This is a genomic window from Pseudoalteromonas sp. P1-30, assembly GCF_001400005.1.
GTDB classification, from domain to species: domain Bacteria; phylum Pseudomonadota; class Gammaproteobacteria; order Enterobacterales; family Alteromonadaceae; genus Pseudoalteromonas; species Pseudoalteromonas atlantica.
In genome coordinates this window covers 65,822-114,602 of sequence record NZ_LKBC01000009.1, presented here as the reverse complement: position 1 = coordinate 114,602, position 48,781 = coordinate 65,822, and the positions used below count along the sequence as shown (strand labels likewise).

The 48,781-nt window shown below is 42.6% G+C and carries 47 protein-coding genes; 11 read left to right on the top strand and 36 right to left on the bottom strand.

Features of this window, described 5'->3' with window-relative positions; genetic code table 11:
• Window positions 1-617: 617 nt before the first annotated feature.
• The 18 genes from rplQ to AN395_RS13935 all read right to left on the bottom strand — a co-directional run bounded on the left by rplQ (window position 618) and on the right by AN395_RS13935 (window position 11,341).
• Entirely contained in the window at window positions 618-1,019 is a 402-nt protein-coding gene (gene rplQ / locus AN395_RS14015) for a 50S ribosomal protein L17 (protein WP_004589197.1), read from the bottom strand.
• Window positions 1,020-1,058: 39 nt separating this feature from the next.
• Window positions 1,059-2,045 carry a DNA-directed RNA polymerase subunit alpha gene (locus tag AN395_RS14010; RefSeq protein ID WP_004589198.1) on the bottom strand — a complete coding sequence of 329 codons (987 nt, stop codon included), beginning with the start codon at window positions 2,043-2,045 and terminating at the stop codon, window positions 1,059-1,061.
• Window positions 2,046-2,069: 24 nt separating this feature from the next.
• Window positions 2,070-2,690 carry a 30S ribosomal protein S4 gene (rpsD, locus tag AN395_RS14005; RefSeq protein ID WP_004589199.1) on the bottom strand — a complete coding sequence of 207 codons (621 nt, stop codon included), beginning with the start codon at window positions 2,688-2,690 and terminating at the stop codon, window positions 2,070-2,072.
• 21 nt (window positions 2,691-2,711) lie between these two features.
• Window positions 2,712-3,098 (bottom strand): 30S ribosomal protein S11, encoded by a 387-nt coding sequence (gene rpsK / locus AN395_RS14000; protein WP_002959471.1) that lies wholly within the window; start codon window positions 3,096-3,098, stop codon window positions 2,712-2,714.
• 12 nt (window positions 3,099-3,110) lie between these two features.
• Window positions 3,111-3,467 carry a 30S ribosomal protein S13 gene (gene rpsM / locus AN395_RS13995; RefSeq protein ID WP_004589200.1) on the bottom strand — a complete coding sequence of 119 codons (357 nt, stop codon included), beginning with the start codon at window positions 3,465-3,467 and terminating at the stop codon, window positions 3,111-3,113.
• 125 nt (window positions 3,468-3,592) lie between these two features.
• On the bottom strand, window positions 3,593-3,706 hold the full coding sequence (rpmJ, locus tag AN395_RS19410) for a 50S ribosomal protein L36 (RefSeq protein WP_002959476.1): 114 nt from the start codon (window positions 3,704-3,706) through the stop codon (window positions 3,593-3,595).
• 22 nt (window positions 3,707-3,728) lie between these two features.
• Window positions 3,729-5,057 carry a preprotein translocase subunit SecY gene (secY, locus tag AN395_RS13990; RefSeq protein WP_004589201.1) on the bottom strand — a complete coding sequence of 443 codons (1,329 nt, stop codon included), beginning with the start codon at window positions 5,055-5,057 and terminating at the stop codon, window positions 3,729-3,731.
• A gap of 10 nt (window positions 5,058-5,067) precedes the next feature.
• Window positions 5,068-5,502: a 50S ribosomal protein L15 gene (gene rplO / locus AN395_RS13985; protein ID WP_004589202.1), complete on the bottom strand. Its 435-nt coding sequence runs from the start codon at window positions 5,500-5,502 to the stop codon at window positions 5,068-5,070.
• 4 nt (window positions 5,503-5,506) lie between these two features.
• Window positions 5,507-5,689 carry a 50S ribosomal protein L30 gene (rpmD, locus tag AN395_RS13980; protein ID WP_004589203.1) on the bottom strand — a complete coding sequence of 61 codons (183 nt, stop codon included), beginning with the start codon at window positions 5,687-5,689 and terminating at the stop codon, window positions 5,507-5,509.
• 2 nt (window positions 5,690-5,691) lie between these two features.
• Window positions 5,692-6,198 carry a 30S ribosomal protein S5 gene (gene rpsE, locus AN395_RS13975; RefSeq protein WP_004589204.1) on the bottom strand — a complete coding sequence of 169 codons (507 nt, stop codon included), beginning with the start codon at window positions 6,196-6,198 and terminating at the stop codon, window positions 5,692-5,694.
• A 9-nt stretch (window positions 6,199-6,207) separates the two neighbouring features.
• Entirely contained in the window at window positions 6,208-6,558 is a 351-nt protein-coding gene (gene rplR, locus AN395_RS13970; RefSeq protein ID WP_004589205.1) for a 50S ribosomal protein L18, read from the bottom strand.
• A 9-nt stretch (window positions 6,559-6,567) separates the two neighbouring features.
• Window positions 6,568-7,101: a 50S ribosomal protein L6 gene (gene rplF, locus AN395_RS13965; RefSeq protein WP_004589206.1), complete on the bottom strand. Its 534-nt coding sequence runs from the start codon at window positions 7,099-7,101 to the stop codon at window positions 6,568-6,570.
• 13 nt (window positions 7,102-7,114) lie between these two features.
• A complete protein-coding gene (rpsH, locus tag AN395_RS13960) occupies window positions 7,115-7,507 on the bottom strand; it encodes a 30S ribosomal protein S8 (RefSeq protein WP_004589207.1) in 393 nt (130 codons plus the stop codon).
• Window positions 7,508-7,528: 21 nt separating this feature from the next.
• Complete coding sequence (gene rpsN, locus AN395_RS13955) at window positions 7,529-7,834, bottom strand: 30S ribosomal protein S14 (RefSeq protein ID WP_004589208.1); 306 nt, start codon at window positions 7,832-7,834, stop codon at window positions 7,529-7,531.
• 10 nt (window positions 7,835-7,844) lie between these two features.
• Window positions 7,845-8,384: a 50S ribosomal protein L5 gene (rplE, locus tag AN395_RS13950; RefSeq protein WP_004589209.1), complete on the bottom strand. Its 540-nt coding sequence runs from the start codon at window positions 8,382-8,384 to the stop codon at window positions 7,845-7,847.
• Window positions 8,385-8,400: 16 nt separating this feature from the next.
• On the bottom strand, window positions 8,401-8,715 hold the full coding sequence (gene rplX / locus AN395_RS13945; RefSeq protein ID WP_004589210.1) for a 50S ribosomal protein L24: 315 nt from the start codon (window positions 8,713-8,715) through the stop codon (window positions 8,401-8,403).
• A 10-nt stretch (window positions 8,716-8,725) separates the two neighbouring features.
• Window positions 8,726-9,094, bottom strand: a complete 369-nt coding sequence (gene rplN, locus AN395_RS13940) for a 50S ribosomal protein L14 (RefSeq protein ID WP_004589211.1) — start codon at window positions 9,092-9,094, stop codon at window positions 8,726-8,728.
• A 276-nt stretch (window positions 9,095-9,370) separates the two neighbouring features.
• The gene (locus AN395_RS13935; protein ID WP_054983354.1) at window positions 9,371-11,341 is read right to left on the bottom strand and encodes an AsmA family protein; all 1,971 of its coding nucleotides are present in this window, start codon (window positions 11,339-11,341) and stop codon (window positions 9,371-9,373) included.
• 311 nt (window positions 11,342-11,652) lie between these two features.
• On the opposite strand from AN395_RS13935, the gene AN395_RS13930 reads away from it, so the two are divergent.
• Both AN395_RS13930 and AN395_RS13925 read left to right on the top strand, forming a co-directional pair.
• The gene (locus AN395_RS13930; protein WP_054983353.1) at window positions 11,653-12,816 is read left to right on the top strand and encodes a hypothetical protein; all 1,164 of its coding nucleotides are present in this window, start codon (window positions 11,653-11,655) and stop codon (window positions 12,814-12,816) included.
• A 277-nt stretch (window positions 12,817-13,093) separates the two neighbouring features.
• Complete coding sequence (locus AN395_RS13925) at window positions 13,094-13,780, top strand: TorF family putative porin (RefSeq protein ID WP_054983352.1); 687 nt, start codon at window positions 13,094-13,096, stop codon at window positions 13,778-13,780.
• A gap of 285 nt (window positions 13,781-14,065) precedes the next feature.
• Here the strand turns inward: AN395_RS13925 and AN395_RS13920 are convergent, their stop codons facing one another.
• Complete coding sequence (locus AN395_RS13920; RefSeq protein WP_054983351.1) at window positions 14,066-17,644, bottom strand: M1 family aminopeptidase; 3,579 nt, start codon at window positions 17,642-17,644, stop codon at window positions 14,066-14,068.
• Window positions 17,645-17,653: 9 nt separating this feature from the next.
• The gene (locus tag AN395_RS13915) at window positions 17,654-18,535 is read right to left on the bottom strand and encodes an ABC transporter ATP-binding protein (RefSeq protein WP_029773142.1); all 882 of its coding nucleotides are present in this window, start codon (window positions 18,533-18,535) and stop codon (window positions 17,654-17,656) included.
• Window positions 18,536-18,720: 185 nt separating this feature from the next.
• Here AN395_RS13915 and AN395_RS13910 point away from each other — a divergent pair, with 185 nt between their 5' ends.
• Window positions 18,721-19,398, top strand: coding sequence for a nitroreductase family protein (locus AN395_RS13910; RefSeq protein WP_024033875.1), 678 nt, complete (start codon window positions 18,721-18,723; stop codon window positions 19,396-19,398).
• Between the two features lie 6 nt (window positions 19,399-19,404).
• On the opposite strand, the gene AN395_RS13905 is transcribed toward AN395_RS13910, so the two are convergent.
• Window positions 19,405-19,713, bottom strand: coding sequence for a helix-turn-helix transcriptional regulator (locus tag AN395_RS13905; protein WP_024033876.1), 309 nt, complete (start codon window positions 19,711-19,713; stop codon window positions 19,405-19,407).
• A gap of 99 nt (window positions 19,714-19,812) precedes the next feature.
• Between AN395_RS13905 and AN395_RS13900 the strand changes: the two genes are divergently transcribed.
• From AN395_RS13900 to AN395_RS13890, 3 genes are all read left to right on the top strand, one after another.
• A complete protein-coding gene (locus AN395_RS13900) occupies window positions 19,813-20,001 on the top strand; it encodes a DUF2892 domain-containing protein (RefSeq protein WP_004589221.1) in 189 nt (62 codons plus the stop codon).
• A complete protein-coding gene (locus AN395_RS13895; RefSeq protein ID WP_054983350.1) occupies window positions 20,001-20,345 on the top strand; it encodes a rhodanese-like domain-containing protein in 345 nt (114 codons plus the stop codon). Before AN395_RS13900 ends, AN395_RS13895 begins: the two co-directional genes overlap by 1 nt.
• A 66-nt stretch (window positions 20,346-20,411) precedes the next feature.
• Window positions 20,412-22,190, top strand: a complete 1,779-nt coding sequence (locus tag AN395_RS13890; RefSeq protein ID WP_054983349.1) for an alkaline phosphatase — start codon at window positions 20,412-20,414, stop codon at window positions 22,188-22,190.
• Here the strand turns inward: AN395_RS13890 and AN395_RS13885 are convergent.
• Window positions 22,187-22,726: a PH domain-containing protein gene (locus tag AN395_RS13885; RefSeq protein ID WP_054983348.1), complete on the bottom strand. Its 540-nt coding sequence runs from the start codon at window positions 22,724-22,726 to the stop codon at window positions 22,187-22,189. The two genes, AN395_RS13890 and AN395_RS13885, sit on opposite strands and share 4 nt — an antisense overlap.
• A gap of 227 nt (window positions 22,727-22,953) precedes the next feature.
• Here AN395_RS13885 and AN395_RS13880 point away from each other — a divergent pair, with 227 nt between their 5' ends.
• Window positions 22,954-23,703 carry a MipA/OmpV family protein gene (locus AN395_RS13880; protein ID WP_054983347.1) on the top strand — a complete coding sequence of 250 codons (750 nt, stop codon included), beginning with the start codon at window positions 22,954-22,956 and terminating at the stop codon, window positions 23,701-23,703.
• Window positions 23,704-23,792: 89 nt separating this feature from the next.
• Here the strand turns inward: AN395_RS13880 and AN395_RS13875 are convergent, their stop codons facing one another.
• From AN395_RS13875 to AN395_RS13855, 5 genes are all read right to left on the bottom strand, one after another.
• Window positions 23,793-28,097 carry an alpha-1,6-glucosidase domain-containing protein gene (locus tag AN395_RS13875; protein ID WP_054983346.1) on the bottom strand — a complete coding sequence of 1,435 codons (4,305 nt, stop codon included), beginning with the start codon at window positions 28,095-28,097 and terminating at the stop codon, window positions 23,793-23,795.
• Window positions 28,098-28,119: 22 nt separating this feature from the next.
• The gene (locus AN395_RS13870; protein WP_054983345.1) at window positions 28,120-30,993 is read right to left on the bottom strand and encodes a TonB-dependent receptor; all 2,874 of its coding nucleotides are present in this window, start codon (window positions 30,991-30,993) and stop codon (window positions 28,120-28,122) included.
• Between the two features lie 166 nt (window positions 30,994-31,159).
• Window positions 31,160-31,777 carry a LysE family translocator gene (locus AN395_RS13865; RefSeq protein WP_004589230.1) on the bottom strand — a complete coding sequence of 206 codons (618 nt, stop codon included), beginning with the start codon at window positions 31,775-31,777 and terminating at the stop codon, window positions 31,160-31,162.
• Window positions 31,778-31,960, bottom strand: coding sequence for a hypothetical protein (locus tag AN395_RS13860; protein ID WP_008168146.1), 183 nt, complete (start codon window positions 31,958-31,960; stop codon window positions 31,778-31,780).
• Between the two features lie 149 nt (window positions 31,961-32,109).
• Entirely contained in the window at window positions 32,110-32,508 is a 399-nt protein-coding gene (locus tag AN395_RS13855) for a DUF3224 domain-containing protein (protein WP_029773150.1), read from the bottom strand.
• 91 nt (window positions 32,509-32,599) lie between these two features.
• Here AN395_RS13855 and AN395_RS13850 point away from each other — a divergent pair, with 91 nt between their 5' ends.
• Window positions 32,600-34,378: an ABC transporter transmembrane domain-containing protein gene (locus AN395_RS13850; protein WP_054983344.1), complete on the top strand. Its 1,779-nt coding sequence runs from the start codon at window positions 32,600-32,602 to the stop codon at window positions 34,376-34,378.
• On the opposite strand, the gene AN395_RS13845 is transcribed toward AN395_RS13850, so the two are convergent.
• Complete coding sequence (locus AN395_RS13845) at window positions 34,375-35,007, bottom strand: OmpA family protein (protein WP_004587548.1); 633 nt, start codon at window positions 35,005-35,007, stop codon at window positions 34,375-34,377. The genes AN395_RS13850 and AN395_RS13845 overlap by 4 nt on opposite strands.
• A gap of 215 nt (window positions 35,008-35,222) precedes the next feature.
• Between AN395_RS13845 and chrA the strand changes: the two genes are divergently transcribed.
• Window positions 35,223-36,377 (top strand): chromate efflux transporter, encoded by a 1,155-nt coding sequence (chrA, locus tag AN395_RS13840; protein WP_054983343.1) that lies wholly within the window; start codon window positions 35,223-35,225, stop codon window positions 36,375-36,377.
• Here chrA and AN395_RS13835 read toward each other — a convergent pair.
• The 4 genes from AN395_RS13835 to speA all read right to left on the bottom strand — a co-directional run bounded on the left by AN395_RS13835 (window position 36,337) and on the right by speA (window position 41,362).
• Complete coding sequence (locus AN395_RS13835; RefSeq protein ID WP_029773670.1) at window positions 36,337-37,593, bottom strand: mechanosensitive ion channel family protein; 1,257 nt, start codon at window positions 37,591-37,593, stop codon at window positions 36,337-36,339. The two genes, chrA and AN395_RS13835, sit on opposite strands and share 41 nt — an antisense overlap.
• Complete coding sequence (locus AN395_RS13830) at window positions 37,590-38,510, bottom strand: acetyltransferase (RefSeq protein WP_024033886.1); 921 nt, start codon at window positions 38,508-38,510, stop codon at window positions 37,590-37,592. Before AN395_RS13830 ends, AN395_RS13835 begins: the two co-directional genes overlap by 4 nt.
• Window positions 38,511-38,538: 28 nt before the next feature.
• Window positions 38,539-39,417 (bottom strand): acyltransferase, encoded by an 879-nt coding sequence (locus tag AN395_RS13825; protein WP_054983342.1) that lies wholly within the window; start codon window positions 39,415-39,417, stop codon window positions 38,539-38,541.
• Window positions 39,418-39,481: 64 nt separating this feature from the next.
• Window positions 39,482-41,362, bottom strand: coding sequence for a biosynthetic arginine decarboxylase (speA, locus tag AN395_RS13820; RefSeq protein WP_054983341.1), 1,881 nt, complete (start codon window positions 41,360-41,362; stop codon window positions 39,482-39,484).
• Window positions 41,363-41,559: 197 nt separating this feature from the next.
• On the opposite strand from speA, the gene speE reads away from it, so the two are divergent.
• Complete coding sequence (gene speE / locus AN395_RS13815) at window positions 41,560-42,423, top strand: polyamine aminopropyltransferase (protein ID WP_054983340.1); 864 nt, start codon at window positions 41,560-41,562, stop codon at window positions 42,421-42,423.
• A 54-nt stretch (window positions 42,424-42,477) separates the two neighbouring features.
• On the opposite strand, the gene AN395_RS13810 is transcribed toward speE, so the two are convergent.
• Window positions 42,478-43,704, bottom strand: coding sequence for a hypothetical protein (locus AN395_RS13810; RefSeq protein WP_054983339.1), 1,227 nt, complete (start codon window positions 43,702-43,704; stop codon window positions 42,478-42,480).
• The gene (locus AN395_RS13805) at window positions 43,694-44,317 is read right to left on the bottom strand and encodes a methylamine utilization protein (protein ID WP_054983338.1); all 624 of its coding nucleotides are present in this window, start codon (window positions 44,315-44,317) and stop codon (window positions 43,694-43,696) included. Before AN395_RS13805 ends, AN395_RS13810 begins: the two co-directional genes overlap by 11 nt.
• Window positions 44,318-44,476: 159 nt before the next feature.
• On the opposite strand from AN395_RS13805, the gene AN395_RS13800 reads away from it, so the two are divergent.
• The gene (locus tag AN395_RS13800) at window positions 44,477-46,519 is read left to right on the top strand and encodes a glycoside hydrolase family 97 protein (RefSeq protein ID WP_054983337.1); all 2,043 of its coding nucleotides are present in this window, start codon (window positions 44,477-44,479) and stop codon (window positions 46,517-46,519) included.
• Window positions 46,520-46,564: 45 nt separating this feature from the next.
• Here AN395_RS13800 and envZ read toward each other — a convergent pair whose 3' ends face one another.
• Window positions 46,565-47,881 carry a two-component system sensor histidine kinase EnvZ gene (gene envZ / locus AN395_RS13795; protein ID WP_029774181.1) on the bottom strand — a complete coding sequence of 439 codons (1,317 nt, stop codon included), beginning with the start codon at window positions 47,879-47,881 and terminating at the stop codon, window positions 46,565-46,567.
• A 5-nt stretch (window positions 47,882-47,886) separates the two neighbouring features.
• The gene (ompR, locus tag AN395_RS13790) at window positions 47,887-48,606 is read right to left on the bottom strand and encodes a two-component system response regulator OmpR (RefSeq protein WP_004587537.1); all 720 of its coding nucleotides are present in this window, start codon (window positions 48,604-48,606) and stop codon (window positions 47,887-47,889) included.
• Window positions 48,607-48,781 lie beyond the last annotated feature (175 nt).

Below are 48,781 nucleotides of genomic sequence, written 5' to 3'. Positions count from 1 at the left end.
TATTTTTTTGTCAACACTTAATTTTGTTAAACTTGAAAGTTTTTAAAACTAAGTTTTACTCGACTCACTGAGTAGCTCCTGCCTCGCTATGCGTTGCGCTCTGCCGTCTCAGTGGGGTCGCATTATAGGGAGATCCGAAAACAGATCAACCCTTTTTTAAAGAAAACTTGAAATAAATAACTGCTCGCTGAGTATTTGAGCTAAACGCTCAAAAACCCAACTAAAAGTAGCCTTAAGCTCACTAAATTAGCGAGTTAAAATTAAATATCTCTGTTTGATTGGCTAATTTGCTTTACCACTATCCAAATTAAACTGTACATCTACAGTCTGGGATATGTTTTACAAACCTTATACGCTCGACTTATAGGGTTACCGCTTAATTAAGCTTTTTGAGAATGCAGGCTTTATAACTACATTGGTTTAACTAAGTCGGTTTAACAGAATGAAGGTAATAGGTAATAGGTAATAGGTAATAGGTAATAGGTAATAGGTAATAGGTAATAGGTAATAGGTAATAGGTAATAGGTAATTATCAAGTAACTATTTGGAGGGATGTCAAATTTTAGGCATTAAAAAGCCGAGCATTAAGCTCGGCTTTTTGGTGTCTCTTTAAAGACTTACTCTGCAGACTGCGCGTCTTCTTGAACTTCTTCGTTAGTCGCTGGGCGACCTACTAGTTCAATATAAGCCATTGGTGCATTATCACCAGCACGGAAGCCACACTTAAGAATACGAGTGTAACCACCTGGACGGTCTGTATTACGAGGACCGATTTCGCTGAACAATTTACCAACTACTTCATTATCACGCGTGCGAGCAAACGCTAAACGGCGATTTGCTACACTGTCAGTCTTAGCCAGTGTGATTAAAGGTTCAATTACACGGCGTAACTCTTTCGCTTTAGGCAAAGTAGTTTTGATGATTTCATGTTTCACCAAAGAACCTGCCATATTGCTGAACATCGCTTTACGATGGCTACTGTTACGGTTTAATTGACGACCACTCTTACGATGGCGCATGACCCTATCCTTCTAACTAAACTAATATAGTGATTTAGATTATTCAGCTAGGCTTGCAGGCGGCCAATTTTCTAGGCGCATGCCTAGAGAAAGACCACGTGAAGCTAGCACGTCTTTTATTTCAGTTAGAGACTTCTTGCCTAGGTTAGGCGTTTTAAGAAGCTCAACTTCAGTGCGCTGAACTAAATCACCGATATATTGAATTTGCTCGGCTTTCAAACAGTTTGCTGAACGTACTGTTAGTTCAAGATCATCAACTGGACGAAGTAGAATAGGATCGAATTCTGGCTTCTCTTCTTTCTCTTCTGGCTCAGTTACATCACGTAAATCTACGAATGCATCTAATTGCTCAGCTAAGATAGTAGACGCACGGCGGATCGCTTCTTCAGGATCTAAGGTGCCGTTTGTTTCCATATCAATGATTAACTTGTCTAAGTCTGTACGTTGCTCAACACGGGCTGATTCAACCGAGTACGCAATACGTTCAACTGGGCTGAATGATGCATCAAGCAGCAATCGACCAATTGGACGCTCATCGTCATCAGAGGATAAACGACTAGATGCCGGCACATAACCACGACCACGCTCAACACGAATACGCATGCTGATCTCGCTGCTATCTGTCGTTAAATGACAAATAACGTGATCTGGATTAGCAATTGTTACATCGCCATCGTGCTGAATATCAGCCGCAGTCACAGGGCCTACACCAGATTTAGTCAGGGTCAGAAAAACTTCATCTTTGCCTTCTAACGTTACTGCTAGACCTTTTAGGTTTAGTAGTATTTCAATGATGTCTTCTTGTACGCCTTCTTTCGCGCTGTACTCATGCAATACACCGTCGATTTCAACTTCAGTTACTGCACATCCAGGCATAGATGATAACAGTATACGGCGTAAGGCATTACCCAGAGTATGGCCAAAGCCACGCTCTAGTGGTTCTAAAACTACTTTAGAACGCGTTGGGTTGATAGCGTCGATATCGACTAACCTTGGTTTTAGAAATTCTGTAACAGAACCCTGCATTTTATCCTCTCTTAACTCTTAACTTTACTTAGAGTAAAGTTCGACGATTAGTTGTTCATTAATGTCCGCAGACAGATCTGAACGCTCAGGTAGGCGCTTAAAGCTACCTTCCAATTTCTTACCGTCAACTTCAACCCAAGTCGGCTTTTCACGTTGCTCAGCCAACTCTAGAGCAGCGATGATACGTGCTTGTGTTTTAGACTTCTCACGGATTACTACAGTATCTTCTGGAGCAATTACGTATGAAGGAATGTTCACAACACGACCATTGACTAAAATCGCTTTGTGACTTACTAACTGACGTGCTTCAGCGCGTGTGCTAGCAAAACCCATGCGATATACAACATTGTCTAAACGTTGCTCTAAAAGCTGTAACAAGTTTTCACCTGTATTACCTTTAAGGCGAGCAGCTTCTTTGTAGTAATTACGGAATTGCTTTTCTAATACACCGTAGATACGACGTACTTTTTGCTTTTCACGTAATTGTAAACCGTAATCAGATAAGCGACCTTTACGAGCGCCGTGCTGACCAGGTGCAGTCTCAAGTTTACACTTAGAGTCGATAGCTCTTACGCCGCTCTTAAGGAACAGGTCAGTACCTTCACGACGACTCAGCTTGAGCTTAGGGCCCAAATATCTTGCCATGTTATTTCTCCTAACCTATTGTTAAACGCGACGTTTCTTCGGTGGACGACAACCATTGTGTGGTATTGGCGTCACGTCAGTAATGTTGGTGATACGGTAACCAGCAGCATTCAAAGCACGTACAGCAGATTCACGACCTGGACCTGGACCTTTAATGAAAACTTCTAGATTTTTTAAACCGTATTCTTGAGCAGCAGTACCTGCACGCTCTGCAGCAACCTGAGCAGCAAATGGTGTAGATTTACGTGAACCACGGAAACCTGAACCACCGGCAGTAGCCCATGATAGTGCATTACCTTGACGGTCGGTAATTGTTACAATAGTGTTGTTGAAAGACGCATGAACATGAGCCATACCATCAGCAACTTGCTTTTTAACCTTTTTACGACGAATTGGTGTCTTAGCCATAATACTATCCCCTTATCGCTTAATAGGCTTACGAGGACCCTTACGGGTACGCGCGTTAGTCTTTGTTCTTTGACCACGTAGTGGTAAAGAGCGACGGTGACGTAGGCCACGGAAACAACCAAGGTCCATAAGGCGCTTGATATTTAGAGTAACTTCACGACGAAGGTCACCTTCTACAGTGTACTTGCCAACTGCATCACGCAGTACGTCAAGAGTTTCGTCTGAAAGTTCACCGATTTTTGTGGTCTCGGCGATACCAGTCGCTTCTAAGATAGCCTTAGAGCGAGTCTTACCTATGCCATAAATAGCTGTTAAACCAATAACTGCATGTTTATGATCAGGGACGTTAATGCCAGCGATACGGGCCACTAACACATCTCCTATATTTGAATTTGGTAATCAAAAGTTTGAAAAGCCCGTAAGGATACTCAAACGAAGACCAAATCACAACTAAAAACACAGGCCGAGAAATCTCAGCCTGCACGACTGTTTACTTAGCCTTGCCTTTGCTTATGCTTAGGCTCACTGCAAATTACGCGTACTACACCAGCACGTTTAATAACTTTACAGTTACGGCATATTTTCTTAACGGAAGCACGTACTTTCATTGCTCAACTCCGTAAACTGACCTTATCGGCCGTAGCCTTTAAGGTTCGCTTTTTTCAGCACAGAATCATACTGATGTGACATCAGGTGAGTCTGTACTTGTGCCATAAAGTCCATGATTACTACAACGATAATCAAAATTGATGTACCGCCGAAATAGAATGGCGTTTGCCATGCCATAGTCATGAATTCGGGCACCAGACAGATAAAGGTTATATACAAAGCACCTGCCAATGTCAGGCGTGTCATCACTTTATCAATGTATTTAGATGTCTGCTCACCTGGACGAATACCTGGGATAAATGCGCCAGATTTCTTCAGGTTGTCTGCTGTCTCACGCGGGTTAAAAACCAACGCTGTGTAGAAAAAGCAGAAGAAGATGATAGCTGCTGCTAGCACCATCGCATACAAAGGCTGACCTGGAGTCAACGTTGTTGCAATAGCTTGTAGCACATCAGCGACCGGACCTTCACCCTGGCCGAACCAGCTTGCAATTGTACCAGGGAACAGAATTATACTGCTAGCGAAGATTGGTGGAATAACACCCGCCATGTTTACTTTTAGTGGTAAATGCGTGCTTTGAGCAGCAAATACTTGACGACCTTGTTGGCGTTTAGCGTAGTTAACAACGATACGACGTTGTCCACGTTCGAAAAACACTACAAGATAAGTAACAGCGAATACTATAACCGCAACCATCAACAGTACAAAAACATTCAAATCACCTTGGCGCGCCATTTCGGCTGTCGAACCAATAGCAGACGGCAGGTTAGCTACAATACCAACAAATATAAGAACTGAGATACCGTTACCGATACCGCGTTCTGTTATTTGTTCGCCCAACCACATTAGGAACATAGTACCAGTTACTAAACTCACCACTGCGGTGAAATAGAAACCGAGACCCGGGTTAACAACTAACCCTTCCATCATGCCCGGTAAGCTAGTTGCAATACCGATTGATTGGATAGTAGCAAGCACAAGCGTGCCATAGCGTGTGTACTGGCTAATTTTTTTACGCCCTTGCTCACCTTCTTTCTTAAGCTCTATAAACGGAGGATACATATGCGTTAATAGTTGCGTAATAATCGAAGCCGAGATATACGGCATAATACCCAGTGCTAACACTGAAGCTCGCTCAAGCGCACCACCGCTAAACATGTTGAACATCTCAACAATGGTGCCCTTTTGTTGCTCGAAGAAATCGGCAAGTACAGCGGCGTCAATCCCAGGGATTGGCACAAATGAACCTAGACGGTAAATAATGATAGCACCTAAAACAAATAGTAATCGACGCTTCAATTCCGAAAGTCCACTTTGTGCACTTTGTGTATCTTGACCTGGTTTAGCCATTAGTACTTCCTTAGTCTTCTACCTTGCCTCCGGCAGCTTCAATAGCTTCGCGAGCACCTTTAGAAGCCTTAAGGCCTTTAACGGTAACAGCGCGTGAAACTTCGCCAGATTTAACAACTTTAACGAACAGAACGTTCTTTTTAACTAGACCAGCTGCTTGTAACGCGTTTAGGTCTACCACATCGCCTTCAACTTTAGCGATTTCAAAAAGGTTTACTTCTGCAGATACTAACGATTTGCGTGAAGTGAAACCAAATTTAGGTAGACGACGTTGCATAGGCATTTGACCGCCTTCAAAACCAACGCGTACTTTACCGCCAGAACGTGATTTTTGACCTTTGTGACCACGGCCACCAGTCTTACCAAGACCAGAACCGATACCACGACCAACACGTTTTGGAGCAGTTTTAGAACCTGCAGCAGGTGAAAGTGTATTCAAATGCATGAAATTAACCCTCTACCTTAACCATGTAAGAAACTCGGTTGATCATACCACGTACACATGCTGTGTCTTCTAACTCAACAGTGTGGTTGATACGACGTAAACCAAGACCGCGTAATGTAGCTTTATGTTTCGGTAAACGACCGATAGAGCTCTTTACTTGTGTTACTTTTACAGTTTTATTTGCCATGGTTACCCCAGAATTTCGTCTACGCGCAGACCACGTTTAGCAGCGATTGACTCAGGAGAATTCATGTTCTCTAGAGCTTGAATCGTTGCACGTACTACGTTGATCGGGTTGGTAGAACCGTAACATTTAGAAAGTACGTTCTGCACACCAGTAACTTCTAGTACTGCACGCATAGCACCACCTGCGATGATACCAGTACCTTCAGATGCTGGTTTCATGAACACTTGTGAGCCAGCATGACGTCCTTTAACAGGATGCTGTAATGTGTTGCCATTTAGGTCTACATTGATCATGTTGCGACGTGCTTTTTCCATTGCTTTTTGAATAGCAGCTGGAACTTCACGAGCTTTACCATAACCAAAACCTACTTTACCTGCGCCATCACCAACTACAGTTAGTGCTGTGAAGCTAAAGATACGACCACCTTTAACTACTTTAGACACACGGTTTACCGCGATTAGCTTTTCAGCTAAATCAGGCTGTTGTTGCTTTGCTTCTACGTTAGCCATTGTCTACTCCTAGAATTGCAAACCGGCTTCACGCGCAGCATCAGCTAGCGCCTTCACACGGCCGTGATATTTAAAGCCACTGCGATCAAAAGCAATCTTTTCGATGCCTTTGTCAGCCGCACGTTCTGCAACCGCTTTACCAACTGCTTGTGCAGCTGAAACGTTGCCTGTGCCTTTAACTGTTTCGCTAATAGCTTTCTCAACAGTAGAAGCAGCAGCCAGTACAGTACCCTCAGCATTAACTACTTGAGCGTAAATGTGACGTGGCGTGCGGTGGATAACAAGACGCGTTGTGCCTTGTTCAATATAATTTCTACGAGTGCGTTTAGCACGACGTAGACGAGCTGTTTTTTTATCCATCGTCTTACCTTACTTCTTCTTAGCCTCTTTACGGCGTACATTCTCATCTGAATAACGAACACCTTTACCTTTATAAGGCTCAGGTTTACGGTATGCACGAATGTTAGCAGCTGTTTGACCAACTAACTGCTTATCTACGCCCTTAACTAGAACTTCTGTTTGGCTTGGAGTTTCAATCGTAATTCCCTCAGGAACTTCGAAATTAACTGGGTGCGAGAAACCAAGTGTTAAGTCTAAAACTTTACCCTTAGCTGCAGCACGGTAACCAACACCTACTAACTGAAGTTTCTTCTCGTAACCTTCATGCGTACCAACAACCATGTTGTTGATTAGAGCGCGAGCAGTACCTGCTTGAGCCCATGCATTAGCTACGCCTTCACGAGGTAAAGTTGTAATAACGTTGTCGTTAACTTGTACTTCAACAGCGTTGTTGATAGTGCGAGTAAGTTCACCGTTTTTGCCTTTAACTGTGATGTCCTGGCCTTTTAATGTAACTTCTACACCGGCAGGAACATTGATTGGTGCCTTTGCTATGCGAGACATAGTTCCCCTCCGATTAAGCTACAAAGCCAATGATTTCACCACCAACACCAGCACTACGTGCTGCGCGGTCTGTCATTAGGCCTTTAGAAGTTGATACGATAGCGATACCAAGACCACCCATTACCTTCGGTAATTCGTCACGTTTCTTATAGATACGTAGACCAGGGCGGCTAACACGCTGGATATTTTCAATTACAGCTTTGCCTTCGAAGTATTTCAACTCGATAGAAAGCTCAGGTTTCGCTTCGCTGTTTACAGCGAAATCTGCGATGTAACCTTCGTCTTTTAATACTTTAGCTACTGCTACTTTCAGCTTTGAAGTTGGCATCGTTACAGATACTTTCTTCGCTGATTGACCGTTACGGATACGTGTAAACAAATCCGCGATAGGATCTTGCAAGCTCATAGTCTTACTCCCGTGATACTATTACCAGCTAGCCTTTTTAAGGCCAGGAATTTCACCGCGCATAGCTGCTTCGCGAACTTTAATACGGCTCATGCCGAATTTGCGAAGGAAACCATGTGGGCGGCCCGTAATGTTACAACGATTACGTTGACGTGCAGGGCTAGAATCACGTGGTAAAGCTTGAAGCTTAAGTACCGCGTCCCAACGATCATCTTCAGATGCGTTAACATCGCTGATGATAGCTTTTAGTGCTGCACGCTTTTCAGCGTACTGAGCAACTAGTTTAGTGCGCTTTGCTTCGCGCGCTTTCATAGAATTCTTTGCCATAACCCTACCCTTATTTCTTGAATGGGAAGTTAAACGCTTCTAACAACGCACGGCCTTCCTCATCAGATTTCGCAGAAGTTGTGATTGTGATATCCATACCGCGTACACGGTCTACTTTATCGTAATCAATTTCTGGGAAGATGATTTGTTCACGTACGCCCATGCTGTAGTTACCACGTCCATCAAAAGACTTAGCACTCACACCACGGAAGTCACGGATACGTGGGATAGCGATTGATACCAAACGCTCAAAAAAGTCCCACATACGCTCGCCGCGTAAGGTTACTTTACAGCCTATTGGGTAGCCTTCACGCACTTTGAAGCCAGCAACAGATTTGCGTGCTTTAGTGATTAAAGGTTTCTGACCAGCGATAGCTTCTAGATCCGCAACAGCGTTATCTAAAATCTTCTTGTCAGCTAGGGCTTCGCCCACGCCCATATTTAATGTGATCTTTTCGATCTGAGGGACTTGCATGACAGAGCTGAAACCAAACTTCTCTTGAAGCTCAGCAACTACTTTGTCTTTATATACTTCATGCAGTTTCGCCATCATTCTACTCCAACTATTAGATAGTTTTACCAGTAGATTTAAAGATACGTAATTTCTTACCATCTTCAATCTTGAAACCTACACGATCTGCTTTACTCGTTTCCGAGTTGTAGATCGCAACGTTTGATACGTCGATAGACGCTTCTTTCTCAACAATGCCGCCAGCTTGGTTCAATTGTGGAACCGGCTTTTGGTGTTTCTTGATTAAGTTAATGCCTTCGACAAATACTCGACCAGACTCGGTAACAACTGAAAGCACTTTGCCGCGCTTACCTTTGTCTTTACCTGCTAGTACGATTACTTCGTCATCACGACGGATTTTTGCTGCCATGATAGACTCCTTACAGTACTTCTGGGGCTAGTGAAACAATTTTCATGAACTTATCATTACGAAGTTCACGAGTCACAGGGCCGAAGATACGAGTACCAATTGGCTGCAAGTTATCATTTAAGATAACAGCCGCATTGCTATCGAAACGGATCAGAGAACCGTCCGGACGACGAACGCCTTTTTTGGTACGCACAACTACCGCGTTTTTAACATCACCTTTCTTCACTTTACCGCGAGGAATAGCTTCTTTCACAGAAACTTTAATGATATCGCCAACTGCCGCATAGCGACGGTGTGAACCACCAAGGACTTTTATACACTGCACTTTGCGAGCGCCGCTGTTATCAGCAACTTCCAGCTGAGTTTGCATTTGGATCATGTTAATGACCTCCGGTGTAGTAATTACAACTTGCCTTAAATTTGTTTAAAATCAAGGCACTTCGATTAAATCCCACTCAAAAAACAACAGAGTTGTCTCTTAAGGGCGGGCAATTGTACCAGCATTGGCTAGTGAGTGGTAGGTTATTTTTTAATTAATTTAAGGGAAGGACAGATTAAAACTGAGTAAAAACCGCTATGTAGCTATTTTACAAGTGGTTATAAAACAATCAAGGCGCAAATAGCGCCTTAATTATTTATTAGTGGGGTTTAATAGTTAGCCAAATAAACCTTTTAGTTTATCTTTAACTTTGTCCTTGGCTTTTTCTTTTGCTTTCTCTTTGGCGTCATCGAGCTTTTGCTTTGCTTCATCTTTAAGCGCGTTGCTTACATCTAGCTTAAAGCCAACGTCATGAAATGGGCCTTCTATACGCAGTGGGATTTTAAAGCCTGTACTATCATCTGTAGTGCCTTGCCCTTCAATCGAATCAACAATGCCGGTCACTAAGCGATAATCAACATTGGTTTTAGGCAAATCTACATCGCCCTCACCTGTAATACGAATAAGTGGGCTCATCAGCGATAGGTCGTTATTACGGCCCACGCCATTAGTAAAGTTAAAGCTACCGGTGAGCGCAGAAAAATCTGTTTGCTCTGATTCTTCAAAGCCTGTATCAAGCCCTTCACTCACAGCACCAAGATTACCCGTAATAAGCTCTTTGCCTTTGCGAACCATCTCAGCCACGTTTGCGCCTTTAACAGCACCATCGGCAAATTCAAAGCTAACCTTGCCATTTAATGCATTAATGAAGGTTTTTTGACTTTGCCCAGTTGTGGTTAAATTCCAATTTAATGACCCTTTACCCATAAGCTTATCAAAGCCAGCTGCATCAGTGAGTAACGGTTGTGCGTCTATGTCGGCTAAATCAAAATTTGTGCTTATTTTATACGGCGTTTGCTGCGCATTTATGTTGATAACCCCTTTACCAGTGCCCTCATATGCTTTAAAGCTATCTAAGCTTAATTTAGCAACGCTGTTGTTTAAATCGACTGTAAATTGATTAGCACCTAGCTCAATATCGTTAGCTTTTAAACCGCTTGAGCGAATAACTACATTAGCATTAAGTGCATTTAATGCGCTTAAATCAATTTTAGTATCGTCCCAAACAATCGGCTGCGCGGCTTTAGGTTCTTCGCTTTGCGGCGCTTGCTGCTTAGCGACTACCTCCGGTAAGTAGGGATTCAAATCAAGCATACCTAGGTCTATATCAGCATTAACCGCTAGTTTATTTCCTAAGTTTACTTCACTTTTTCCTTTAATCTCTAATTCATCTAGGGTAGCAATCAGCTCTTCTAAGTTAAACGTATCATCTATAAGATGCATTTTACCGTTTACACTAAACGCATTAAATGCATTTTCTTTAGCGTTTAAGTCTACCCCTTGCCAAGTTGCTAGCTCTTTAACAGAGTCGCCACTTAGCGCTAACTCGCCTTTTATATCTTTACCTTGGCGAGCAATACTGCCGTTAAAAGTAAGATCGACCAAGCGAGAGTCTACGCTTTGAGCAACCTCAAATGTCGCCCCTTCAATTGCCTTTGCCGGCGTATCAAGTTTTACATCAAGCTCAAAGCGCTCTTGCATATATGTAATGCCGCCTTTGATCTCTAGTGTCTTACGTAGTGAAGGAAGTAAAATAGCCAATTCCAAGTCACTAATTTGTTGTTTAGCGCCTGTTTGCCCATCTAGGTAAGTAAACGTACCACCGTAAATAGCCACTTCACCTAACTCTATATCAAAGCTCTCTGGTAGTTTAACAGCCTCACCTGATTGAGTTTGCTCTTGCGGCTGCTCTGCTACAGCATCAAACAACTGCCAGTTAGCTTTACCGTTTTTATCAGTTTCTAATAAAATATTGGGCTCGTTAATAACAAACTTATCTAGTTTGAATTCGCCGCCAAATAGCGATAACCATGGTATATGCACAGCTAATTGCTCCATACTTGCCATGTCGTCGCGCGAGCCTGTCTGCATGTTTGCAAAGTGCACATCGTTAAGCTCTAACTTTAATGCAGGAAATACACTAAGCGTTTTATCACCTTTAATAGTAAGTGTGCGCCCTGTTGTTTTTTCAACCTGCTCAGATACTTTATTAAAAATAGTATCGGTTGGAATTAAAAACGGAGCGGCAATAATTAACGCAATACAAAGTAAGAGTATTACACCAACAATTTTGAGTAAGGTCTTCATGATCATCCTTTCAAACGTGCAAATAATGTTCTTATCATAGCGAGTGTTAGCTTTAAAATCATTGTCGTTGTGACAAAAAAGCACTTTATTGTAATTTATTTAATTTGAAATGAATTTATGCTTAAAAGTAAACGTTGCGAAATTGGTGACTAAAAGGAAAGCTCATCAAGTTTAAATCTAACCAAGTATTAAACCCTACAACATTGCATCCCTTGAATTGTTAGGTATGATGCACGGCCCTGTTGCTATTGGCGTATTTGCGCTAAAATAAAGCAGCTAAAAAATGTATCTACTCGGAGACTCTACAAGGCATGAAAAAACTGCTAATTTCACCGTCAAAAATGGCGCTAGGCGAACAAGAAAGTCAAATTTACCAAAACATCTTGAAGCAAGCTTCAGAACTAAGCCTAAACCTAATGGCCGTGAAAGTAGAAAACCACCCAGAGGATTTTTTAGGCTGGTGTTATGAGCTGCTAAGTGCAAGTAAAGACCGTATAAATTACGATTTACTAGAGCCACAACAACTGCCAGTTTTAAAAAAGCTGCACGACCTGCTAACCTCAGCAATTAGCTTTTTACAGCTTAAAACACTACGTGTAGCACCTTGGCCTGTTATTAGTATGTTTGTAGAGCAACATAAAAAACTTATTGCACTGGACGAACAGCTTCGCCTTACCACGTATTTGCACAGCATTCGTGAGCAAGCACTAAAAGATATGATCCCAGAGGATTTACTGGCATTTAGTGGTAAACACACTGCCACGCTCGACCCAAGCACCTATAACTTTGATGTTGAATGGTTCGCATCAACAAAAAGTGCAAAGGGTTTTCATCAAATGCTAGCCGACTTACCTGGCGCGTTTGACGATGCACTTGCTAACATCCCGCTTGAAGGTGATGTGAGCGAAGCTGATTACCAACAGTTTGTTGTTGCTTATTTACTTGCCTTTAACGGTAGCGATGAAAAACCAACCCTTGCCCCTGCTACACGTTTATTAGCAATGCGCCGCCCAGATGTATTTACGCCAATTAGTAATAGCCGTCTTGATGCATTATGTGCAGCTTTAGGTATTACTAAATTAAACAATCGCGACTTTGAGCGCTACTGGCAAGATATAGTACAAAGCATTCATGCTATGTCGTGGTTTAAAATGGCTAATGGCAGCAATGAACTAGAAGAGCAACTAGTTAGTATAAAAGCGTTATTACCGTGCTTTTTTTACTATGCAGATGCCAGCACGGCCGACAACTCAAATTATATTAAGCTATTAAATAAACCTAAACGCAGCACAACAAGTGCAGGAAAAGCACAGCGCAGAGGTAAAGAGTCAGCCGAAATACTTGTAGACCGTGCACTTGCAGCCGATGACATTCCCGAGCATATTCGTAGCAAACGCGACTCTATTATTAGCGAAGTACAAAAAGGCCGCGGAGTAAACGAAACAATTAGTCTTATGCGCACTATATTTGGCTAAATTTACCTAACCTAACTGTATTTTTCTGGTGCAGTTAGGTTAATTTATGCACCAGCAGTGTGCGTTTTTTAATTAACCACCTCAATCATCCCCTCTTCTAAAACTTCTCAACATATTGTTTTATAAAAGTAAAAAAACAGTTTTATAGAAATTATTTTAAGCTGGCACATACAGTGCAATTGCATTCCCAGTTAAACAATAAAACACCGCCAGTCAAAGGGTTGCCAATAAGAGAATAAAAACCTAGGCGATAAAAATCATATAACGGGAAATGGACATGCTAAAACTAAAAAAAACCGTCGCAATTAGCGCAATAGCTTTATTAGGTGCTACATCTTTAACATCAACAGCCGTACATGCAGAAGTAACAGCAAACGCAGCGGCTACGTCTAACTACTTATGGCGTGGTCAAGAGCAAACTGGGGGCGATGCTGCTATTTCTGGCGGTATTGATTACGCTGACGAGTCAGGCTTTTATGTAGGTACTTGGGCATCAAATGCTTCATGGGCCGATGAAATGACTTACGAGCTTGATGTTTACGCGGGTTTTGGTGGCGATATTAACGACACATTTAGCTACGATGTAGGTTACATTTATTACGCTTACCCAGATGCAGCTTCTGAGGCAGATGCTGATTTCTCTGAAATTTACGGTAGCATCAGCGCAGAAGGTTTCACCTTTGGCGCTGCAATCCTTGCCACTTCAGCGGCAGATGGCGATGGCACCGACTTTGGCGATTCATTATACCTAAATGCCGATTACAGCTTTGCTGTTGGCAGCAATGGTACTGAGGTTGCGCTGCACTTAGGTCACTACTCTGGCGACTTTATAGGCGATGATAATATTATTGATTACGGTATCTCTGTATCAAAAGATGGTTTTACTTTTGGCGTATCTGACACCGACATGGATGAGTCAGATGTTAAAGTTTACGTAGGCTACGCTGTAGACTTTACGCTTTAAAACAAAATGTGTTACTTGCTGCAACACTAAGGGCCTTTTGGCCCTTTTCTCGTTTAGGGCACCTAAATACTCACAGCGCCTTTTAATTTTAGCTACTAAAGCACTTTGCTATATAACCCACTTCGGTTAATCGCCGAGCTTCTCGCTGCTATTACCCCTTTTTACCAATATGCTAATTCGCTTTATTAAGCTTTATTGCGCATTGATATTAGCAATTCGCTAAAACAAAAAAGGCCGCATTAAAGGCGGCCTTTCAGTTAATTACTAATCGTTAATCGTTAATCGTTAAAACTTAGCTAGGTTGTTTTTACTGTCTTTATCTACAAGCTTAATGTACGGGTCTACCCCTGCGTACACTGGCTTTTCTTTTACTTTTAGCTCAATAGTATTAGTACCAGAGACTATTTGATGCTTTTGCGAGTAAATCACAAAGTCTTCAGCGAGAAGGTTTTCAGGATCATCGCTAAATAATGCAATATCAATTAGCTCATCGAGTGGCTGCTCGGTTTCTTCACCTTGTCCATCGGCATGCTGCTTAGTTGCTTCAACGCTCAGTGTTACTGTGTAAAAACCTTCGCTATCAACATCATCTGTAACCGACACTGCTTTCATTTCAAGCTCATAAAGCGTTATGTATTTAAACTGATCATCAATAAAACGTTGTTCAGCTTGTGTTGTATCTCGCTTTAAATAACTAAGTAAATCAAGTGTGGTTGGGTATGGCGTTGCCTGGTATTTAAACTCATTCAAAAATGCTTTAAGTGCGGCATTTAAGCGCTCTTCACCTAATCGGTCATACAAAGCCATCATCGCAACTGAGCCTTTATTGTAATGAAGATATTGTTGCGACTGTGTTTTATATAGTGGCATTTCTTCAAAGGCTTCGCCTGTGCGGCCCATTAAGTATCTATCTAACTCGTACTTTAAGAATTTACGAAGCTTCTCGGCGCCAAAGCGTTTTTTTAATACCATAAGCGCACTGTATTGGGAGAGCGATTCAGAAATAACGGCACTGCCCTCTACATTAGCCCCAGATACTTGATGCCCCCACCATTGGTGTGCAACTTCATGTGCGGTTACATAGTAAGGTAGGTCAACTTTACTCTCATCTCTTAAGTCTGTAATAAAGCCAATACTTTCTGAGTAAGGTACCGTATTGGCAAAACTTTGCGCAAACGAGCGATACTTAGGAAACTCAATAATACGTAACTGCTTATGCTGATATGGCCCAAAGGCTTGCGTGTAGTAATCTATTGAGTCTTGTACTGACTCAATCATACGGTCAACATTCCATGCATGATCTTTGTGGTAGTACACCTCAATATTTACACCGTTATGCTCAACCTTTTTGCTTTCAAGCTCCGCCGAAAGAACAGAATAAAAGTTTATAATAGGGGAATCCATTTTATAAACAAAAGTACGTCTTCCGTCTTTTACACTTTCACTTTTTAAATAACCGGGTGTAATAGCAAATTGTGACTCATCGGTGGTTACTGTTGCCTTGTAGTTTATAAAGCCATTAGCAGGCCCAAACTCATTTTGCGTATAATAGCGGCTGTCTTCTAGTTTATGTGCACGTTCAAGCTCGGGTAAATCGTGCTTACGGCGCTCATACTTATCCGCAATTTGAAAATACTTTTGATAACCAAAATTTGGTAATAATTCTCTATTATTTACAAATGTACCGTTATGCACGAGTTGAGTATCAGATCCTCTATCAACAAAACCGTCGTGTTCACGAGAAACTGAGAGCTCACCTTCGCGTACTTCATTAGGCATTAGCGGTTGTTCAAACTCAAACCATACCATGCCAAAATCGGTTAAACGCTCAACTATTTTTCCGCCCGCCATTTTTACATCCCAGCTTTTAGATTGGCTAGGCTCGTTAATTAACACACGGGTTATTGGCTCGTTTGCAGTATTGGTAAACTTAATTTTAGCCACGGCATTTAAAGCACGTTTTTTAGGATAAATATCAATGTGTAAATCAACATCAGTTATTATAGGCAGTGGCAAGTCTTTGTATTGTGAGAACTCTTGCTCATACCTTACTTGTAGCGCTTCGTTATCATCACTTGTTACAAACTCATTGATTACATGGGTGTTGTAATAAATGTTATAACCCGCGCCCACAAATACCAATAAACTTATTACGGCTGCAATCTGGCCTTTTAAAGACATGTTGTAACGCACTAAAGATAAACGCGTACGCAATGTTTGCGATGGACCACGGTGCCATAAAGCAAAGCCTACAATAGCTAAAAACACACTCAATGCACCCCAATATAGGGTATACCAATGCGCGCCTTGTAAAAAATGCCCGTAACCGTTTATGTCTGAATACGGTACGCTGCTGCTTTGTGAAAAATGATACATATGATGCTCAAACCCGTAAGCACCCATTACCATTTGAGCAATGTAATACAGAATAAATAAACCCATACCTATGTATTTATTAGGGCTAATTATTTGTAAAAAGAACGCCAAAATAGCCATCATAATTAAAGGCAATAATGTAAGATAACCCAACCTAAATAAGTACTGGCCAAGCTCTAGGTTATATTGCCCCTTAAATAGTTGCACTGCAATGGTAAACATCATACCTACTAAATAAAGGCCACAAACCGCAGTGATTAGCGCAATAATTTTAGATACCCAAAACACACTGTTATGCACCGGGTAGCTGTCAACAATATCGCCCATACCACTGTGGCGTTCTCGCCAAACCAGTTCTGCGCTGTAATAAGCAATAATAATAAACATAAATATAGCGGAGGCGTTTTGAATAATGCCCACCATGTTTTGTGTGAGCGGCCAATCTGTTGTGCCATATGCGCCAATAGGCGCAAAAAGTGGTGCGAGTAACGTAATAATACTGACACCCGCTAAAATCATAAAAGGAGCACTTAATATAACCTGCTTAAGCTCAAATAAGCTGCGCATTACTAATTGCGATTGCGTATTGACCCCTTTTGACTTGTAATTTTTAGCAATGCTAATAAGTGCTGCTTGTTTGTTTTTTACAAACGTAGAAACAGCAAATTGCTTTTTCTGCTTTTTAGTGACTACGCGATTACCTAACTTTCCGAGGCCAAAAAACATCGCTAAACTTAGTGCTACCCATAAAATACGGTTAATTAAAAAATCGCCCGAAAGCGTTAACACTTCAGTATTTTTATCACTTACAGTCCAGTAACGGGTTAAGTCAATTAATGAACCAGTGCCAAATGGGTCTGCGTAAACAACAATATTTCTAAACGCTAAATCGTCAAAATAGATACTCGCCAATTGGTAACTTATATAGATCACCACGGCCGTTACATATACCGCCATTATGGTTTTAAAATAAACCGCCACACTATTAAAAATAGCACTGAGCACCAATAAGCTTGGCACCGCCAAATATAAAAAAGGCGCAGCGTAATATATAAACTTATTAGGGCCTACTAGTTCACTATCGAGCCAGCCAACCAACAAGCCAAACTGAGATCCCAAAAATACGCCTAGTGGCACAGTTAAAAAAACAACGAGCACAACCAAGTAAGAACCAAAAAAACGCCCTGATTGATAAGCAAGCGGGTTAACGGGCTTACTAAACACCAGCTCATCCATTTTGGTCTCGCTGTTGCGAATCGCTGAGCTTGCAACAAAGTTAACCACTAAAAACATAGCAAGCGTACAAAAGGTAACCGTTAAAACCATAATGGTATAAGGCGAGTTCATATGAACATTAGCCCCACCTAGCGGAAACTTACTACTGGAGCTTATAAAAAACGCCATAAAAAAGAAGATTAATGAGGTCACATAAAACGAAGGCTGGCGCACAAAATAGCGCAGCTCAAACGCGAGCATATTAAAAAACATAGCGCCCCCTTATGCTACTTGGCTGTTACGATGATTAAGCAACGTAGAAAAATACACATCTTCTAGGTTTGCACTGCTGAGCTCAAAACCTTCAGGGGCTTCATTGGCTAATACATGTAATATGGTTTGCCCTGCAAATAAGCGTTTTGAAATAACAGGCAGTTGCGGCTCAAGCTCTAGTGCTTCTTCTTGGCTCATGGCTTTACGCCAAATTTGGCCTTGGAGTTTATCGGTAAGGGCAATGGGGTTACCCTCTAATAATATTTTTCCGCCTGCCAGTACGGCCATGTTTGGGCAAAGCTCTGCTACATCTTCAACAATGTGGGTCGATAATATAACGACTTTTTGCTCGCCTAAGCTTACTAGCAAGTTATGAAAACGATTTCGCTCTTCAGGGTCTAGGCCTGCTGTTGGTTCATCAACAATTAGTAAATCAGGGTCACCTAGTAAGGCTTGTGCAATACCAAAACGCTGGCGCATACCGCCCGAAAAGCCACTTACCGCTTTTGAGCGATGTTGATATAAATTAGTATGTGCAAGCAAGCCTTCTACCGACTCTTTACGCTCGCCTTTGTTATGAATGCCCTTTAAAACAGCCATGTGATCCAGCAAGTCGTAAGCACTAACACGTGGGTATACACCAAAATCTTGCGGTAGGTAACCTAAACGTTGGCGCAGAGCCTGTGGGTCTTTAAAAACATCAATACCATCAAAAGTAATTGAACCCGAATCGGCAGATTGCAACGTAGAAATAGTACGCATTAGTGATGATTTACCGGCCCCATTTGGCCCAAGCAGCCCAAACATTCCTTTTCCTATAGATAAATCAACACCTTGTAGTGCATGTACGCCATTATCGTAGGTTTTAGATAACCCTGTTATTGATAGCATTTTTACTTCCTTGAATTTTAATAGTTTTTTTATTGCGCTTTTTATATCACATTAAAAAAAGGAACATAAGTTACGCAGCGGTTAATTTTGTAACAATAAATAAACACGATAGGTAATAATACTTGCCTCGCATTTATTCAGTCGGTATAAAAACCACACACACACTTTATAAGAAGCGTAAAGCCATGCAAAAACATCAAAGCCAACCACTAAACGACTTTATAGAATACCCTCACGATGAAATGCTAAAACGCGCAACCGAATTTTTACATACCAGCCAGCGCCGCCATAGTATTCGCAGCTTTAGCGACCGACCTGTGCCTAAAAATATAATTGAAGCCTGTATAAAAGCAGCAGGTACCGCGCCAAGTGGAGCGAATCATCAACCGTGGCATTTTGTGGCTATAAACAGTAGCGATGTAAAAAAACAAATAAGAGAGGCCGCCGAAAAACTAGAGCGCTCTTTTTATGAAGGCAGAGCAGGAGAAGAGTGGCTTGATGCGCTAAAACCATTAGGTACCGACGCCAATAAACCCTATTTAGAACATGCGCCTTGGCTTATTGCAGTGTTTAGTCAAAAAAAAGGCGGTGTGAATACGGATGATAAAAACACCAATTATTATGTGCACGAATCAGTAGGGCTGGCTACTGGGTTTTTAATACAAGCCCTGCACCGCTGTGGCTTAGCTACGCTTACCCATACACCTAAACCAATGAGTTTTTTAACCGACATTTGTAAGCGCGACAAAGACAACGAACGTCCTTACATGTTACTTATTGCGGGCTACCCAAGTGACGATGCAACTGTACCTGCCCATGCACTTGATAAAAAGTCGCTTGATGAGATTGCCACTTTTATTTAAAGCAAATTACTCAGCGGTACTTTGCTTACAAAACCATTCGTATAGTAACGTAATAATCGACTCAACTTTTGGGTCGATTAACGAATAATAAATTGTATGTCCCTCACGGCGAGTTGCCACTAGCTGGGCTTTACGTAAACTCGCCAAATGCTGAGACAAAGCAGACTGTGCCAACGGAACATTTTGATTTAACTCACCTACACTTTGTTCACCTTGCAATAAACTACATAAAATCATTAAACGGTTTTTATTTGCCATTAATTTTAAAAATTGCTCTGCCTGCTGAGCGTTTTCTGCAAGTTGTTCAATATTCATTGTGATACTTAATTATTTTGTGTGTTTTAATTATAGACTTTTACATTAGTAAGTTCTAATATAATTAACATTAGAAAAAACTAATGTTAAGGTCAATTCATGAAAATAAGTGACGCCATCCTCTTAATTGGCGGAAGTGCCGTTACAATTTCTGTGCTTTTAAGCTACTTTGTTGATAGTAACTTTCAATTTTTAACGTTATTTATTGGTATTAACTTAGTGCAATCCGCCTACACTAAATGGTGCCCATTAATGACTTTTTTGCGCAAAAGAGGATTTACAGACTAATGCTTACTTCAATTCCTGATTTACTAAAAATTATCACACCTAACCAACGCCGTATTGATGCAGCGCAAGCAAAGCAAGAGCTAGAACAAAATAAAGGTTTACTTATTGATGTACGCGAACCCGCTGAGCATGCCAATGTAGCTGCGGTAGGGGCAGTAAATATTCCACGCGGATTACTCGAAATGAAGCTAATGGAAATAGAAAAAGACGCTGCACGCCCTATTTACTTACATTGTGCCAGCGGTGCCCGCGCCACCTTAGGTGCAGAAGCGCTAACCCGCGTAGGCTACGAAAACGTTACCGTTATTACGTGTAATGCAACGCAAGTAAGTGAAGTTTTTTAATTGCTTCACAAAAAAGTAACCTAAATTGCCTACACTTTGCTTTTTACACTTTACAGGTACAAAGCAATGGCATTTACACGGAGAAGTTTTTTAAAAGCATCGGCAGCAGGATTTGGCGCTGCCGTATTATCACTTGGTTTAACAGGTTGTCGTTTTGACGATGATGACGACACACCCGTTAGCTTTGACCACGGCGTTGCCAGCGGCGACCCGCTAAGCGATAGCTTAATTATTTGGACCCGTGTAACCCCACTCGATGTAACAACTAAATCGCTAAAAGTACAATGGCAAGCCGCCACCGACCAAAGCTTCACAAATATTGTTCACGATGGTGAAACACATATCAGTGATACCACCGACTTTACTCTTAAAGTTGATTTACAAGGGCTTGATGCCAATACCGTATATTACTATCGCTTTAATGCACACGGAAAAACCTCCCCTATCGGACAAGGTAAAACGCTTCCTGTCGGTGCGGTTGAACAGGTGAAATTAGCCGTTGTATCGTGCGCAAATTACCCTGCCGGGTATTTTCATGTGTATGGCGAAATTGCTAAGCAAAGCGATTTAGATGCGGTACTGCACTTAGGTGATTACATATACGAATACAGCAATACGGGTTATGCAACCGAAGACGCCGCACAGTTAGAGCGACTGCTACCCTTAGATAACAGCAGCGAAATTATCGCACTGACCGATTATAGAAAACGCTATGCAAATTATCGCCTCGATGCCGACTTACAAGCAGCCCATAGCCACTGTGCATTTATAACAGTGTGGGACGACCACGAAATCACCAACGACACATGGCGCGAAGGCGCAGAAAATCATAACGAAGGTGAAGGCGAATTTAGCCAACGTAAACTCAATGCACTACAAGCCTACTTTGAGTGGATGCCAATTCGTAATGTAGCCGACAAAGAACGTATTTACCGACGCTTTGAGTTTGGTAATTTAGTCTCTTTATACATGCTAGATACTCGTGTATTAGCGCGTGATGAGCAGCTTAACTATAGTGATTTTGATCTTACCTCCCCTGCAGGGCAAAGCGCATTTGCTGCAGCAATAGGCGCAACAGATCGTGCATTATTAGGCAGTGAACAACTTACATGGCTTAGTGATGCCATCACTACCTCAAGCACACAGTGGCAAGTGTTAGGGCAACAAGTGCTAATGACAAAAATGCACTTACCAGTAGAGGTCATGTTACTACTTGCTAGCTTACAAAGTGCACAGTCAAACGGAGGCGATCCAAGTGAATTGCTCGCACAGGCCAATGTATTATTTGCAGAGCTGGCGCAAATTAAAGGCCGTGTATTAGCGGGCGACCCAAGTGTAACCGAGGCAGAGCTTGCCCGTGTTCAAACCACCATACCGTATAACCTTGATGCGTGGGATGGCTATGCCTACGAGCGAGAAGTATTATTAGGTACCGCTATTGCAGCACAAAAAAACTTAGTAGTTTTAGCCGGAGATACTCATAACGGCTGGGCGGGACAGCTTAAAACTGATGCCAGTAACCCTATTGCAGCCTCACAAAATGCTGGGGTGGAATTTGCAACGGCATCGGTTTCATCACCTGGGCTTGAAGAATATTTAGCGCTAAACACACAAGATGCGCAAACCGTAGCGCAAATAGAGCAAGTAATTGCCTTATTAGTTGATGACCTTGCTTATAATAATTTAGTAGAGCGCGGCTATTTAACCGTTACATTTACACCTGCAAAAGCCAGTGCTAAGTGGAATTATATAAGCACAATTAAAGCGCGCGAATATCAGGTTGTTGAAAGCCGTACCAAAGAGCTAAGTATGCTGGCAGGTCAGGCTCAATTACAAAACGCTTAACGCTTCGCCTCTAAAGCTGCCAAACGCGTATCTATGCGCTCTACTACCTCAACTAAGCGAGCAAGTAATGCTTGGTTGAGGTGATCTTCAGCAAGCTCCTGTGTTTTAGGGGCTTGCGCAGCTAAGTTATCTTTTTGCTCAAGTATGGCTTCTCTAAACTCACTGGCATTTTCAACACCAAGTAATGACACCAATGCGCCATGACCCGACTGCCCTGCAGTTTCAAAGCTTAAGCGGTATAACCCAAAAAAGCGCATAAGCGGCCCTTGGTTCAGCCCAACATCGGTTATTTTTTCAAGTGGTATAGATTTTTCTTCTTTAAATAAAATGCCGCGTTTAATAACCAGCTTTTGCGTGAGTAATTGCGCCGACATAGCGGCCAAAATTTTACCTGCCACCAGCCATACAACAAATAACACCACAGGTATAAGTGGAATGGTCACTAATGCAACGGCACTAAAAAAGCATGCCATGGTCATCCAGTATTGCTTCACTTTGGGATCAAAGCTGGCACTTTTTAAAATAGGGTTGCTCATTGGTTTATCCTCATTCCCATTTTATTAATCTAATCAAACGTATGCCTTTATTCAACTTATGTGATCAACGTCTTCAATGCAATTAACCCACTTACATTCAGATAAACTTTCATACACTCTCTTACAAACGCCAATCGAAAATATAGCTACACTAAAGCCTAATAGCGTTGCGGCACACTTCACTTATCGCAAACAATTTTCACTTTTTACTTAACATCAAGGCTCCTATGAACACTTATATACAAAACTCACTACGGTTATTAGTTGGCACACTTGCACTTTGCAGTATTACTGCTCAAGCTGAGTCGCAGTTTTCATTAGGGGGCGGGGTCATTTCTACCAGCTCACCTTATGCAGGTACCGACAGTGAAACGCTATTTTTACCTATCATTACTTACGAAGGTGAAAGGCTTAGTTTTAAAGGTTTGTCGCTTGATTATAAATTAGTGGAGCAGCAAGGTTTTAACTGGTCATTAGTTTTAGAGCCAGGTGATAACTTTGATACCTCAGATTCAGACCTTGCAGCCATAAAAGCCTTAGACGATAGAAAGCTATCACTCTACGCAGGCACGCAGGTTAGTTACACTTCAAGCTTTGGTAAGATAAGCGCCAGTGCGACTCATGACGTAATAGGCCACGGCGATGGCGCTAAATTTAAAACCAATTACAGTTACCCTATTAAGTTATCTAAACAACTAATGCTCATTCCTTCTGTGGGTCTTGAGGTAAATAGCAGTGATGTATCTAACTATTATTATGGTGTAGCACAGGGCGAATCTACCACCTATGCGCCTTACGAACTTAGTTCTACGGTTAACTACAATGCGGGTTTATTTTTAATGTATTACATTAATAAAAACTGGAACGTAAATGCCATGGTTAACTATAAGCAGCTCGATTCTGATATTGAAGACTCACCCATTATTGATACCGATAACACCACGACTGTGATGATGTCGGTTAACTATCGCTTTTAACCCCCCCCTTTTTGTTGGGTATTAATTAGGCATTAAAAAAGCCGAGCATACAGGGCTATGCTCGGCTTAGGTTTGGGAAAATATAACTGCTACTGCTTATTAATAAGTATGCTTACATTTTCTCTATCTGGGCCTATTACATTAAACGTGTAGGTACCTTGTTCGGTAATATTCAGTGCTATATTGGCGCCTACCGCTTCAAGTGGTGTTAGTTCATCAATTACCACTACCGGCGTATCGCCTGCTCCACCGTAATCCACTGTGCTCCAATCTTCAGACGCTACTTTAAATTCGTAGTCACCCACCTCTAATTCAATAGAAGCAGAGTAAATTGCATCACCCTCGTACATAAGTGGGTTATCAGTACTCCAGTCATTTAAGCTGCCGCGAATAAATACCGGTGTTTGTGCAAACATTTCGCCGTTGAGCACTTTTAGCGATACGTTATTTAAATCACTGGCGTCAAATATAAACTGGTATTCACCTTGCTCGGCAATGTCTATGGTCATATTCGCGCCCGCAACCGACAACTGCTCAGCGGTGCCAACCATTACACTGGCATCACCCTCAGCCGAGCCATAATCAACCGTGCTCCAATCTTCTGACGCTACTTTAAATTCATAGCTTGCAGCGCTCAGTGTTTTAGTAAAGGTGTAAATGCCTTTACCTTTATAACTTAGCTCATCGGTTACTCCCCAATCATTAAGCGTACCGCGCACATAAATAGCGGTGCCTACAAATGGCTCTTCGTTGTATAAAGTAAGCGTTGGATTTTCAGGGTTTGAAGCATCAAGCGAAAATACATAGGTTGCATCAATAGCAGCGCTAAAGGTCATGTTTGCACCTGAGCGCGTTAATGGCTCACTTTGATTTTCAACTACCTCTTTATCAGCGTCAGTAAGCGCACCAAAATCAACCGTAGACCAATCTTCTGAGGCAATTTTAAATTCGTAATCGCCAGCGCTTAGTGCAATTGCTATACGGTATTCTCCCTCGCCAATATATTCAAATGCATCGCGTGTGCCCCAGTCGTTTAAAGTTCCGCGCACAAACACAGCGGTGCTGCCATAAGGTACTACATCAGGCGCGCCTACGGTCGCATTTGCACTTAAACCAACACCTTGGCTCTCACCTTGGTTTTTAGTAAAAACAGCTAATGTGTAAGGCGGTACAGTAAATGTGCCTTCGTTATCGCCTTGGGCAAAATTGGCGCTGGCCATGCTTGCATCAACACTGTTTTTTAATACGTCGTGTAATTCAAAACCCGCTGCAGTGGCAATAGTATGGCTAAGGGTTTGCTCGGTTGCGTTAATCATCACTACAAGCGCGTCAAATGCTGGGTCTAAGTCTGTGAGTCCTTCGCCATCATCAATGCTCATTACAATTAAGCCATGTTGCTGCGCTTTACCTACGTTATGAAAACCCACTCGCTCAATGACATCTTGCTCTGTGGTTAATCTAAATAGTGGGCTGCTGCTACGTATTTGTAAAAACTCGTTAAATACATCACCTGCATAAGCTATGTCTTGCGGCATTGCCTGTGCATCTGGATTAGCAGAGATAGGCATAATTTCAGACCATTTTTCTTGGTTCTTCTCTGCGTTTGGTAAACCAATGTTCCAGTTATTATTCTCTTTGGTTAAATCAACAGCATTAAACCAATCACCGGCATTATAGCTATCACGATCCATTGACTTAGAACGCAGTAAATCAGCGCCCAATTGCATAAAAGGAATGCCTTGGCTCATAAGTGGAATAGACAATGCCATGTTGTGCGCGCGCACACGTTGCTCAATACTCATGCTTGATGCATGTTTGTATTGCAACTGATCCCACAGTGTTTCGTTATCGTGTTTTGATACGTAATGAATGCTATCTGCTGGGTCTAGTGCATACGCCGTTGGCTGAGTATTCCAAGTAAAGCTATTACCTTTAGATGAATTACCTTTAAAGTCTTTTAAAATGTAATTTTGTAAGTTGCCCGCCAGCGATAACCGTAACGTGTCTTGTTCGGCTAAATTGCCATCTGTCGGGTTATTGCTAAACATTGCACCACCACGCACGGCTTCACGAATACGGTCGTTAAATGTACCCACCTCTGAGCCTGCCATATCAGCCTGTTTAGCTTGTGTGAATAAACGATTGTTAGCTACTTCACCAAAATCCCAGCCTTCACCGTAAAAATAGTTATCTGGGTCAACTGCTTGCACGGCTTCACGCGCAGCTAATATTGATGATTTAGGCATATGCCCCATTACATCAAATCTAAAACTGTCGTAGCCAAATTCACGCGCTAAAATAACCAATGAATCAGTAACAAACTTATCCATCATTACATGCTCTGTAGCTGTATTTTCACAACACGTTGAGCGCTCTATTTCACCACTTACTTCGTTATAGCGATGGTAGTAACCCGGTACTAGCTTATCAAATACCGACTTATCCCAAATACCCGATGATGTTGTGTGGTTATAAACCACATCCAGTACAACACGAAGTCCTACTTCTTGCAGTGATTGCACCATAGCGCGGGTTTCTTTAACGCGGGCAATGCCCTCTGGGCTTGAGGCGTACGAGCCTTCAGGCGCTATAAAGTAATGCGGATCGTAACCCCAGTTAAAGCCATCTAAATCACGCATCGCACTGGCTAATGCTTGTGCATCGTCTGAGCCAGGGAGGTAACTTTGCATAATATCGACAATGGTGCTGTTTTTATCTTCGATTTTACATGCATCAGCTTCATCGTTAATACGCTCACATAATTTACCTAAGGTGTCTGTAATTTCCACACGCTGTGAGGCATCCTCTTCAATGGTGCCAATATCAGTCACTGGCAGTAAATGAAAGTGTGTTAAGCCTTTATCTGCTAATTGCTTAAGGTGCTGCATTGGCACGCTTTCAAGTTCAGTGAATGCAAGGTATTTACCGCGGTTTGCTTCGCTTACTGACTGATCACGCACACTAAAATCACGTACGTGGCCTTCATAAATAACCGCATCTTCCGGGTTAGTAATAGTAGGCACGATACGCTCATCCCAGCCTTCTGGCTTAGTGTCATCATCGGCTAAATTAATCAGCTGGCTGTATAAACCATTGGTTGATACATTGAGTGAGTAAGGGTCTGTACTCCAAAGCGACTCTATTTGCTGAGTCAGTGGGTGGTAAACATCAAAATTAAAGCGGTAGTAGTGGCGGTCGTATTGCATATCTAAACTTGCTTGCCAAATACCTGTCTGTGTATTTAATGTCATTGGTATAGAGTGCACTTGTGTTTTTGCATCATCAAACACGTTTAGCACCATGTTATTAGCAGTGGGTGCCCACACAGTTACATCAATCGCGTTATTGCCATAAGTTACGCCAAGTACAGCTTCGTTAGCATCGTCTTCGCCTTGTGTGTAAAGGGCATCGAGTGCTTTAGCGGTTTGCACATAGCTTGCTTCTAGCAGCTTACCTTCACTATCGTAACCGGCAATAACAAGCTGCGATTTTATAAGCGCTTTAGCCGTGTTTGTATCCCAACTTCCTTCGTATGCGTTCCAAGTGGTTAAATGCGGTACTTTTGCCGCTTGCTCATCAGTTAAACTGCTTGATTGCAGCGTAACAGTATCGCCGTTTAAACCAGTATCAATATCCACTTCAAGCTGAGCCGTAGCTGATGAATGCAACTTAATTAGGCTTGTAAGCTCGTTACTTGGTTTATACAAAATAGTATTTAAATCAATCCAATGCGCTGAAGCACCTGTTATAGCAACTGCGCGTTCGCCCAAACTTAAAATAGGGTATTCAAACACCGAAGGCTCACCATGAATGGTAAAGTTCATACGTTGAAAGGTTTCATCATCTTGCATCAGCGGCATGGTTAAATCCACATCACCAAACGCTTTACCCGTGCCTTCTGTACCAATATGAATAATAAAATTGGCACATTCGTTATAACCCTCTTTAAGGTTAATTATCCAATACGCACCATAGTTAGGGTCAATACCATCGTATTCATGGCCGTTAGCCCAATCGCTGGTATCAAATGGCGGTGCATAAGCATCGCATATCTCGTTATTCCACGAATGTAATCGGTAGCCTTCGTAGTTATCATCGGCTAGGCGGTTATAAAATAAAACCGCCTCTCCTTCCCCTGCAAATACCACAGGGTCTGGCAGGGTTGGGTCGGCGCCAACCACACAGCTTTCGTTATTTTCATCAGGTATTGTCGGTGCAGGGCACGATATAGGTTCGGGATCGACACATTGTGTCCCCGCTTCATTAGGGACTTGTGGCACATTACAGGTAAGTAATGGTTCACCAAATTCAACATCATCTGTTCCACCACACGCTGCTAATAGCATTAACGCTAACGTTATTAGCAAATATTTAGGCATAGTTATAATTTTCATTTTTAAACGCTCCGTTTGCTAATTAATGACTGTATGTAAAACCAAGGTAGAACTGACGACCAAAGTACTGAGTCGTCCCTGTTCGTTGCTCTGAGCCAAAGTAACTTTGGGTTGGTTCATCGGTTAAGTTATTAACTTGCAAAAGCATTGTTAGCGAGTCGCTAAAGCGATAAGAGGTTTGAAAGTCGACTACGGTTTCGGCATCAAAATTAACCACTTGCTCGTTAATGGCAACCTGCTCTGATACAAATTCATCGCGGTAACGCACATTAAGGCGGGTTTCAAAATCATCCATTGAGTAAAACACCGTGGCATTAAGCACATTATTAGACAGCCCAGGTAAAGATTGCGCTAATGTATCGCCCCCTAAACTGGTAATCGATTCAATTTCACTTTCGGTGTATGAGTAACTTGCGTTAGCGCCTAAGCCATTAAATGGCGAAGGTAAAAAGGTAAACACTTGCGTATACGCAAGCTCTAGCCCTCTAATGTAGCCACCTTCACCGTTATTAACTGCCGTGGTGTAAATACCGTTAGTTGTGGCAACTTGCTCGCTACTGACAGGGTCTTCTATAAAGTCAGGGACATTAAAGCCATTGCCTTTAAAGTCGAAGTTTTCGATTGATAAGATTTCAACAAACGAGTCTATATTTTTATAAAATAACGCCGCAGCGACAGTGCCGTTACCTTCTTCAAAATAATATTCGTAAGATAAGTCGTACTGGTCAGCATAGAAGGGTTTTAAAAATGGGTTGTTATTACTTGAACCGTTAATAACACCATCATCACTTACGTTTGCGCTGGCATCGCCCGCTAAGCGGTTAATTGGCGCACGCGACATTACTTTAGCCGCAGCAAAGCGTACAAGTGAATTGTCGTTAAGTTGCAGGTTTAAATTTAATGATGGTAAGTAGTCGGTGTATTTAGTGCCTAATACATTAGGTGCGTATAAATTATTTACAATGCCGTTCTCATCAACAATATTTTGTGCACCTAAGCGCGCATCGCCTGCTACGTTTTCTAGTACGGTTGCCGATTGGTCGGTTTCAACGCGGCGCACACCCACATTACCCGATAAGTCGAGCCCAGCAATTTGCGTGTTAATGTTTACCATAACGTACGCAGCTAGCACATCTTCAAACACCGAGCCGCTTTGCAGCACTGACCACGAATAGTTAGTTGTGTAACCTTGCGCGTCGTCTACGCCATCGGCGTTGCCCCATGTTTGAACAGGCTCAGGCGTACCATCTGGAAACCATGCGTTAAGTGCTTTGTCTAAATCAATGGCTAAATACGACGGGAAGTAACTAAACTCGCCCTGCCAGTCAACCACTGACGCCATATCGTCGGTTAAACGCAAAGGGGGTTGCGTTGCTGAAAACGCCCCGTCGTTACCGTACTCAAATACCGAGCGTTTACGACTGTACTCTCTATCTGAGTAGCGCGCCCCAAACTCTACTGAGCTAAATATGTCGCTTTCTAGCTCGTATTTAAAGTCGAGCCTAAATGCAGTTACTTCATCTTCTGTTTGATCTGGGTAAATACCATATTTGCTGACCATTACACGGTCTATATCACTAAAGGCGGCCGCCTGATTAAACCCAACGTCAGGTAAATTTAAGCCGTTTAATTGATAGTTAATTGCTACGTTGTTATCAAATACTGGCGTTTCTGCATTGGCATCTTCTGCTACTAAGCTCCACAGTAAGCCATTTCTAAAATTACTTTTTGCCCGAGAAAGCGACACATCGGCATTTACGTTTAGTCTATCGGTTACCTGCCAATCGGCATTAACGCCAAAGCTGTCTACTTCGTCAAAGTCTTGGTTGTCGTCGTTCACTATTTCAACACGGGTATAACTTTGCGAAGTGCGGTTAACCGCTGCGCCTATTACGGCATTACCATCAAGCTGAGCGTTAGCATATGCAGCTGTTGGCCCGCCTAATTTAACCCTCAGGCCGCGGGCAAATGACTCTTTATCAAAGCGCGATAAAAACGCATCACCTTTTAATTTAAAGTTATCTACCGGCGCCCACTCTATAGCTGCTAAGTAACCATTACGGGTTTCTTCGCCGCCTAAATGCTGTAGCTCAAAACCTTCGCTAATGTATTCGTTCTCAGGGTTAGCTAAAGGGCCATTGGTATCGTTAGCTGCGTCATCAACGTCTTTTGTGTCGTTGTACGCAAGGCCAATAAACTGCGTTGCTACACTTGGCTGAAACAAACGCGCATAGCCCAGCGCTACGCCTAACGTGTCGTCTAGGTATTTGCCTTGATACGAAAAACTAATTCGGTCGCCAAATTCAGTGGCATCCGATACCTCTGAGGCGCGGTCGTTATACATACCGCGCACATTAGCTACAAATTTATGCGTTTGATCATTATTAAGTGGACTGGCGGTTTCAAGCTCTACCGTACCGGCCACGCCACCTTCAATAAGCGATGCCTTTGGCGATTTGTATACCGCCGCAGAGCTAATTAATTCTGACGGATATTGGTCAAACTCAATACTGCGGCTGCCACTTGTAGATACTTGCTCGCGGCCATTAAGTGTTGAAAATACAAACCCGCCCGACAGCCCGCGTATATTAATTTGCGCCGCTTGCCCACCCGTTCGTACCGCTGAAATACCGGGTAATCGTGTCAGTGCATCGGCCATTGAAATATCAGGCAGTGCCCCTAAATCATCGGCAGAAATTTGTTCTGACACCGTATCGCTAAAACGCTTTTGATTTAAAGATTGGATTAAACTGCGGCTAAAGCCTCGCACTTCAATAATTTCTAAATCTTCAGCTTGTGTGCTGGGTGATTGATTTGTTGAGTCTTCGTTTGCAGCCAATGCACTATTAGCGGCAAATAAAGCCAGCATAAGTGCACTTAGTTTAAACTTGTCCATGTGTGTGAACCTTTGAGTTATTGTTGTCAGGTGTTGCTGTGTTGTTTAAAACACAACCAGCAAATTGTAACTAAAAGGTAAAATTAATGTGATGAATACGTATGCAGGGCGTGAGGGTTAGGCTGCAGGGGCATATAGGCTCGCGCCCCTGCATCGGGAACGCGATTTAAAGGCTTAGCACCACTTTTATCGCAAGGGCAATAAATACGACTCCCAGTATTTTATCAAGCCACGGACTTTGCTTGGTAAAGCCAAAGCGATTTTTTGAAACCTCTGTCAGCAACGCCACCAGCAAATACCAGCCGGTATCAATTACAAACACGGTTAAACACATAATTATGCCCACGCTTAAAGTAAGTAGCTGAGGGTCAATAAACTGCGAGAACAAGGCTAAAAAGAAAATAGCGAGCTTGGGGTTCAAAAAGGCAATAGCAAAGCCATCTTGTAAAGCTTGGCCAGCACTTACTTCACTTTTTTGTACTTCAAGTTCGTTATTGCTCGGTTTTGCTAGCAATATTTTTATACCTAGATACGCCAAATAGGCTGCGCCTAAATACACCAGTATTTGATAAACAGTCGGAAACTGCATCATTAAAGCGCCTAGCCCTAATAACGATGCACCTGCGTATAACCCAACACCAGTACCATGGCTGAGCGCTGCAAGCATACCGTTTTTCATACTGCCGTTAAGTGAGTGCTTTAAAACCACCGCTAAACTTGGCCCTGGCGACATTGCCCCCATCATACAAATAGCCGCTAGGCTTAACCATACTGTAAATGTCATTTAAAGCTCGTCAATTTCAATAAGTAATGTATAACCGTGCACTTGCCCATAAAAACCTGTCAATGGCACTGCGTTTATTACTTTCCAGCCATCTTGATTTAATTCCTGTATGCGGTCATTCAGGGCGGCTATATCTACGCCACCCAAAAAACGAGTCTTTCTAAATTCGATTACTTTTTGCATTTTAATCCTTGTGTATCTTATACCAATTCGCTTATTTAAGTGATCTTTTTTGAGGACGGAAAAACGTGTTGATAGCTAGGCAAAAAATTCGCTATTTAGTTGTTCACGTTTAGGCCCGCAAAATGATTAAGTAATATTGCGGATTGGTATTATAAGGTGTATTCAAAATCGTAGTAGTGAATCCCTTGCTCAATACGTATTTTCATACTGCCCGTTAACCCTTCTAGCTCATGAGTGCCTGAGTCGGGAATTACATTTAAAATCAGACTGTCTTGGCCTTTATCCATAGTACCAAAATGCTGTAATACAAAGCTGCCTTGTTTACCTTCAAGCTCGCCTATTACTTGCTCTATGGCAACATAACCGGCACTGCCTTGTGTAGGAGTCATGGCGCTTAGCATTTCGCCTTGGCTGGTGGCATTTAAGCTACCTTTAAATGTTTTATCTATCGACATACGCCCTAAATTAACGCCGTTTTGGCCGCTTGCGTAGCCTTCTATTGGGGCCAGATTTACATTAAATTCTCCACTTACGGTTGCAGTAGTCATAACGTTTCCTTATTGATGCTAATGTTTAAAAGTATTGATTTTTATTATCTTAGTGCCATATCTATACCTTAACCTTTAAAAAGAATCCACTATGTCAAAAACAAGCCCTAAGCCCGAAAAAGCCGCTTTTAGTAGTTTATTACCTATTTTTGCGTTTATTAAACCGTATAAATGGATGGTAGTGGCCGCACTTGGCGCCCTTTTAGTCACCGCTGGTGTTAACTTATCATTAGGCCAAGGGGTTAAGTTTGTCATAGATCATGGCTTTATTGCTGGCTCCCAAGCGCAGCTACAACAAGCTGTATTAGTGCTTATTGGTTTAATTAGTTTATTGGCCGTGGGCACCTTTAGCCGCTTTTATTTAATGTCGTGGATTGGCGAACGAGTCAGTAACGATATTCGCAAAGCGGTGTTTAATCGCATTGTTACCTTGCACCCAAGTTACTTTGAAGAAAACCGCAGTGGCGAGCTTATGTCACGTTTAACAACCGACACCACCTTGCTGCAATCGATTATTGGCTCTTCCTTTTCTATGGCGCTGCGCAGTGCATTAATGTTAGTGGGTGGCTTGGTAATGCTGTTAGTGACTAACTTAAAGCTTACGCTCGTAGTGGTTGCGTGTGTGCCGCTAGTATTAGTGCCGATGATGGTATTTGGCAAAAAGGTTCGCAAACTTGCAAGTTCTAGCCAAGATGCAATAGCCGATATAAGCACCTATGCCGGCGAGATCATTCAAAATATTAAAGTGGTACAAAGCTATAGCCACGAACAGCGTGAGCAACACGCCTTTGCACTTGAAACCGAAAAAGCCTTTAACGTTGCCAAAAGCCGTATTAAACAGCGCTCTTTTTTAATTGCTGCGGTAATATTTTTAACCTTTAGTGCGATTAGCGTAATGCTCTGGGTAGGCGGTAGTGACGTACTGGCAGGTACTATGACTGGCGGTGAGCTAGGTGCATTTGTGTTTTACGCCATTATGGTGGCCATGTCGGTGGCTACCGTGGCAGAGGTTTACGGCGAGCTACAACGAGCTGCTGGGGCGGCAGCGCGCCTACTTGAATTACTGGCCGTTAAAAGTGAAATAGAAAACCCTGTCACTCCACAAGACGAAAAGCTATTAATAAAGACTGACAGCCCCGCCATTGCACTTGAAAATATTAGCTTTAACTACCCATCTCGCCCCGATATAAGCGCACTTAACAAAATAAGTTTAACAATAGAGCATGGTAAAACAGTGGCTATTGTAGGCCCCTCTGGCGCAGGTAAAACGACGTTATTTGAATTACTACAGCGCTTTTACGACCCTGCTCACGGCGCGATTAAATTTCATGATGTAAATATTAAAGACATATCGCTTACCACCCTGAGGGACAAAATGGGCATGGTGGCACAAAACCCTATTTTATTTAGCTCAGATGTAATGCATAACATTCGTTACGGCAACCCAAACGCCACTGACGAGCAAGTATATGCGGCCGCCAAACATGCTCATGCCGATGAATTTATTCAGCAATTACCGCAAGGTTATAACAGCTTTTTAGGTGAGCAAGGCGTAAGGCTATCGGGTGGGCAAAAGCAGCGTATTGTATTGGCACGCGCTATTTTAAAAGACCCTGAAATACTGCTTTTAGATGAGGCAACCAGTGCACTCGATGCGCAAAGTGAGCACCACGTACAAGCCGCGCTTGAGCATTTAATGCAAAATAGAACAACGTTAATTATTGCCCATAGGCTGGCAACGGTTAAACATGCCGATGTGATTGTAGTAATGGAAAATGGGGAAATAAAAGCAACTGGGAGCCACCAGCAATTGCTAGCAAGCTCCCCTTTGTATCAGCGTCTTTGTGAATTGCAGTTCAACAAAAACTAACCTTCTGTGTTTGGCACTATTTGAATTTCTACACGGCGGTTTTGAGCTCGGCCATTAGCGCTATCGTTAGTGGCTATTGGGCGGGTTTCGCCGTAGCCTGTAGTGCTAATACGTGCAGCCATAATTTGCTGGTTCACTAAGTAGTTTTTAACGCTTTGCGCACGCTCGCGCGATAGGTTCATATTGTAGCTGTCTTTACCTGTGCTATCTGTGTGGCCTTCCACACTTAGGTAGGTTTTTTCGTATTTGTTCATTACTTTAGCAATGGCGTTTAGGGTATCGTTAAAACCTGATGAAATATAAGATTGGTCTGTCGCAAAGGTAATATTAGATGGCATAACTAAACGTAAGTTATCGCCCTCACGTACAACTTCAACCCCTGAGCCTGCTAGTTCATCACGAAACGCTTCTTCTTGCTTATCCATGTAATCACCTACAGCAGCACCGGCTAGTGCGCCAATAGCAGCACCAATAAAGATGCGCTTGTCTTTATGATTACCCGTTGCTTTACCTAATACGCCACCTGCGGCTGCACCGATTGCGGCGCCTTTGCCTGTGTTGTTCATTTCGCAACCACTTAGTAATACAGCTACTACGGTTACGCTTAAAAGTGATTTAGTTAAAGTCATGTGATGTCCTATTCATTAAGAATTATAAGGCAAGTATGCAAATACATGTATGAACAAACTATGAAGAGCATGTTAAAAGCAGTTCGCTTTATACCAATCCTCTTAATTAAGTGGGTTGGTATTATTTGTAGATTACGAATTAATGTATGCATTTAATAAAAGTGTCATACTCCTTTGTGAAAATTTAATGAACTTTAAAAAAGGATATAAGCTCAATGTTAGTCGCTATTTTTAGACAGTTTTTTTTACTTGGCTGCATGAGTTTTGGTGGCCCTGCTGCCCATTTAGGCTATTTTAAACGCCACTTTGTAGACACATTAAACTGGTTAAGCGATACCCGCTACGCGCAGCTTATTAGTTTAAGCCAAGCGCTGCCCGGGCCTGGTTCAAGCCAAGTGGGCTTTGCAATTGGTGTGGAGAGGGCGGGGGTTATTGGTGGCATTACCGCATTTATCGCTTTTACCTTACCGTCTTTTTTAATCATGTTGTTACTAGCGGTAAGCGCGCATCAGTTTGATGCTGTTTACTTTGCTATTATTGCGGGCTTAAAACTGTTTGCGGTTGTTATTGTGGCCGATGCAGCACTCACTATGGCAAAAAGCTTTTGTACCAGCGCTGCGCTCAAGCTTATCGCAGTAATGAGTACCTTGGCTTTATTACTATTTCCTTTACTTGGCACGCAAATAGCTATTTTAGTGAGTGCCGCTGCTATAGGCGCAATTTGGCCTCTGTTACAACTCAACACCCATACAGAGCCTAAAGCAGATACCAAAAGCGCGTTTAGGTGGCTCCCTTTAGGCTTATTTGTATTACTACTCGCTATTAGCTTTATACCTTTAGGTGATGACCTTGCTTTGTTTGCTCCTTTTTACCAAGCGGGCGCTATGGTATTTGGGGGCGGGCACGTGGTATTGCCTGTATTGCAAGCTGGCGTACCGGCGCTAAGTAACGATCAATTTTTAAGTGCGTATGCCAGTGCTCAAGCTATCCCTGGCCCCATGTTTACAATAGCCACTTACTTAGGCGCGCAACTCACTTCAGAGCAACCCTTAATAGGGGCCATAGCTGCAACCCTACTTATTTTTACACCGGGTTTTTTATTAATGCTGGCGTTTCAAAAAAGCTGGTTAAACCTGGCAAGTAAACCTCGCTTTGCAAGCTCTATTGCGGCGCTTAACGCTGCCGTAGTTGGCTTTTTAGCGGCGGCTTTGTACTCACCTATTTGGACATCGGCCGTTCACAACCTATGGCAGGTTGCACTGGTTATTGCCGCTTTTGCATGGCTAAGAATGAAAAAGCCACCTATTTGGTGGCTATTAGCTTTATTTATTAGTGTGGGCCTTGTTCAGCACTATTTGCCATTACTTTAAAGGTCGGCTTATCGGTTTGCTGTGCATTAGGCGGGCTTAATTGCCCGCTAACACTTTGATACGCTCTAAGACCAAATACTGGCAACACTGCCAATAAGTGATCCATAATTTCGGCTTGTAAATGCTCGTAAGATATCCAGCGTTTGTCTTCACTAAAGCAATAAAACTCAATCGGTAAGCCGTGGTTCATTGGTTGTAGCTCACGTACCATAAGCGTCAGTGAGGTATTTATTCTGTTATGCTGCTTTAAATAGCCCTCGGCGTAGCGGCGAAACAAGCCTAAGTTAGAGACCGGATCAGGCAGCGAGGCAACACGTATATATTCATGCAGTGGTATAGCTGCATCTATTTGTTTTCTAAATTCGTCACTTACTAAGCATATGCTGTGCATATCAATATTAAGCGAGCGCTTAATACGTCGGCCGCCAGACTCTTGCATTCCTCGCCAGTTTTTGAACGACCCTGCTACCAGCATATAAGTAGGAATAGTCGTAATGGTGTTATCCCAGTTACGCACTTTTACGGTGTTTAGCCCTAAGTCTATTACTTCACCGTCGGCGCCGTAGTTTTCTACTTGAATCCAATCGCCGTAAGTAACTAATCGGTTTGCCGCAATTTGAATACTGGCTACAAAGCCTAAAATAGTGTCTTTAAAAACCAATAAAGTAACAGCGGCTATCGCACCAAAACCCGACAAAATATAGGTAGGCGATTTTTCAAGCACAATGCTGACTATTAAAATTGCACACACAATAAAGGTGATCAGCTTAACAACTTGTAATAAGCCCTGAATTGGCACTTCGCGGGCAAAATCTAGCTGGTTATAAATAGCGCCGGCAATGCTTACAATGCTGCTAAAAATAAAGCCTACATGAATAATTAATATACCTTGGCCAATGGTTTTTAGTATTTCGGCACTAAGCTCATTAACAGGGTAAACGCTGTCGAAGGTTGCTAAAAAAAGCACGCTACATAACATACCGGCTATGCGCTTATTAAGTTTTGTGAGCAACGGAGAAAGTAACCCTATGCGCTCTGGAGATAACTTAGTCACCACTTTTTGAATGCCTGGCAGCATTAATCGGCGTGTAAATAAATACACTACTAACAACGAAAACACACCAATAGAGGCTGCAGTAATTGCACTTAAAAAATCTGCGTCGGGTACTTTTTCAAACCAAGGAGCGATTAGCTCCTGCAGGTGGGTATTGGTCATAGTGTTTCTATTTCCTTACAAATGGGTGGCTCAGGTAAATCGTGTTGGGCATAAATGCTGGCAAGTTGCGCGTCTTTAGCAACCCATAGCTCATTAACGTACTTTTGAAAGTGGCTTCTAAATGCTTTGTCGTGTTGGTAACTACCTAACATTTGCTGGTTTATAGCAACCACGTCAATAGAAACATAAATTGAATCAAGCTCGCCCTTTAAAATATTACGACAAACATGGCTTGTGCTGCCGCTGTACACCACACTGGTATTTAGCATGGCGTCAAATTGCTCGCCAAGTACCTCAAGTGCAAAGGCAATGCCACCCGCTTTGGGCTTGAGTAAATGTTTAAACGGGCTTTGCTGGCTTGCATGCTTTGCGTGCGTGTAGCGGGTGCCTTCAACAAAATTAATTATGGTGGTGGGATTATTCCTAAAATTACGACAGCTTTGCTTGGTACGCTCAACATCTAGCCCTTTAAGCTTGGGGTTTTTAGCAAGCTGCGCTTTAGTTACGCGCTTCATAAAAGGCATGCCCATAGCCCATGCACCAGAGCCAATAAATGGCACATACTTTAATTCGTCTTTTAAAAAAAACTTTGGTGCTGGTAATACATTAATTGAGCTAAGTACCACAATATCTAACCAGCTCATGTGGTTACAAATTAGTAAGTACCAACTTTTTGAATTTACATCGCCGTTTATGTTTACTTTTATGTTGGCACAACCCAGCCACAAGCCAAACCGATTGCCGTTACACCAGCCTCGGTACACGCTATGCAGTATGGTGTTAATTATAGAAAAAGGCAGGACAAGCTTTATTAACCCTAGCAGTAATACTAAGGTGCCAAAAATGATTACATTTGAAAAAATCACGCAGCCTACAATTAAGCCGTTGAGCCAATTTGGTAACCACTTTTTTAGCATAATTGTAAGCCCATTTTTTATTACCTTATTATTTATGGTTTTGTTCGAGCTGCAAAAGCGTGTGCTCTTTTTCTTCCCATAAACGGTTTAATTCACTTTGAAAGCCGACTCTAAACTCAGAGTCGCCAGTGTAATCACCGATCAACTCCTCGCTTACTGGGCGAATGTCTACATGCACATTAATTTGCTTCACTTTGCCGCCGGCAAAGTCCATGAACGTAGGGATGCCATCGGGGTAATGAATGGTCACATTAACCACTTTAGAGATTTGCTCACCCATGGCTTGCATTACGAATGCGATCCCGCCTGCTTTTGGCTTTAATAAATGCGGAAAAGGGCTATTTTGGCGAGCATGTTTTTGTGTTGTAAAACGTGTACCTTCTACAAAATTAACAATGCTTACTGGCATTTCTTTAAATTTTTCACAGGCTTTGCGGGTTGTTTCTATGTCTTTACCACGTAGCTTTGGGTTCTTTTTTAGCTGCGCTTTGCTGGTGCGGGTCATAAACGGAAAGTCGAGCGCCCACCAGCACACACCTAAAATTGGCACGTAAATAAGCTCTTTTTTTAAAAAAAAGTTTAAAAAAGGTATTTTTCGATTAAATACACGTTGCAGTACTAATATATCTACCCAGCTTTGGTGATTAGCAATCACTAAGTACCAGTCTTTTAATTTGGTTTCTTCAAGGCCGGTAACGTTAATTTTTGTTGGCGTGAATAAGCGTTGGTTAATGCTATTAACCGTCACCCAAATAGTGGCACATTGTTTAGCAACCCAGCTTAAAAGCTTTTGCATAGGCTTGATAGGGATTAATTTTAATAGCCCACAAACAAAAATAGGCACAAACCAAATAAGTGTGTTTATTGTATAAAGCATAATACTTAATACACTGCGGATTACTGACATTTATTTACTTTCCTTTAAACAATGCGCGCCAAACAGCGACGCTTTTAATTCTGAGAGTGTACGGTTAATCTTCGAAGTAAGTATAACCTTCAAGCCCGGCATTAAGCTCGGCTAAATACCCAGCTTTACACTGCTCAGACACTGCTAGCTTGTTGACCAATAATTCAAAGTTTTGTGCCAAAATGGCGCTATCATAGTCAACAAACTTTAATACATCCTTAACGCTATCACCTTTAATGGCATTGGTTAATACATAACCGTCGTCGTTAAGCTCTACATGCACTGAGTCGGTGTCGCCAAATAAGTTATGTAAATCACCTAAAATTTCTTGGTAAGCCCCTACCATAAACATGGCTATATGGTATTGCTCGCCATGTTGATATTCAGGTATAGGTAAACTGGTTTCTATGCCCGCGCCTTCTACGTACTCACGAATTTGCCCATCTGAGTCACAGGTAATATCTTGAATAATAGCGCGTTGGGTAAGCGGTTTATCTAAATTCTCGATTGGCATAACCGGAAACAACTGCTCAATGCCCCATACATCAGGTAACGACTGAAACAGTGAAAAATTAACAAATAGCTTATCGGCTAGCTTTTCGTGTAAATCGTCAAGTACCTCACGGTGCGCTCGCGCGTTATTGCTAAGTGATGCGCGTACTCGGTGCAAAATAGTAAAGTATAATTGCTCTATTTTCGCCCACTCTAGCATGCTTACTAACCCATGCACGTATTGGTCGTGCGCTTCGCTAAATAAGTGCATCGCATCGTGGTAAATCTCTAGCGCCATACGCGGGTTTAAACGCTGTAAACACTGCCACATTTCATCAAGCACTAGCGCACTGTTTTTAAGAGGCGGTTCTGGATTTGGATGATTTGGCGCTTTTTCTACGTCTATCACATCGGTAATTAACACCGCGTGGTGCGCTGTTAAAGCACGCCCTGATTCGGTGATAATGGCTGGGTGCGTAAGTTGATGTTGGTCGCACACCTCAGCAAAAGCATTAACTACATTACGTGCGTATTCTTCAACGGTGTAGTTCATCGAGCAAGCACTGCGTGAGCCTGAGCCTTCGTAGTCAACCCCTAAGCCACCGCCGACATCAACGGTATTAAGCGGCACTCCTAGCTGGGTAAGTTCAGCAAAGTGGCGCGCGCATTCTCGCAGGGCGCGGTGTATGTCGCGTATGTTGGCAATTTGAGAGCCAATATGAAAATGCACCATTTGCATTAAATGCAATTTATTATGCTTTTTAAGCACCTCAACAGCACTAAGTACTTGGCCTGCAGTTAAGCCAAATTTGCCTTTTTCGCCGCCGGTATTTTGCCACTTACCTTTGCCTACTGAGTTTAAGCGAATACGTATACCAATGGCAGGCTCTATGCCTAGGTTATCTATTTCTTCTAGTAAGGTCGTCAGCTCTGAGAGTTTTTCGACGACTATTTTAACGCTGTGCCCCATGGCTTGACCAATACAGGCTAAACGTAAAAACTCACTGTCTTTATAGCCATTGCACACAATTGTAATGGGTTTATCGGCTACCCCTAAAATTGCCATAAGCTCAGGCTTTGAACCGGCCTCTAGGCCAACTAAACCACTTGGGTGCGCCAATAGTTTACTGACCACCGAGCGTTGCTGATTAACTTTTATAGGGTATACACACGTGTACTTGCCTTGGTACGCGCGGCTGCTGCGCGCTAAGGTAAATGCATGGGTGAGTGTATCTACTCTATTTTTTAAAATATCGGTAAAGCGCACCAACACCGGCAATGTCAAACCTTGCTGCTTAAATTGCTCTGTGAGCTGCGTTAAAGAAATCGCATTTTTAGATTGGTCACCATCTGGGTAGGCAACCAGCTCGCCTTGTGCGTTAATATCAAAATAGCCATCGCTCCAATGAGCAACATTATATGTAGCGCGTGCTGTTTCTAAACCCCAAGTCATGGCAACTCTTCTTTAATCAATTAGCTATAAAGGCGCATTTTAATACGTCACTACCCCCTACGCTAACAAAAATTGAACTTTAACTCGATACTGGCTAACTTTATTGGCAAAGCAGTTAAAATTTCATTGAGCAAAACGCGAAGCACTGGCAGAATTGCCCCTTTTTCATACTCAACTTAAAAAGTGTAAAAGCAACTATGGCAAATTTAGATCAAAGTAAGTGGTTTACAGAAATTAGCGACCGCGATGGCAGCGCATTTTCATTACGTATTAACAAAAAGTTGGATGAAAAACAGTCTCCTTTTCAAAAGGTAGAAATGTTCGAAACCACAGACTTTGGTAATTTAATGATCATCGATGGCTGTACTATGGTAACTACCCGCGAAAACTTTTTTTACCATGAGATGATTAGCCACCCTGCACTTTTAGCGCACCCAAACCCTAAAAACGTGGTAATTATTGGCGGCGGCGATTGCGGTACATTACGTGAAGTTTTAAAACACCCAGGTGTAGAAACCGTAACGCAAATAGATATAGACGAAGTAGTCACGCAAATGTCGTTAAAATACTTCCCAGAGCTTTGTGAGTCTAACAACGATGCACGCGCAACTGTTATGTTTGATGATGGTATAAAATACATGCGTGACGCTGCGGGCGAGTCTATTGATGTTGTTATTGTTGATGGTACAGACCCAGTAGGCCCAGGCGAGGGATTATTTAACCACGCGTTTTACACTAGCTGCTTAAATGCATTACGCCCTGGTGGTATTTTAGTGCAGCAAAGCGAATCGCCATTAATGCATATGCCACTGCTAGTAGAAATGCGCGAGGCCATGCTAAGTGTGGGCTTTAACGACTTGCAAACACTGCCATTTCCACAGCCAATTTACCCAAGCGGTTTATGGTCAGTAACGCTTGCTCGTAAATCACAAGCATTTAATGGCTTTAGAGAAGCCGATGCCGAGCAAGTTGCACAACAAAGCGAATACTACAACAGCGGTATTCATCACGGCGCACTTGCTACACCAAACTTTATGAAACGCGCATTTGATAAAAAATAATTCACACTTTTTTTGAAACTAAAAGGGAGCTTTAAAAGCTCCCTTTTTTGTACTTTAAAAGCGCCATTGAGCGTTAGCCATAAGTTGCTGCTGCGATAGTCGCTGAGCAAAGCCACTACCCGGCCTATTTTGTACAAAGCTATGCAGCGCCGAGCCTTCAACACCTATTTGTAGCGTATCGGTTAATTGGTAACGCCACGTAGCTGTTAAGCCTTCGCCGTGGCTGGCGTTAGGGTCAAACGCGGTGGTGTCATCGTCATCTACTTTAAAATAATCATACCTAAGCGATAACCTATGCTTACCCGCTTTATGGCTGAGCATTAAATAATGGCTATAAAAACGGTTATAAATAAGCTTATTAGCCCCCATTTCGGTTTTACCATCGAGTAGCTGGGCAATCAAACGGGTTTTACCTGTAAATTTATATAACCACGCTAAGCTGCTAAAGCGAGTATGCCAAGCATACTGCCCTGTTGTGCGATTAAAAATGCTGGGATCGGCGTTATTATCGTAATAATAAAACCTAAACTGCGAGCGTTTTAAATAATCCCAATGCACACCGGCATAGTAGCCAAAGCGGCCATCTACTTCTTCAAAAGGCAGCACTTGGTTAGCTTGCCAACGTAATTCGTCACTATTTAATGCCGCAATAGGTGCAAATTGTACACTTTCGTTAAATGTTGTTTGCCTGTCGTGCAGCGCAAAGCCGCGCCAAGATAGCAACGTCCCTGTTGGGTCGTTCCCTTTATAAATAGCAGCGCTCACACTAAAGCTATGCTTAGAATTAAAACGTTTACCTGGGCGCTTAATGCTAAGCTCACCACCTATGGTGCGAAGCTCTTCGCCAAGCCAACTGTTTATGGCCGAATTAGTATAATTGTAAGGCGAGGTCCAGCCTATATCGGGGTTTTCTAGCGACATACTAGGGTAAAACCCACCAAGCTTTACATGCCATTTATAACGGCTGTTTACTAACGGCTGATACTGTAAATACGCTTGGCTTAAACCTAATGTGGTTTTCGGCTCTTGATTAGCATTAACAACGGCATGTGCGCTCCAGGCGCTACTTAAATCGGCCTTAAAGTCTATAACTCCTTGCGATAACAAAATGCTATCACTGCTATCTCCATGGCGATATAAACCAATACCGCCATCTTGAAAGCTTTGTGTATCATCGCTTGCAGCCGCACGTACCTGAATAAGCCCTTTAACTTGCGAAAAAGCCGGTAGGCTCATAAAAAGTAAGCCAAGTAATACTGTATTTTTGCGCTTAATAGTCATCAAATTCATCCGTAGCAAAGTCTATTTGCTCGGCTATGGCCTGCTTTACGGTGTAGTGTATAGGTGACTCGCTTACATTAACGCTGTGGGTTTCTACGTTGCTTATATCGCTAAAGCCAGAATGCCATACACTCATGCTGTATTGCCCATTAGGGGCAGTTAAATTAACCATACCGTTGTCGTCGGTAATTGCAAAAACGGTGCTATCAACCACCACAATATAGCCCAGCATCCAGTCATGAATATTACAGCCAAGCTCAACCACCCCAGTTTGATCAAACGTTATGGGGGCTTTAGGTTGCTCTTTGTAAAGTTTCAACTCGAAGGTTTTAGCTTTAGAAAACGAATAAACGTGGTGCATGATAGAGTCGGCATTAGGAAACTCTACCTTTGCATTTTGCGGAACAACTAACGTACGCGGCGTAAACTCGCGGTTTTGTTGGCTCATTGCGTAGGTTTTACTTTCTTGATTGCCGGCCTGAATTGATGCCCCGCTTAGCCACACCACCGCATTTGCTAAAGGCTGATTATTGGCATTTTTTATAGTTATTGTTGTTGCTGCTGCGCAAGTACTCATACATAGCAGTAACACACTTAGTAAGGGTTTTATCATGGGGCTAATCGCTATTATCAATTTGTTTACATTATAGACCGATTAAACCGTTAAATTCTTTCTATTTTTTAAAACATTGAATACGTATGTAGACAGTCGTATTAACAACTCACTGCCATTATCCTTAAAGGTCACCACCGACTCATCAAAGGACACACAATGAGAACATCCGCACTTTTACTACTGGCGTTTGCTGGCAATAGCTTTGCACAAACCGCTGTAGTTGAATCACCAAACTCACAAATAAAAGTGACTATTTCAGATGAAAATAGCACACCCAGCTACGCTATTAGCTTTAAAAACAAACCAGCTATAAACGCATCGCGCCTGGGTTTTGAATTTAAAACCCAAGCCGCATTTAGAGATGGTTTTAAAATTACCCATGTTAAGCAGCAAAGCGTAAATACCCAGTGGCAACAACCTTGGGGCGAGCGACAAACGGTTACTGATAAACACAACGAAGTTGCGGTTACGTTTACAAAAAACGAGCCTAATGGTGCAACCTACACAGTGCGCTTTAGAGCTTTTGATAGTGGCGTTGGCTTTAGATATGAAGTACCAAAACAAGCAGGCTTTGAGCAAACACACATTACCAAAGAGCTCACCGAATTTGCCATTAACAATAACAACAATACCACCGCCTGGTGGATACCCGCCCGCGGCTGGAACCGATACGAATACGTTTACAACACCACTGCATTAAATGACGTCCCCCTTGCACACACGCCGTTTACCTTAAAAACCAATGACGGTACCCATATAAGCATTCATGAAGCAGCCTTAGTGGATTACGCAGGCATGGTGCTTAATCAGCGCCGCCCAGGCACTTTTAATGCCGATTTAACACCCTGGTCAGACGGCATTGCCGTTAAAAAACAAGGTGCGTTTAATACCCCTTGGCGCACCATTCAAATTGCCGACAGTGCGGTCGGCTTAGTCAATTCAGACATAATATTAAATTTAAACGAGCCTAATAAACTAGGCGATGTGTCGTGGGTAAAACCTGGCAAATACGTGGGTATTTGGTGGGGCATGCATATAAATACGCAAACCTGGGGCAGCGGCGAAAAACACGGTGCCACTACACAAACCACTAAGTACTACATGGACTTTGCCGCAGAATATGGCTTTGATGGCGTACTAGTAGAAGGCTGGAACATAGGCTGGGACGGTGACTGGTTTTTTAATGGCGATGTATTTAGTTTTACACAACCCTACGACGACTTTGATATAGCGGCCCTTACTCAATACGGCAAACAAAAAGGCGTGCAGTTAATTGGCCACCACGAAACATCGGGTAATGTAAGTAACTATCGCGACCAAATGGAGGATGCCTTTGCCCTTTACGAGAAATCAAACGTAAGCCAAGTTAAAACGGGCTATGTAGCGGATGGCGGTAACATAAAACGCATAGACGAAAACGGCATTGCCCGTCATGAGTGGCACGACGGCCAATTTATGGTTAACGAGTACCTTTACAACGTAAAGCTGGCTGCTAAACATAAAATTAGTATTAACACCCACGAGCCAATAAAAGACACCGGCCTGCGCCGTACCTACCCAAACTGGATTGCGCGCGAAGGGGCACGCGGCCAAGAGTTTAATGCATGGGGCACGCCGCCTAACCCACCAGAGCACATTCCTATGCTGGCGTTTACCCGAATGCTGGCAGGGCCTATGGACTTTACCCCTGGCATTTTCGATATGGGCTTTAATGGCTTAGGCGATGATACAAACCGCCCACAAACAACGCTTGCCAAGCAGCTTGCACTTTATGTTGTGCTGTATAGCCCGATTCAAATGGCCGCCGACTTACCTAAAAACTATTTAGCCAAGCCTGATGCATTCCAATTTATTCAAGACGTACCAACCGATTGGCAGCAAAGCATTGCGCTTGATGGCGAAGTGGGCGACTTTATTGTTTTTGCCCGTAAAGAGCGCAAACGCGATAAATACTCAGGAAACGATTGGTACTTAGGCGCCGTAACCGACGAAAAAGCCCGAACTATTGAGGTAAAACTCGACTTTTTAGAAAAGGGTAAAAAGTTTGAAGCACACATATACCAAGACGGTAAAAACGCTGAATGGAAAAACAATCCGTACGATTTAGATATAGAAAAGCGCGTAGTTAGCGCAAATGACAAGCTAACTTTAAAACTAGCAACAAGTGGTGGTACAGCAATCCGCTTTAATGCACTATAAGTTTTAGCACTATTAACGTTATGGAAATAGCCAACTCTGCACAGCTTACTGTGCAGAGTTTTGTATTTTTATAGGTAAATAAATTTGTGCACTTAGGCCGCCTTCTGGGCGGTTTTCTAGCTTAACTTTACCATCGTGCATATCAATAATACGCTTAATAATGGCAAGGCCTAAACCACTCCCCTCACTACCACGCGCAGTGTCACCTTGTTTAAAAGGCTCAAACACCGATTCTAGTTCGCTTTCTGGTATACCGGGGCCGTTATCGTTTACCGCTATCACAACGTATTTTTTGTTTGAATTAAAGTAGCTTAGTACTTCTATATCGCCATCGGAATAACGCAGCGCGTTTTCAATCATGTTAGTAATTACACGCTTAATAGCCACACTACTTAACGGAATAAGCCCCACGCTGGGGTTGCCTTTAAAGGTAATAGCGCGTTGCTGTTTAAGCTCACAATTAACCACTTCAGTTACTAGCGCGTTTATATCTTCGCAAGCAAGCTCATCTGTTTTGTGGTGGCGTAAATACTCAATAAATTGATCGATAATGCCGTTCATATCTTCAATATCGTAAATGATGCCTTCGCGAAGGTAGTCATCTTCATCGTTCATCATTTCGGTGGCAAGGCGGATACGAGTAAGCGGAGTGCGTAAATCGTGAGAAACACCAGCCATGAGTAAACGGCGATCGTTTTCAAGAGCAGCAATACCGCGCGACATTTGGTTAAATGCACGGGTAACTTCTATTACTTCACTGGAGCCTTCTTCTTCAAGCTTACTACTAAAATCGCCCTTACCCACTTTCACGGCTGCTTGCTGCAACGCCTTTAATGGGCGGTTTAAGTGCCGAGCAAATAGCCAGCCGCCTAACACACTTAAAAAACCAATACTTGATAAGTAAAACGTTAAAAATTCAAGGTTGTTTTCTTGATACCCGCTAAGCGGTACTTTTACCCAGTAACCCGGTGCCTGCGGCGCTTCTACCCAATAAATCAGCGGATCGGTTTGACTAATACGCACCCGAGCAGAACCATTTAATTGCTCAGACATACTACGCGACAACATCGAGTATTCTCGGGTTTGACCCAGCCCTTGGCGCATTGCCTCGCGCTGCGTCATCACTTCTATGCCTGTAATTTCAAAAAACTTTTCAGATACTTCGTCGTTTATTTCTACGCCGTCTTCCCAGTCTATAAATACCGTTTTAATTTGCTTAGCGAGCATTAAATTTACTTGCTCTATGGTTGGTTTTACAACATAAAAGCTCACCGTTACATACGACACTATTTGGTTAATTAGCAGTAAAGCGGCCACTAAAAATACAGTTTGGCCAAACGCACTACGCGGAAAAAATCCCATATAAACTACTTATCACCGTCAGGAACAAACACATAACCCAAACCCCATACAGTTTGAATATAGCGCGGATTGGCAGCATCTACTTCTATCATGCGGCGCAGTCGCGATACTTGCACATCAATACTGCGCTCAAGCGCACTATAATCTCGCCCACGGGCAAGGTTCATTAGTTTATCGCGGCTCAGTGGCTCGCGCGGGTGCGATACAAGGGCTTTAAGTACGGCAAATTCACCACTGGTGAGCGAAATGGTTTTATCGCCCTCACTCATTTCGCGCGTGGCTAAATTAAGCGTAAATTGCCCAAAGGCTATTAAGTTTTCTTCTGCTGCGGGTGCGCCCGGTACTTCTTTGGCGCGGCGGCGTAAAATAGCTTTTATGCGAGCCAGTAATTCGCGCGGGTTAAACGGTTTCGGGATGTAGTCGTCTGCGCCTAGTTCAAGGCCTATAATACGGTCGACCTCATCGCCTTTTGCTGTCAGCATCACAATAGGGATTTCGTTTTCTTTTTGGCGTAGCCGACGGCAAATAGATAAACCATCTTCGCCTGGTAGCATTAAATCAAGCACCATTAAGTGAAAGTTTTCTCGCTCAATGAGTCTATCCATTTGCTCTGAGTTTGCGGCGGTTCTAACAATAAAGCCTTGCTCTACTAAATAACGCTCTAGTAAGCTGCGCAGGCGCATATCGTCATCTACAACTAATACTTTTGTGGTTTCGTGTCCCATTGCGTGTTTCTTATTTTTATTTCCAATTAATAGTTAATATAAATGAAAAACTTAATAATCAAAATCTAATTGCGCGCTTAGATTGTTACTGAACATTTCAAAGTTATAATATTAGGGCGTGTTGACCTTTGCGGATTGAAATTTGTTCAATCTAGGGGCGATTAAATCGCGGCGC

What these genes read in the sequence shown, in the direction of transcription:
- AN395_RS13855 (WP_029773150.1), bottom strand. Translation starts at nt 32,508, where the DNA reads ATGACTACTGCAACCGTAAGTGGAGAATTTAATGTAAATCTGGCCCCA.
- speE (WP_054983340.1), top strand. Translation starts at nt 41,560, where the DNA reads ATGGCAAATTTAGATCAAAGTAAGTGGTTTACAGAAATTAGCGACCGC.
- AN395_RS13885 (WP_054983348.1), bottom strand. Translation starts at nt 22,726, where the DNA reads ATGAGCAACCCTATTTTAAAAAGTGCCAGCTTTGATCCCAAAGTGAAG.
- AN395_RS13870 (WP_054983345.1), bottom strand. Translation starts at nt 30,993, where the DNA reads ATGGACAAGTTTAAACTAAGTGCACTTATGCTGGCTTTATTTGCCGCT.
- rplX (WP_004589210.1), bottom strand. Translation starts at nt 8,715, where the DNA reads ATGGCAGCAAAAATCCGTCGTGATGACGAAGTAATCGTACTAGCAGGT.
- AN395_RS13930 (WP_054983353.1), top strand. Translation starts at nt 11,653, where the DNA reads ATGAAAAAACTGCTAATTTCACCGTCAAAAATGGCGCTAGGCGAACAA.
- AN395_RS13845 (WP_004587548.1), bottom strand. Translation starts at nt 35,007, where the DNA reads ATGACTTTAACTAAATCACTTTTAAGCGTAACCGTAGTAGCTGTATTA.
- chrA (WP_054983343.1), top strand. Translation starts at nt 35,223, where the DNA reads ATGTTAGTCGCTATTTTTAGACAGTTTTTTTTACTTGGCTGCATGAGT.
- AN395_RS13830 (WP_024033886.1), bottom strand. Translation starts at nt 38,510, where the DNA reads ATGCTAAAAAAGTGGTTACCAAATTGGCTCAACGGCTTAATTGTAGGC.
- AN395_RS13825 (WP_054983342.1), bottom strand. Translation starts at nt 39,417, where the DNA reads ATGTCAGTAATCCGCAGTGTATTAAGTATTATGCTTTATACAATAAAC.
- rpsE (WP_004589204.1), bottom strand. Translation starts at nt 6,198, where the DNA reads ATGGCTAACGTAGAAGCAAAGCAACAACAGCCTGATTTAGCTGAAAAG.
- rplF (WP_004589206.1), bottom strand. Translation starts at nt 7,101, where the DNA reads ATGTCTCGCATAGCAAAGGCACCAATCAATGTTCCTGCCGGTGTAGAA.
- AN395_RS13905 (WP_024033876.1), bottom strand. Translation starts at nt 19,713, where the DNA reads ATGAATATTGAACAACTTGCAGAAAACGCTCAGCAGGCAGAGCAATTT.
- AN395_RS13910 (WP_024033875.1), top strand. Translation starts at nt 18,721, where the DNA reads ATGCAAAAACATCAAAGCCAACCACTAAACGACTTTATAGAATACCCT.
- rpsH (WP_004589207.1), bottom strand. Translation starts at nt 7,507, where the DNA reads ATGAGCTTGCAAGATCCTATCGCGGATTTGTTTACACGTATCCGTAAC.
- AN395_RS13800 (WP_054983337.1), top strand. Translation starts at nt 44,477, where the DNA reads ATGAGAACATCCGCACTTTTACTACTGGCGTTTGCTGGCAATAGCTTT.
- AN395_RS13895 (WP_054983350.1), top strand. Translation starts at nt 20,001, where the DNA reads ATGCTTACTTCAATTCCTGATTTACTAAAAATTATCACACCTAACCAA.
- AN395_RS13900 (WP_004589221.1), top strand. Translation starts at nt 19,813, where the DNA reads ATGAAAATAAGTGACGCCATCCTCTTAATTGGCGGAAGTGCCGTTACA.
- AN395_RS13865 (WP_004589230.1), bottom strand. Translation starts at nt 31,777, where the DNA reads ATGACATTTACAGTATGGTTAAGCCTAGCGGCTATTTGTATGATGGGG.
- rpsN (WP_004589208.1), bottom strand. Translation starts at nt 7,834, where the DNA reads ATGGCAAAGAATTCTATGAAAGCGCGCGAAGCAAAGCGCACTAAACTA.
- AN395_RS13935 (WP_054983354.1), bottom strand. Translation starts at nt 11,341, where the DNA reads ATGAAGACCTTACTCAAAATTGTTGGTGTAATACTCTTACTTTGTATT.
- rpsK (WP_002959471.1), bottom strand. Translation starts at nt 3,098, where the DNA reads ATGGCTAAGACACCAATTCGTCGTAAAAAGGTTAAAAAGCAAGTTGCT.
- AN395_RS13880 (WP_054983347.1), top strand. Translation starts at nt 22,954, where the DNA reads ATGAACACTTATATACAAAACTCACTACGGTTATTAGTTGGCACACTT.
- AN395_RS13805 (WP_054983338.1), bottom strand. Translation starts at nt 44,317, where the DNA reads ATGATAAAACCCTTACTAAGTGTGTTACTGCTATGTATGAGTACTTGC.
- AN395_RS13925 (WP_054983352.1), top strand. Translation starts at nt 13,094, where the DNA reads ATGCTAAAACTAAAAAAAACCGTCGCAATTAGCGCAATAGCTTTATTA.
- speA (WP_054983341.1), bottom strand. Translation starts at nt 41,362, where the DNA reads ATGACTTGGGGTTTAGAAACAGCACGCGCTACATATAATGTTGCTCAT.
- rpmJ (WP_002959476.1), bottom strand. Translation starts at nt 3,706, where the DNA reads ATGAAAGTACGTGCTTCCGTTAAGAAAATATGCCGTAACTGTAAAGTT.
- rplO (WP_004589202.1), bottom strand. Translation starts at nt 5,502, where the DNA reads ATGCATTTGAATACACTTTCACCTGCTGCAGGTTCTAAAACTGCTCCA.
- AN395_RS14010 (WP_004589198.1), bottom strand. Translation starts at nt 2,045, where the DNA reads ATGCAGGGTTCTGTTACAGAATTTCTAAAACCAAGGTTAGTCGATATC.
- secY (WP_004589201.1), bottom strand. Translation starts at nt 5,057, where the DNA reads ATGGCTAAACCAGGTCAAGATACACAAAGTGCACAAAGTGGACTTTCG.
- AN395_RS13890 (WP_054983349.1), top strand. Translation starts at nt 20,412, where the DNA reads ATGGCATTTACACGGAGAAGTTTTTTAAAAGCATCGGCAGCAGGATTT.
- rplN (WP_004589211.1), bottom strand. Translation starts at nt 9,094, where the DNA reads ATGATCCAAATGCAAACTCAGCTGGAAGTTGCTGATAACAGCGGCGCT.
- AN395_RS13920 (WP_054983351.1), bottom strand. Translation starts at nt 17,644, where the DNA reads ATGTTTTTTAATATGCTCGCGTTTGAGCTGCGCTATTTTGTGCGCCAG.
- AN395_RS13835 (WP_029773670.1), bottom strand. Translation starts at nt 37,593, where the DNA reads ATGACCAATACCCACCTGCAGGAGCTAATCGCTCCTTGGTTTGAAAAA.
- rpmD (WP_004589203.1), bottom strand. Translation starts at nt 5,689, where the DNA reads ATGGCAAATAAAACTGTAAAAGTAACACAAGTAAAGAGCTCTATCGGT.
- rplR (WP_004589205.1), bottom strand. Translation starts at nt 6,558, where the DNA reads ATGGATAAAAAAACAGCTCGTCTACGTCGTGCTAAACGCACTCGTAGA.
- envZ (WP_029774181.1), bottom strand. Translation starts at nt 47,881, where the DNA reads ATGGGATTTTTTCCGCGTAGTGCGTTTGGCCAAACTGTATTTTTAGTG.
- ompR (WP_004587537.1), bottom strand. Translation starts at nt 48,606, where the DNA reads ATGGGACACGAAACCACAAAAGTATTAGTTGTAGATGACGATATGCGC.
- AN395_RS13860 (WP_008168146.1), bottom strand. Translation starts at nt 31,960, where the DNA reads ATGCAAAAAGTAATCGAATTTAGAAAGACTCGTTTTTTGGGTGGCGTA.
- AN395_RS13850 (WP_054983344.1), top strand. Translation starts at nt 32,600, where the DNA reads ATGTCAAAAACAAGCCCTAAGCCCGAAAAAGCCGCTTTTAGTAGTTTA.
- rpsD (WP_004589199.1), bottom strand. Translation starts at nt 2,690, where the DNA reads ATGGCAAGATATTTGGGCCCTAAGCTCAAGCTGAGTCGTCGTGAAGGT.
- AN395_RS13810 (WP_054983339.1), bottom strand. Translation starts at nt 43,704, where the DNA reads ATGACTATTAAGCGCAAAAATACAGTATTACTTGGCTTACTTTTTATG.
- AN395_RS13915 (WP_029773142.1), bottom strand. Translation starts at nt 18,535, where the DNA reads ATGCTATCAATAACAGGGTTATCTAAAACCTACGATAATGGCGTACAT.
- rplE (WP_004589209.1), bottom strand. Translation starts at nt 8,384, where the DNA reads ATGGCGAAACTGCATGAAGTATATAAAGACAAAGTAGTTGCTGAGCTT.
- AN395_RS13875 (WP_054983346.1), bottom strand. Translation starts at nt 28,097, where the DNA reads ATGAAAATTATAACTATGCCTAAATATTTGCTAATAACGTTAGCGTTA.
- rplQ (WP_004589197.1), bottom strand. Translation starts at nt 1,019, where the DNA reads ATGCGCCATCGTAAGAGTGGTCGTCAATTAAACCGTAACAGTAGCCAT.